Annotated in this window: 55 protein-coding genes and 1 tRNA gene (1 of these 56 running past the window's edge); 32 read left to right on the top strand and 24 right to left on the bottom strand. The window is 68.0% G+C overall.

Features of this window, described 5'->3' with window-relative positions; all coding sequences use genetic code 11:
* The 8 genes from G554_RS0103355 to ssd all read right to left on the bottom strand — a co-directional run.
* Nucleotides 1-145, bottom strand: partial view of an AAA family ATPase gene (locus G554_RS0103355; protein WP_027586794.1) — the 5' end (the start) only. Its footprint begins 1,031 nt before the window's first position; the window shows 145 of its 1,176 coding nt (coding positions 1-145); the start codon lies at nt 143-145; the stop codon falls past the left edge of the window.
* Nucleotides 146-190: 45 nt separating this feature from the next.
* Entirely contained in the window at nt 191-592 is a 402-nt protein-coding gene (locus G554_RS0103350) for an Rv3654c family TadE-like protein (protein WP_027586793.1), read from the bottom strand.
* Nucleotides 589-909, bottom strand: a complete 321-nt coding sequence (locus tag G554_RS0103345; RefSeq protein WP_027586792.1) for a TadE family type IV pilus minor pilin — start codon at nt 907-909, stop codon at nt 589-591. Before G554_RS0103345 ends, G554_RS0103350 begins: the two co-directional genes overlap by 4 nt.
* 207 nt (nt 910-1,116) lie before the next feature.
* Nucleotides 1,117-1,428 carry a DUF4244 domain-containing protein gene (locus tag G554_RS18265; RefSeq protein WP_036924370.1) on the bottom strand — a complete coding sequence of 104 codons (312 nt, stop codon included), beginning with the start codon at nt 1,426-1,428 and terminating at the stop codon, nt 1,117-1,119.
* Between the two features lie 273 nt (nt 1,429-1,701).
* Nucleotides 1,702-2,457 carry a type II secretion system F family protein gene (locus tag G554_RS17095; RefSeq protein ID WP_084648280.1) on the bottom strand — a complete coding sequence of 252 codons (756 nt, stop codon included), beginning with the start codon at nt 2,455-2,457 and terminating at the stop codon, nt 1,702-1,704.
* Nucleotides 2,454-3,299 carry a type II secretion system F family protein gene (locus G554_RS18260; RefSeq protein WP_245569926.1) on the bottom strand — a complete coding sequence of 282 codons (846 nt, stop codon included), beginning with the start codon at nt 3,297-3,299 and terminating at the stop codon, nt 2,454-2,456. Before G554_RS18260 ends, G554_RS17095 begins: the two co-directional genes overlap by 4 nt.
* Nucleotides 3,296-4,546 (bottom strand): TadA family conjugal transfer-associated ATPase, encoded by a 1,251-nt coding sequence (locus G554_RS14440; RefSeq protein WP_084648279.1) that lies wholly within the window; start codon nt 4,544-4,546, stop codon nt 3,296-3,298. The genes G554_RS18260 and G554_RS14440 overlap by 4 nt, the downstream gene beginning before the upstream one ends.
* Nucleotides 4,539-5,648, bottom strand: a complete 1,110-nt coding sequence (gene ssd / locus G554_RS17090; protein WP_245569925.1) for a septum site-determining protein Ssd — start codon at nt 5,646-5,648, stop codon at nt 4,539-4,541. The genes G554_RS14440 and ssd overlap by 8 nt, the downstream gene beginning before the upstream one ends.
* Before the next feature lie 188 nt (nt 5,649-5,836).
* Here ssd and G554_RS0103310 point away from each other — a divergent pair, with 188 nt between their 5' ends.
* Both G554_RS0103310 and G554_RS0103305 read left to right on the top strand, forming a co-directional pair.
* Nucleotides 5,837-6,595: a class I SAM-dependent methyltransferase gene (locus G554_RS0103310; protein WP_027586788.1), complete on the top strand. Its 759-nt coding sequence runs from the start codon at nt 5,837-5,839 to the stop codon at nt 6,593-6,595.
* Nucleotides 6,596-6,732: 137 nt separating this feature from the next.
* Complete coding sequence (locus tag G554_RS0103305) at nt 6,733-7,185, top strand: phage holin family protein (RefSeq protein WP_027586787.1); 453 nt, start codon at nt 6,733-6,735, stop codon at nt 7,183-7,185.
* 3 nt (nt 7,186-7,188) lie between these two features.
* Here the strand turns inward: G554_RS0103305 and G554_RS0103300 are convergent, their stop codons facing one another.
* From G554_RS0103300 to nth, 3 genes are all read right to left on the bottom strand, one after another.
* The gene (locus tag G554_RS0103300; RefSeq protein ID WP_084648278.1) at nt 7,189-7,932 is read right to left on the bottom strand and encodes an NUDIX hydrolase; all 744 of its coding nucleotides are present in this window, start codon (nt 7,930-7,932) and stop codon (nt 7,189-7,191) included.
* Entirely contained in the window at nt 7,929-8,585 is a 657-nt protein-coding gene (locus tag G554_RS14425; protein WP_051232339.1) for a TlpA family protein disulfide reductase, read from the bottom strand. Before G554_RS14425 ends, G554_RS0103300 begins: the two co-directional genes overlap by 4 nt.
* Nucleotides 8,586-8,668: 83 nt before the next feature.
* A complete protein-coding gene (gene nth / locus G554_RS0103290) occupies nt 8,669-9,382 on the bottom strand; it encodes an endonuclease III (RefSeq protein ID WP_425393331.1) in 714 nt (237 codons plus the stop codon).
* A gap of 91 nt (nt 9,383-9,473) precedes the next feature.
* On the opposite strand from nth, the gene G554_RS0103285 reads away from it, so the two are divergent.
* The gene (locus G554_RS0103285; RefSeq protein WP_027586784.1) at nt 9,474-10,175 is read left to right on the top strand and encodes a Crp/Fnr family transcriptional regulator; all 702 of its coding nucleotides are present in this window, start codon (nt 9,474-9,476) and stop codon (nt 10,173-10,175) included.
* Nucleotides 10,176-10,420: 245 nt separating this feature from the next.
* Here the strand turns inward: G554_RS0103285 and G554_RS0103280 are convergent, their stop codons facing one another.
* The 3 genes from G554_RS0103280 to G554_RS0103270 form a co-directional block, all read right to left on the bottom strand.
* Nucleotides 10,421-10,876, bottom strand: coding sequence for a RidA family protein (locus tag G554_RS0103280; RefSeq protein WP_027586783.1), 456 nt, complete (start codon nt 10,874-10,876; stop codon nt 10,421-10,423).
* Nucleotides 10,873-11,058 carry a Sp36 family protein gene (gene sp36 / locus G554_RS0103275; protein WP_027586782.1) on the bottom strand — a complete coding sequence of 62 codons (186 nt, stop codon included), beginning with the start codon at nt 11,056-11,058 and terminating at the stop codon, nt 10,873-10,875. The genes G554_RS0103280 and sp36 overlap by 4 nt, the downstream gene beginning before the upstream one ends.
* A 69-nt stretch (nt 11,059-11,127) precedes the next feature.
* Nucleotides 11,128-11,430 (bottom strand): WhiB family transcriptional regulator, encoded by a 303-nt coding sequence (locus G554_RS0103270; RefSeq protein ID WP_154654158.1) that lies wholly within the window; start codon nt 11,428-11,430, stop codon nt 11,128-11,130.
* A 198-nt stretch (nt 11,431-11,628) separates the two neighbouring features.
* Here G554_RS0103270 and G554_RS14420 point away from each other — a divergent pair, with 198 nt between their 5' ends.
* The 3 genes from G554_RS14420 (at nt 11,629) to G554_RS0103255 (ending at nt 15,209) form a co-directional block, all read left to right on the top strand.
* Nucleotides 11,629-14,079: a transglycosylase domain-containing protein gene (locus tag G554_RS14420; protein ID WP_425393330.1), complete on the top strand. Its 2,451-nt coding sequence runs from the start codon at nt 11,629-11,631 to the stop codon at nt 14,077-14,079.
* Between the two features lie 5 nt (nt 14,080-14,084).
* Nucleotides 14,085-14,996 (top strand): metallophosphoesterase, encoded by a 912-nt coding sequence (locus G554_RS0103260; protein ID WP_027586780.1) that lies wholly within the window; start codon nt 14,085-14,087, stop codon nt 14,994-14,996.
* Nucleotides 14,997-15,132: 136 nt separating this feature from the next.
* Nucleotides 15,133-15,209 (top strand) — tRNA-Pro (locus G554_RS0103255).
* Between the two features lie 137 nt (nt 15,210-15,346).
* On the opposite strand, the gene G554_RS18495 is transcribed toward G554_RS0103255, so the two are convergent.
* Entirely contained in the window at nt 15,347-16,201 is an 855-nt protein-coding gene (locus G554_RS18495; RefSeq protein WP_051232337.1) for a MarR family winged helix-turn-helix transcriptional regulator, read from the bottom strand.
* 150 nt (nt 16,202-16,351) lie between these two features.
* On the opposite strand from G554_RS18495, the gene G554_RS0103245 reads away from it, so the two are divergent.
* The 11 genes from G554_RS0103245 (at nt 16,352) to G554_RS0103190 (ending at nt 27,664) form a co-directional block, all read left to right on the top strand.
* Entirely contained in the window at nt 16,352-16,912 is a 561-nt protein-coding gene (locus G554_RS0103245) for an LURP-one-related/scramblase family protein (RefSeq protein ID WP_027586779.1), read from the top strand.
* Between the two features lie 260 nt (nt 16,913-17,172).
* Complete coding sequence (locus G554_RS0103240; protein ID WP_027586778.1) at nt 17,173-18,831, top strand: peptide ABC transporter substrate-binding protein; 1,659 nt, start codon at nt 17,173-17,175, stop codon at nt 18,829-18,831.
* Between the two features lie 103 nt (nt 18,832-18,934).
* The gene (locus G554_RS0103235) at nt 18,935-19,858 is read left to right on the top strand and encodes an ABC transporter permease (RefSeq protein WP_027586777.1); all 924 of its coding nucleotides are present in this window, start codon (nt 18,935-18,937) and stop codon (nt 19,856-19,858) included.
* On the top strand, nt 19,851-20,870 hold the full coding sequence (locus G554_RS0103230; RefSeq protein WP_084648275.1) for an ABC transporter permease: 1,020 nt from the start codon (nt 19,851-19,853) through the stop codon (nt 20,868-20,870). Before G554_RS0103235 ends, G554_RS0103230 begins: the two co-directional genes overlap by 8 nt.
* 17 nt (nt 20,871-20,887) lie before the next feature.
* Complete coding sequence (locus G554_RS0103225) at nt 20,888-21,919, top strand: ABC transporter ATP-binding protein (RefSeq protein ID WP_027586775.1); 1,032 nt, start codon at nt 20,888-20,890, stop codon at nt 21,917-21,919.
* A 109-nt stretch (nt 21,920-22,028) separates the two neighbouring features.
* On the top strand, nt 22,029-23,051 hold the full coding sequence (locus G554_RS0103220; RefSeq protein WP_051232358.1) for an ABC transporter ATP-binding protein: 1,023 nt from the start codon (nt 22,029-22,031) through the stop codon (nt 23,049-23,051).
* A 130-nt stretch (nt 23,052-23,181) separates the two neighbouring features.
* Nucleotides 23,182-23,499, top strand: a complete 318-nt coding sequence (locus G554_RS0103215; RefSeq protein WP_027586773.1) for a hypothetical protein — start codon at nt 23,182-23,184, stop codon at nt 23,497-23,499.
* A gap of 96 nt (nt 23,500-23,595) precedes the next feature.
* Entirely contained in the window at nt 23,596-24,906 is a 1,311-nt protein-coding gene (locus tag G554_RS0103210) for an ISL3-like element ISPfr18 family transposase (RefSeq protein WP_027586772.1), read from the top strand.
* 174 nt (nt 24,907-25,080) lie between these two features.
* Complete coding sequence (locus tag G554_RS14410; RefSeq protein WP_245569924.1) at nt 25,081-26,226, top strand: phosphatase PAP2 family protein; 1,146 nt, start codon at nt 25,081-25,083, stop codon at nt 26,224-26,226.
* 165 nt (nt 26,227-26,391) lie between these two features.
* A complete protein-coding gene (locus tag G554_RS0103195; RefSeq protein WP_027586771.1) occupies nt 26,392-27,210 on the top strand; it encodes a YaaA family protein in 819 nt (272 codons plus the stop codon).
* An 88-nt stretch (nt 27,211-27,298) separates the two neighbouring features.
* The gene (locus tag G554_RS0103190; RefSeq protein WP_027586770.1) at nt 27,299-27,664 is read left to right on the top strand and encodes an FKBP-type peptidyl-prolyl cis-trans isomerase; all 366 of its coding nucleotides are present in this window, start codon (nt 27,299-27,301) and stop codon (nt 27,662-27,664) included.
* Nucleotides 27,665-28,121: 457 nt separating this feature from the next.
* On the opposite strand, the gene G554_RS14405 is transcribed toward G554_RS0103190, so the two are convergent.
* Nucleotides 28,122-29,105: an alpha/beta hydrolase gene (locus G554_RS14405; protein ID WP_051232335.1), complete on the bottom strand. Its 984-nt coding sequence runs from the start codon at nt 29,103-29,105 to the stop codon at nt 28,122-28,124.
* Between the two features lie 43 nt (nt 29,106-29,148).
* On the opposite strand from G554_RS14405, the gene G554_RS14400 reads away from it, so the two are divergent.
* Entirely contained in the window at nt 29,149-29,703 is a 555-nt protein-coding gene (locus G554_RS14400; RefSeq protein WP_051232333.1) for a GNAT family N-acetyltransferase, read from the top strand.
* Between the two features lie 88 nt (nt 29,704-29,791).
* Entirely contained in the window at nt 29,792-30,409 is a 618-nt protein-coding gene (locus tag G554_RS0103175; RefSeq protein WP_027586769.1) for a nucleoside/nucleotide kinase family protein, read from the top strand.
* On the opposite strand, the gene G554_RS16615 is transcribed toward G554_RS0103175, so the two are convergent.
* Together G554_RS16615 and G554_RS18630 are read right to left on the bottom strand one after the other, a co-directional pair.
* The gene (locus G554_RS16615) at nt 30,372-32,246 is read right to left on the bottom strand and encodes a sigma-70 family RNA polymerase sigma factor (RefSeq protein WP_425393334.1); all 1,875 of its coding nucleotides are present in this window, start codon (nt 32,244-32,246) and stop codon (nt 30,372-30,374) included. The two genes, G554_RS0103175 and G554_RS16615, sit on opposite strands and share 38 nt — an antisense overlap.
* 148 nt (nt 32,247-32,394) lie before the next feature.
* Entirely contained in the window at nt 32,395-32,988 is a 594-nt protein-coding gene (locus G554_RS18630; RefSeq protein ID WP_425393333.1) for a DEAD/DEAH box helicase family protein, read from the bottom strand.
* Here G554_RS18630 and G554_RS17925 point away from each other — a divergent pair.
* Complete coding sequence (locus G554_RS17925) at nt 32,879-33,544, top strand: hypothetical protein (protein ID WP_051232330.1); 666 nt, start codon at nt 32,879-32,881, stop codon at nt 33,542-33,544. The two genes, G554_RS18630 and G554_RS17925, sit on opposite strands and share 110 nt — an antisense overlap.
* Before the next feature lie 251 nt (nt 33,545-33,795).
* On the opposite strand, the gene G554_RS0103160 is transcribed toward G554_RS17925, so the two are convergent.
* The gene (locus G554_RS0103160; RefSeq protein WP_027586768.1) at nt 33,796-34,521 is read right to left on the bottom strand and encodes an NAD-dependent protein deacylase; all 726 of its coding nucleotides are present in this window, start codon (nt 34,519-34,521) and stop codon (nt 33,796-33,798) included.
* Between the two features lie 85 nt (nt 34,522-34,606).
* Between G554_RS0103160 and G554_RS14385 the strand changes: the two genes are divergently transcribed.
* The 5 genes from G554_RS14385 (at nt 34,607) to G554_RS14370 (ending at nt 42,125) form a co-directional block, all read left to right on the top strand.
* Entirely contained in the window at nt 34,607-35,203 is a 597-nt protein-coding gene (locus G554_RS14385) for an exonuclease domain-containing protein (protein ID WP_051232328.1), read from the top strand.
* 128 nt (nt 35,204-35,331) lie between these two features.
* Nucleotides 35,332-36,831 carry a DUF3375 domain-containing protein gene (locus G554_RS0103150; protein ID WP_027586767.1) on the top strand — a complete coding sequence of 500 codons (1,500 nt, stop codon included), beginning with the start codon at nt 35,332-35,334 and terminating at the stop codon, nt 36,829-36,831.
* A complete protein-coding gene (locus G554_RS14380; RefSeq protein WP_051232326.1) occupies nt 36,815-37,573 on the top strand; it encodes a DUF4194 domain-containing protein in 759 nt (252 codons plus the stop codon). Before G554_RS0103150 ends, G554_RS14380 begins: the two co-directional genes overlap by 17 nt.
* Nucleotides 37,570-41,004, top strand: a complete 3,435-nt coding sequence (locus G554_RS14375) for an ATP-binding protein (protein ID WP_051232324.1) — start codon at nt 37,570-37,572, stop codon at nt 41,002-41,004. The genes G554_RS14380 and G554_RS14375 overlap by 4 nt, the downstream gene beginning before the upstream one ends.
* A complete protein-coding gene (locus tag G554_RS14370; RefSeq protein WP_051232321.1) occupies nt 41,001-42,125 on the top strand; it encodes a Wadjet anti-phage system protein JetD domain-containing protein in 1,125 nt (374 codons plus the stop codon). The genes G554_RS14375 and G554_RS14370 overlap by 4 nt, the downstream gene beginning before the upstream one ends.
* A gap of 4 nt (nt 42,126-42,129) precedes the next feature.
* Here the strand turns inward: G554_RS14370 and G554_RS16605 are convergent, their stop codons facing one another.
* From G554_RS16605 to G554_RS14360, 5 genes are all read right to left on the bottom strand, one after another.
* Nucleotides 42,130-42,816 (bottom strand): bifunctional (p)ppGpp synthetase/guanosine-3',5'-bis(diphosphate) 3'-pyrophosphohydrolase, encoded by a 687-nt coding sequence (locus G554_RS16605; RefSeq protein WP_027586766.1) that lies wholly within the window; start codon nt 42,814-42,816, stop codon nt 42,130-42,132.
* 61 nt (nt 42,817-42,877) lie between these two features.
* Nucleotides 42,878-43,759, bottom strand: a complete 882-nt coding sequence (locus G554_RS0103125) for a hypothetical protein (RefSeq protein ID WP_027586765.1) — start codon at nt 43,757-43,759, stop codon at nt 42,878-42,880.
* A gap of 34 nt (nt 43,760-43,793) precedes the next feature.
* Nucleotides 43,794-45,086, bottom strand: coding sequence for an alpha/beta fold hydrolase (locus tag G554_RS0103120; RefSeq protein WP_051232319.1), 1,293 nt, complete (start codon nt 45,084-45,086; stop codon nt 43,794-43,796).
* Between the two features lie 524 nt (nt 45,087-45,610).
* Nucleotides 45,611-45,754 carry a hypothetical protein gene (locus G554_RS17530; protein ID WP_154654155.1) on the bottom strand — a complete coding sequence of 48 codons (144 nt, stop codon included), beginning with the start codon at nt 45,752-45,754 and terminating at the stop codon, nt 45,611-45,613.
* Between the two features lie 135 nt (nt 45,755-45,889).
* Nucleotides 45,890-46,939, bottom strand: a complete 1,050-nt coding sequence (locus G554_RS14360; RefSeq protein WP_051232316.1) for an MFS transporter — start codon at nt 46,937-46,939, stop codon at nt 45,890-45,892.
* Nucleotides 46,940-47,062: 123 nt separating this feature from the next.
* Between G554_RS14360 and G554_RS16600 the strand changes: the two genes are divergently transcribed.
* The 7 genes from G554_RS16600 (at nt 47,063) to cas2 (ending at nt 56,489) form a co-directional block, all read left to right on the top strand.
* On the top strand, nt 47,063-47,542 hold the full coding sequence (locus G554_RS16600) for a hypothetical protein (protein ID WP_154654154.1): 480 nt from the start codon (nt 47,063-47,065) through the stop codon (nt 47,540-47,542).
* A gap of 645 nt (nt 47,543-48,187) precedes the next feature.
* Complete coding sequence (gene cas7g / locus G554_RS0103105; protein WP_027586763.1) at nt 48,188-49,396, top strand: type I-G CRISPR-associated RAMP protein Csb1/Cas7g; 1,209 nt, start codon at nt 48,188-48,190, stop codon at nt 49,394-49,396.
* A 3-nt stretch (nt 49,397-49,399) separates the two neighbouring features.
* The gene (gene csb2 / locus G554_RS0103100) at nt 49,400-50,986 is read left to right on the top strand and encodes a type I-G CRISPR-associated protein Csb2 (protein ID WP_084648272.1); all 1,587 of its coding nucleotides are present in this window, start codon (nt 49,400-49,402) and stop codon (nt 50,984-50,986) included.
* Nucleotides 50,983-53,607, top strand: a complete 2,625-nt coding sequence (gene cas3g / locus G554_RS0103095; protein WP_027586761.1) for a type I-G CRISPR-associated helicase/endonuclease Cas3g — start codon at nt 50,983-50,985, stop codon at nt 53,605-53,607. Before csb2 ends, cas3g begins: the two co-directional genes overlap by 4 nt.
* The gene (locus tag G554_RS14350) at nt 53,604-54,617 is read left to right on the top strand and encodes a hypothetical protein (protein ID WP_051232312.1); all 1,014 of its coding nucleotides are present in this window, start codon (nt 53,604-53,606) and stop codon (nt 54,615-54,617) included. The genes cas3g and G554_RS14350 overlap by 4 nt, the downstream gene beginning before the upstream one ends.
* Nucleotides 54,589-56,193, top strand: a complete 1,605-nt coding sequence (locus G554_RS0103085; RefSeq protein ID WP_027586760.1) for a CRISPR-associated endonuclease Cas4/Cas1 — start codon at nt 54,589-54,591, stop codon at nt 56,191-56,193. The genes G554_RS14350 and G554_RS0103085 overlap by 29 nt, the downstream gene beginning before the upstream one ends.
* Nucleotides 56,190-56,489, top strand: coding sequence for a CRISPR-associated endonuclease Cas2 (gene cas2 / locus G554_RS0103080; RefSeq protein WP_027586759.1), 300 nt, complete (start codon nt 56,190-56,192; stop codon nt 56,487-56,489). Before G554_RS0103085 ends, cas2 begins: the two co-directional genes overlap by 4 nt.
* The last annotated feature ends 225 nt before the right edge of the window (nt 56,490-56,714 follow it).

The following is a 56,714-nucleotide window of genomic DNA, read 5'->3' as shown; positions in this document are numbered from 1 at the left end:
GGGCGACTCCCGCCAGCAGCCTCAGGGAGCGGTAGAGGTTGGTCTTGCCTGCGCCATTGCCGCCGGTGACGATCGTGACCTGGCCCAGCGGGAGCACCAGGTCTCGGATACTGCGGTAGCCGTGGACGGCGACGAGACTGAGCATGAGACGACGCTAGGGGCCGCCACCGACAGTTCCGATCCGGATCCGTCATCGCTGGGCCGCCGGGCCGGCCCTGGCGGTGCGGTACACGAACCGTGGCGCCTGCGGGATCTGCACCCGGGGGCGCGCCTCCACCCTCACGGTGACCGCCATGACGAAATCCACCTCGGTGGCGTCAACCGAGCAGGAGGTCATCTCGGCGTGATTGGCCCGGGCGGTCGCAGCGGCCACCGCACAACCGGGCCCTGCCCGCAGCCGGCCGGTCGCCACCTGAGCGCGGGCCCCGGCCAGTGCCGCGAGATCGGCGACCTGGGCGGCGCGCCGAATACTGCCGAGCCAGCCGACCAGGCAGATCGTCATGGCGGTGGCCGCCACCAGGAGCACCGCGGTGCCGGCCATCAGGACGGTCCCCGATCCGCGTTGGCCGCTGGCAGCCCGCGCCGTCCTCACGGCGTCTCCCCTGGTTCGTACGGGGTGGTGGCCCTGCCACTGGCGGTGACCGGCCCCAGCATGCCCAGCGAGCGCTTCGCAGTGACGTCGACGCTCACCCAGCCTGCTGTGTTCGTGGTGGTGACGCTCGCACCCTGGGGCACATTCTGCTTGGCTCTGGTGGCCGCTGCGGTGTCTCCCCTGGCCAGTTGCTGGGCGATCTCGGCCGCGCTGGTGCGACAGGCCGCCTCCAACCCGAGAAGTCCGACGGTCCAGGCGGCGATCGTCATCAGGACCACCGCGGCCAGGATGGAGACCGCCAGTTCCACGGTGACCATGCCCCGGTCATCAGGATCTGTCAGCTGACTGGAGCTCGTGGGACCGCACCGGCCCGGCCGGCTGCTTGCTTCGCTGCTCTGACTGGCAGCACCTTTTCGCACGAGGACCGCCAGGAGATGTCGCACGTTCATTGCGCACCTGTCCTCCCGCCTGCCGGGACGGGATCGGGGACCCGTCCCGGCAGGATGTCCTGGGGTTGGAGTTGATCACTTGATCTGCGAGCCGACCTTGTTCAGGATGCCGAGGATGACCTTGAGCATCTCGGAGAAGAACGGTGCTCCGGTGATGATCTTCAGCAGCACCAGAGCCAGGGCGACAGCGGCCAGGATGCCGACCGCGTACTCGGCGGTGGCCATTCCGCGCTGGAGGGTCCGTCCGGTGCGGTCGGCGGCCCGGGTGAACCCGCTGCGGCGACCCTGTCGGGTGTGCTCCAGAGGGTGGGCGCCGTTGACGATGTCGAGACCGGAGCTGATGCGCTCTGGCCCGCGGGTTGCGGCGGCGGGGGTTGAGGGGTTCATCTCGATTCCTTTCGGCTGGCCCGGGTGCCGGACCTGAGTGGTTGTTCTCACCTCCACTTATCGGGGCCGATGATCCGATTTGCCGCTTGACAACGCATCTGTGGACAAGGATTTCCGGCCCATCAGTACCTGTGGACAACTCGCCCGGGTGAAGCCGCGACGGAGCCCCGGATGGCAGAAGCACTCCCACAGCGCTCCGGGGCAGCACAGCGCCCTCACGCTCCGGGGCAGCACAGCGCCACCTCGCTCAGCACACGGCGTGTGCTGGCGCCCCTACAGAGCCTTGAAGATCGTTCCTGCCACGATCGGCACCACACCGATCAGGATGAACGCCGGCAGGTGGCAGCAGATCAGCGGGATGGTGGCGCTCACCCCGGCCTTGCGGGCCTTCTTCTCGGCCTGCTCGGCAGCCACCGTGCGCAGCTCCTCGGCATGAGTCTCCAGCAGCGCGACGATCCCCTCACCCGATGAGACGGCCCGGGCGACGTCGCGGGCCACCTCGGACCATCCGGGGGTGGCGGCCAGAATGCGCCAGGCCTGCTCATCGGGTATCCCCGCCGAGACCCGGAAGGCCAGTTCCCGCAGGTCCCGGGTACAGGGGTCGTCACCGAACTCGATGACCCTCTCCACCGCGGCGCGAAGCGGAGTCCCGACCTCCAGGGCCCCTGCGAGCAGTGTGAGGATGTCCGGCATCGCCGCCGCCCGCTGGAGTCGCCATCGCCTCGATCCGCCCGACTCCAGCCTGCCGGCCGCCACCATCACCGCAACACCCAACAGTGCCGCACCGAAGAGGATGAGCCATCCCGGCCCCGGAGTGAGCGCTGCCATCGCCGATGCGGTGGCCAGCCCTGCTAGTGCCCGTACCCTCATCGGGCTCGCGCCGGGGACGGGGACCGCCCAACCGGGAAGTTCCGGCAACCTGGCGGGGCGGACTCGACCCAGCTCACCGGTCGGCGTCACCAGCCATCCGGCCAGCCCGGCCAGGACCGCCGCCAGGCCCCAGTCCGTGAGCTCGGCCGGCCCGATCATGGCAGCGACTCCCGGTAGACCAGGTTGGCCAGAGCCTCACTCCACAGCACTCCGGCACACGACAGGGCCACCGCACCCAGCACGCACAGCCTGCCGGCCGAACTCTCCAGCAGGAAGGTCCCCGGCTCGGCGCCGACCATCTGCGCCATCCCCAGTCCGGCCAGCGGCAACAGCCCCAACAACCTGCCACTGGCTCTGGGCCCCGCCAGCTCGGCATCCAAGGTGGCCTCCAGCCGGGTACGCCGCCTCATCGCCTCAGCAACCCTCGAGGTCGCCGAGGCCAGCGGGGCCCCGGTGATATCAGCCATTCGCCAGGCCCTGGCGAGCCCAGCCAGCGACTCCTGACCTGGGATCCTGGAGGCCGACATCAGCGCCTGGGGAACGTCGGCCGCCACCTCCTGGGCGCGTTGAACAGGTTCCAGCACCGCCAGCTCGGCCGCAACGGTCGACAGCGCCGCTGAGGGCACCTCCCCCACCGACAGCCGGCCCGACAGTGCTCGTGCCGCCTCGGTGACTGCCCGGGAGCGCCGGTGCGCCCTCACCCGGCGGCGATGGTCGCGGGCCACCTTCTGCACGGTTGCCAGGACGATCGCCGCGCACACCGACCAGATCAGGCCCTGGGATCCCGACACCGACACAGCAGCCACCACCACGGCCGTCGCCGACACCGCGGCCAGCCAGCGGCCTCGACCCGATGTCCGACGGGCCGCAGCAGTCAGCGCTGGGGGACGCCGCGGACCACTCAGCAGCCAGACCGCCGAGAACATCAGCAGGGCCGGCAGCACACTTGCGATCACCTCCCTGCCGCTCATCAACGGGCCGCTCATCAGCGGGCCAGTCATGTCTCCCCCCTCTCCGGCCGGACCAGTCGGCCCACCAGCCGCTCCCCGATCAACTCGGCCAGCCGGCCGGCACCGGGCCCGCCGCAGGGCCGGCCGTCCTCATCCCAGCGCACCGCCGTGACGACCTGGACCCCTTCGGCGCCCCGCGTGACGACTCCGATCTGGCGGACCGCTCGGACCCTCGGGCCCCGCGACAGGTGGATGACCACCGACAGTGCCGCGGCGATCTGGGCCTGGGCGGCCTCCCGTGACAGACCGCCCAGAGCGGCGAGCGCCTCCAGCCGGGCGGGGATCTCCTCGACGCCATTGGCATGGACGGTTCCGCAGCCCCCCTCATGGCCGGTGTTGAGCGCCATCAGCATGTCCCGCAACTCGGCCCCGCGCACCTCGCCGAGCACCACCCGGTCGGGTCTCATCCGCAACGACTGCCGGACCAGATCGGTGAGAGTCACCTCTCCTCGTCCCTCGGAGTTGGCGACCCTGGCCTCCAGGCCGATCCAGTGCGGATGGTCCAGGGCGAGTTCGCGGGAGTCCTCGACGACCACCAGACGTTCATCGCCGGGCAGGGCCGACAGCATCGAGGAGAGCAGGGTGGTCTTGCCCGATCCGGTCCCTCCGCTGATGAGAAAGGCCAGTCGTCGCGCGAGCACCTCCTGCAAGACCTCCAGACCCGCTGAGCTGATTCCTCCGCAGGCTCTCCAGTCGGCCAGACTGAGCCGGCGCCGGGCAGGCACCCGCAACGAGATGCAGGTACCCGGTTCGGCCAGCACGTCGAGGACGGCATGGACCCGGGTACCGTCGGCGAGCCGGGCGTCGACCCAGGGGCAGCCGTCGTCCAGACGCCGCCCGACCCGAGCCGCCAGCCGAGTGGCCAAGGCTCTCACCTCAGCGGGGCCGGTGAACCCGACATCGACTCGCTCCAGGCCCTGGCCGCGGTCGATATAGACGTTGTCGGGTCCGTTGACCAGCACATCGGTGACCCCCTCGATGGCCAGCAGCGGCTCCAGCCTGCCGGCTCCGGTGCTGGTACGCCTGAGTTCCTCGACCACCGCCAGCACCAGCCTGTCCGAGGCCACCTGGCCCAGCTCGACCAGTGCGCCGGCGACATCGATCGGCGTCCAGCCATGACCCAGGCAGGCCACCTTGGCGCGGACCTGTTCGACCACCGCCGACGCTGCCAACTCCTGTGCCGCTGTCGTCGAGGTCGGGATGGGACCTGTCGGCGAACTCCTCCTGGGATCAGCCATGGCACACCCCCGCCACCAGCTGCCGGCAACTGCGCCGCCAGCGCCGCCCGGCCATCACCCAGGGCGCCTCCCCGGCCGTCTGGGCACGGGGCAGCCGGGCATCATGGGGCACCACGACGGCCGGTTCGGCTCCCAGCAGTGCACCGATGTCGGCCAGCCCCATCCGTCGTCCGGGCCCCTGGCGGACCACGGTGTCATCGGGGGATGTGCGCCTGGCCCGTGCTGCCATCACCGAGCGGAGGTCGGCCCCGACCAGCTCCAGCCGGGCGTCGATCCCCAGCCCGGCGATCGATCCCGCCGGCGCCCGGCCGGCGTCGAGCACCACCAGATCGTGCTCTGCGGTCAGCGACCTGACCACCGATACCCGGGCTGCGGCCGAGACCTCGAGCGACTCCCGACCCACCGACACCACGGCCACCCCGTCCAGGGCAGGCAGGTGCCCGGTGAGATCGGAGACCGCACCGCGGGCCGAGGCCAGTTCGGGCCATCTCCAACCCGGAGCCTGCTCCAGACCGAGCAGCAGGTCGGCTCCACCACCGCCGGGATCCAGCTCCACCAGGGCCGCACGCATCCCCTCGATGGCGGCAGCCCGGGCGATGCCGGCCGCCAGGGTGCTGGCTCCCAGGCCCCCGCTGGACTGGTCGACCAGCAGCACCACGCCGTTGCCGCTGGTGCGGAACCCCTCGCGCAACAGCTCCACCAGGGTCGGGGTGCTCTCTGGCACCACGATCACGCTGGCTCCCAGCACCGCCGACCAGCGAGCGGTGTCAGCGGCGTCCTCGCCGATCAGGTGGATCTCGTCGTGGCGGCCGGGCAGCTGCCAGGCGACCACCGCCGAAGCGCGATCCTGGCCGATCAGCAGTGGCCCGGCCTCGGCCCACACGCTCTGGGCGCCGCCGCGGTCGGTCACCACCTGCACGCCGACCCCGATGCTGGCGGCCACCGCGCCGACCAGCTCGGTGAGACGTTGGTCGGCGCTGATGAGGGGGATGGTGGGGATGGTCTGGGCGGGTTGCAGGCGGCCTGAGGGCAGCGGCGCCGAGACGCCTCCAGGCAGGTCATCTCGTGGCGGGGACTGGTGCGCGGTTCTGGATCTGTTCACATTGGACTTGTAGGGGCCGCGGGTCGAATCTGCCGCCCCGGACCAGATCTGTGGACAACTTCCTCGGCGCAACCACGGACCACCCGGGCTGTGGACAAGTTCTCTCGGCTGGCAGGGTCGGGCGCCGAGGAACCTGGCGCGGACGCCGCCAGACACACATCTGTCGGTGGGCTCCTAGAATGGCGGCCATGTCAGCGAGTTCGGGTCCCGAGTTTCCTCAGCGGGCCCTCGACTGGCTGTCGGGTGGCCGGGCCGGGGCCGGCGATCGTGTCCTGACGCTGGGCTGCGCCCCCGGATTCTGCCGGATGCTGTCGCGCCGCGGAGTTGACCTGTTCGCCATCCATCGCGATCCCGAGATCGCCGCCCGCTGCAACCAGATGCCTGCCACCACCGGTATCTGCGCGCTGGCGGAGTCCCTGCCACTGGATCCGTGCAGTGTCGACGCTGTACTGATCCACCAGTCCTTCGACCGGATGGCCCCGGGGTTGGTGCTCTCCGAGATCGCCCGGGTACTGCGCCCGAGCCACTGCGTCGGCGTCTCCTGGATGACTCGCGACGACTCGGTGCCCTGGGTGCGCCGGCTCACCGCGCTGCTGCGCAGCGTCGATCCCTCCGCGATGTCCGGCGATTACGGCACCGATTCGGTCGACTCGCTGCTGTCCAGCAAGTACTTCCCCACCACCGAGCAGAGCCGGCATCGCATCTGGGTGCCGGTCTCGCGCCAGGGACTGGTCGAGATGGCCACCTCGCTGCCGGGCATCCGGCGCGCCGATGACCAGCAGCGAGCTGAACTGGTCCAGCGGGTCGAGCAGCTCCACGACGACTCCGCCGGACCTGGCGGCCTGCTGCTGCCCTATCAGCTGGAGTGCTGGCGTGGCTGGGTCAGCCACGACGAGCTCACCGCCTCGATCCAGGTGGATGACGCCGGCCTGCGGATCCGTCTGTGAGCAGTCACACCTGCCGTCAACCGATGCGTTGCGGAGCCGGCGGACCAGTGCGCTGAGGATTGCGGGCCCGTCCCGCGCGTCGGCGTCCACAGTGGCATAGGCTTACGCCCGACCACCCCGCGGATTCGGAGGCAGCTATGCCAGACACCAGCCAGGTGAGCGAGATCATCGCCACCCTCAAGAGCGACGGCCAGTCGCTGGTGCAGGACAACATCGCCCTGGCGAAGGCCGAGGCCAAGCCGATCGCCATCCATGCCGGCATCGGCGGCGGCCTGTTCGGCAGCGCGGCCTATTTCGCTATCAATGCGGCGACCCTGTTCTTCGTGTGCGGCGGTTTCGCCCTGTCGCTGTGGGCTCAGCACCTGTGGGACTGGAGCCTGATCCTCAGTCTGCTCGTTGGCTTCGGTGTGATGGGCGTGCTCCTGCTGCTGCTGGCCGCCATCCTGGCTGTGGTCGGCAAGTTCCAGATCGACAAGGTCTCGCTGCCCAAGGCCACCATTGCCGAGGCCAAGCAGACCGTCGCCTCGCTGAAGTCCGCCTTCCAGCACGGGCTGCGCAGTGGCAGCCAGGGCGGCAAGCCCAGGCAGTGACCCTCAGGAGTTGAGGCTCCGGCCGAGGTACTCGGTCGGAATGTCGACCACCCGGTGGCGGTCCCAGGGCTGCGACCAGCCGCCGGCGTCCAGGATCTCGTCGAGCAGCTGGGCGGTGAATCCCCACACGAACAGGTCCTCCAGCAGGAAGGCCGGCCCGCGGAATCCACTGGGATGGTGGGCCCGCGCCCGGTGAGCAGGATCGGCGAGCTCCGACATCGCGACCCGTCTGATCGCCGCCACCTCGCCGGGGTCGACGATTCCCAGCGGGGCGGCGCCGTCCCAGCTGGCCACCACGGTGGTGACGTTGCTGGAGCTCACCGCGATGAGAGTGGCAGGCAGCGTGCCGATCACGTTGGCCGCCGAGGGTTGCAGGCCGACCTCCTCCTGGGCCTCGCGAAGGGCCGTCGCGACGATGTCGGCGTCCTGCGGATCAGCCCGGCCCCCCGGCAACGAGACCTGGCCGGCGTGATGGTTCAGGTGGGCATTGCGACGGGTCAGCACGATGTCGGGGGTGGCGGTGTCGCTGACCAGGGCGAGCACCGCTGAGCGCCGCACACTGGTGGTCGGCGGCAGCGCTGCCCTGGTCACTGCCGCCCTGGCCGGGCTCCGCCCGCCGGCACGCACCGACCGCTCGAGCTGCGCCAGTTGTCCGCCTCCGCGATGGCGTCCGGCAACCGAGCCCGCCCCCGAGGAGGGCCCCGCCGCGGCGCGATGCGGCTGTGCCTGGGGTGGACCTGCCGTCATGACGTCTCCAGATCGGTTCGGATCGCTTCGCGCAGCTGCCCGGCCGAGCTCCAGGCGCCATCCAGACGCTTGACGACGGTGCCGTCGGCGGCCACCAGAAGGGTCACCGGAAGTCCCGGAACTCCCCAGGCCGTGCGGGTGGCGGCCTCGGGATCCTCCAGCTGCGGGTATCTCCATCCTGCCGCCCGGGCGAAGGAGATCCCGTCGGCGGCGGTCTGCTCGCCATAGTCGATACCGAGGAAGGACACCTGCCCCTCGGTCTCCTCACTGACCTGTCTCAGCATCGGCGCCTCGGCGCGGCAGGGCCGGCACCAGCTCGCCCACAGGTTGATGACGTGGGGCCGCCCGGCCAGTTGCGCCGACACGGCGACCGGCCGGTCCCCGCCGATGCACTGCAGCACGACGCCGGGAAGCTTTCTGCCGACGACGGCACGCCCGACCGCGACCGCTGTCGACGAGGGGCCGGCTGAGGACTGTCCGGCCGATGAGTCGGGGCCGGACTCCCCGGTTGCGCACTCCGGGATCCCCGCAGCTGATCTGGCGGCCGCCGCCGAGGGACCCGCGGATGGCGCCGCGCCGGCAGAGCCTGTGGAGTCCGGTGAGCATCCGGCCAGTGCGATGCAGGACAGCAGGATCCCCGTCAGACTGGTCACCGCCCAGCCCTGCCGGCGGGGCCCAGGAGCGGTGGGCTGTCTCCTCGGGAGGGCCACCCGACGATGAGCCGGATCCCGACGTCTCATCGTCTCGGCTTCCTCACCAGAGCAGCAGCCTCCAGCGGATCTGTCGGGCCCTCACCGAAGGAGGGGCACAGATCGGCCACCGGACACAGACCGCAGGCTGGTCGACGGGCATGGCAGCAGCGCCTGCCGTGCCAGATGAGGACATGGCTGAGCATCACCCAGTCGGCGGGATCGAAGAGCTGGCCCACCTGCGCCTCGATCCTCTCGGGAGTGCTCGCGCTGGTCCAGCCCAGCCTGCGGCTGACCCGCATGAAATGGGTGTCGGGGGTGAGTCCGGGCACCCCGAAGGCGTTCCCGAGCACCACATTGGCAGTCTTGCGGCCGACCCCGGGCAGCGTCACCAGGTCCGCGAGGTTCGCGGGCACCACCCCGCCGAAGTGCTCGACCAGACCGGCCGACAGCCCGGCCAGGGAGGCTGCCTTGGTGTGGTAGAAGCCCAGCGGGCGGATCACCTGCTCGATCTCGGCGATCGGTGCGTCCGCCAGTGAGGGGGCGTCCGGCCAGCGGCTGAACAACTCAGGGGTGACGGTGTTGACCCGTCGGTCGGTGGTCTGGGCCGACAACACGGTGGCGACCAACAGCTGGAAGGGGCCGGTGAAGTCCAGCTCGCAGTGCGCGTCCGGGTAGGCAGCGGCCAGCTCGGCATACATCGCCCTGGCCCTGCGGCGTCGCGACGCCAGGTCGGCGTCTGGGATCTGGACAGCACTCACCCGGGCCACAGTAGTCAACCCTGCCCCGCGCACCCGGCCTGTGGAAGGATCGGGAGCGTAGAGCAGGCTCGACACTGGAGATGGGACAGAGATGACGAGTGTGGTGGCGACTGCAGCGACGCAGCCCTTCTTCTCCGCGCTGGGGCCAGCCTCGACCTCCCGGCTGGTGGAGATCTCCGAGGTCGTGGTCTGCCCGCGCGGAGCCGTCCTCTTCGAGGCTGGTGACCCGGCCCGCGACCTGTTCCTGGTGGTGTCGGGCAAGGTGAAGCTGACCCGACCCAACCCTGTGACGACCCCCTCCCACCGGGAGTCGCTGCTGTGGCTGATGGGCCCCGGTGACATGTTCGGCGAGCTGTCCCTGGTCGATGGCGGAACCCGCTCCACGACCGCCACGACCATCACCCCGGCCAGTCTGCTGAGGGTGCCCGGCGCCGGCCTCAAGGAGCTGGTGGAGACCGAGCACGACGTCGCCCTGGCGCTGCTGGGCAGGCTCAGCGAGAGGCTGCGTCGATCCGACAACTCCACCGCCCACTTCGTGGTGGGCGGGGTACCCAGCAGGCTGGCCTTCATCCTGCTGGACCTGGCCGAGCGGTTCGGGAGGATGGATCCCGACACGGGCTGTCTGATCGTCAGCCACGACCTCACCCAGCAGGAGCTGGCGCAGGCGGTCGGGTCCTCGCGCGAGACCGTCAGCAAGGCACTGGCCGAATTCACCCAGCATGGCTGGATCCGAACCAGTCCCAAGGTGGTTGAGGTCCGGTCCCTGAAGGGTCTTCGCGGTCTGGCCGGCTGATCGTCCCTGCCGCGCACGGCGCCACACGCCGACCCCACCACCAGACCCCGCCATCGGCGGACCCCACGACGAGATGGGAACGGCCAGCACTCGGGGAGGCAGCGAAGCGGGGAGGGATCGTCCCTGCAGCGCACGGCGCCGCACGCCGACCCCACCACCAGACCCCGCCACCGGCGGACCCCACGACGAGGTGCGAACGGCCAGCACTCGGGGAGGCAGCGAAGCGAGGAGGGGTCGTCCCCTCCTCAGACCAGTACAGTCAGCTCGACCTCGACCGGGGAGTTCAACGGAAGTGCGGCGACCCCGACAGCACTGCGGGCGTGGCGCCCCGCCTCCCCGAAGATCTGCCCCAGCAGTTCTGAGGCGCCGTTGGCCACCTTCGCCTGATCGGTGAAGTCCGGGGTGCTGGAGACGAAGACCACCACTTTGAGGACGCCGCGAATGGCGTCGATGCCACCGGCCAGCGCTGCGGCGGCAGCCACCGCGTTGAGTGCCGCGATCCGGGCCTGGGCGGCCGCCTGGGCAGCATCGACCTCGGCACCGACATGACCGGTGACAGCCAGGGCTCCGGCGACGAAGGGCAGCTGCCCGGCTGTCACGATCTGGTCCGCGCTGCGGGCGGCCGGCACGTAGTCGGCCACCGGGGAGGCCACCGGCGGAAGCTCGATCCCCAGCTCGACGAGCGTGCTGGAGGCGCTCATCCCTGGGCCCCGGTGGTCGTCGCGGAGTCGGGCAGGGGGCGCTTGAAGTAGCCGACCAGGGACTCCGGATTGGGTCCGGGCACCACCTGGACTAGTTCCCATCCGTCGGTCCCGAAATTGTTGAGGATCTGCTGCGACATGTGCGTGAGGATCGGTGCGGTGAAGTATTCCCATCTGGTCATGGCGGCCAGCGTAGAGGATCAGGTCCGCGCCGACGTACCGTCAGGCGATCGGCCCTCGGCCGGTTCCCCTCAGACGGCCCGTTTCCCGCGAGCGGTAGCGGCGTCTCCCCCGTCGGCGCCCAACACTGCGCGCCAGCTGATCACGTCAGGGCGCTCGCGCAGCAGGCGGCGCCTCTCACGCTCCGTCATTCCACCCCAGACCCCCCACTCGATTCTGTTGTCGAGCGCCTCGGCAAGGCAGCGGGCGCGCACCGGACAACCGGCGCAGATCCGCCGCGCCATCCGCTGCTCCTTACCTTCGGGAAAGAGAGCGTCCGCCATTCCTCGACAGCTGGCGAGCAAGGTCCAGTCCTCAGCATCGTTGCCTGTCACAGGTGACAACTTACGCCGCAGGACTGCGCATTCACAAGGCAGGACGCCGTCAACTGTGAGGCCTCTGTCAGCCCCGGGGGCCCGTTGCCAGCCGCGAGCCGACCTCGGAGCGAGTGAACACCGTTGTCATTGAGGCATCCCGCGACACCGCCGTGTGCCATCATAAGAAGCTTGAATGAGTCGCGTATTCTCCATCCTATGGGTTCTTCGAGGTCTGGCTCACCGGGCAAGCTGTATTCATTGGCCATGTTCGGCGTGGTCAGTATCCTGGCAGGTCTCCTGATGGCCGGCTTCGTCGTCCCCTTCGCGGCGATCACCGGAGCCACCGCTCGTGCCGGAGCCGACTCGATGGAGAACCTCCCGACTGACATGACGGTCGACCCGCCGGCCCAGAAGTCCCGGATCCTGATGTCGGACGGCAGCCTGCTGGCCACCTTCTACGCAGAGAACCGCGAGTACGTCCCCCTGGACAAGATCTCACCGATCATGCAGAAGGCCCAGGTCGCCATCGAGGACAACCGTTTCTACGAGCACGGCCCGATCGACTTCCGCGGCACCGCCCGGGCACTGCTGTCCAACGCCGCCGGATCCTCCACCCAGGGCGGCTCGACACTGACTCAGCAGTACGTCAAGCAGGTCCGCGTCGAAGCGGCGGCGGCCAAGGGCGACCAGGCCGGCATCAACGCGGCTCAGGAGCAGACCCTGTCGCGCAAGATCCAGGAGCTGCGCTACGCGGTGGCGATGGAGAAGAAGTACTCCAAGGACCAGATCCTCGAGCGCTATCTCAACATCGCCTACTACGGTGACGGCGCCTACGGCGTGCAGGCCGCGGCCAAGCACTACTTCGGCACCACTGCCGACAAGCTGACCCTCCCCCAGGCGGCGATGCTCGCCGGCCTGGTGCAGAACCCGACCGCCACCGATCCGGTGCACAACCCGGACGCTGCCATGAACCGCCGCAATGTGGTGCTGAACAGGATGACCCAGCTCAAGATCATCACCCCTGCCGAGGAGTTGGCGGCCAAGAAGGTGGCCTTCGACCAGTCGAAGGTGACCACTGCGCGCAGGGGCTGCATGGCCTCGAAGTATCCCTTCGTGTGCCAGTACGTCGAGAACAGCCTGATGCAGAACCCCGCACTGGGCAAGACGAAGGATGACCGCGAGAGGATGCTGGAGCGCGGCGGCCTGACCATCAGGACCCTCATCGATCCCAAGGCCCAGGACGCCGCCCAGTCGGCGGTCTCACGGATGGTCGGCTCCACCGATCCGGTGATCGGCGGCACTGCGATCGTCCAGCCGGGCACCGGGCTCATCCTGGCGATGACCCAGTCGCGACCGGTGATGGGTTCGAACACGGGCCAGACCTACTACAACTACATGGCCTCGGCCGGGATGGGTGGCGCCGAGGGCTACCAGGCCGGCTCGACCTTCAAGGCCTTCACGATGGCTGCCGCCCTGGAGAAGGGCTACTCACTGAAGACCAGGTACACCGCCTCCTCGCCGATGGATTTCACCGGCGACACCTTCACCAATTGCAAGGGATCCTTCAAGGCCGGCGAGTTCGAGGTGAGCAACTCGGTCGGTCACTCCACCAATATCGGACTCCAGGAGGCGGCCGCCTACTCGGTCAACACCTACTTCATCCAGATGGAGCGCGACACCGGCCTGTGCAATGTCACCAAGATGGCCCAGAAGACCGGCGTCCAGCTGGCCAACGGCGGAGACATCGTCAAGCAGTACCAGAGCATCCCGTCATTCACCCTGGGTACCGCCGAGGTGACGCCATTGTCGATGGCGGCCGCCTACTCCACCTTCGCCGCACGCGGTATCCACTGCGACCCGGTGATCATCAAGTCGATCAACACCCTGGAGGGCAGCGCACTCGCCGTCCCGAGCGCCAACTGCAAGCGGGTGATGAGCCAGTCGGTGGCTGACGGCGTCAACTCGATCCTGCAGGGGGTCATGGACGGCACCGGTAGACCGGCGACCATCCCCGGCGGATACCCGCAGGCCGGCAAGACCGGCACCACCGACTCCAACCAGGCGGTCTGGTTCGCCGGCTACACGCCCAATGCCGCAGGTGTCGCGATGATCGCTGCCGACAAGTCCAGCTCCTACTTCCGCAACCGCACCGTCAAGTCCATCAAGGGTCTGTCGCTGAGCACCGGCCAGTACCTGCAGGGCTCCGGCGGCGGGGACGCCGGTCAGATCTACCGGGTCGCGATGGCCGGTGTGCTGGCGGGCAAGCCCAAGACGCCGTTCACCGGACCGACCAGCAGCGTCATCGAGGGCAAGAAGATCACCCTGCCCGATGTCTCCGGCCTGAGCTACGACGAGGCCAAGGCGAAACTCAACGCGGCCGGTTTCCCGACCCAGACCCAACGGGTCACCGATGACAGCCCCGAGGGCACCTTCCTGGGGACCTACCCGACCGGATCGGCCAGCCTGGGCGCCACCGTGTACCTCCAGATCTCACGAGGGCCGGCGCCCGTCGTGGTCCCGCAGGCTCCGCAGACCAGCAGCTCGGGCAGTTCCAGCAGCAACCCCACCAGCGGCCCCACCACCAGCGCCCCGCAATCCTCCCAGCCGGCCAGCAATCCCACTCAGCCCACCGGAGGGTCGACCAGCTCGTCCAACAAGGGCCGGTGACCACCGTGAGATGGGCCCGGACCACCGCACAGGTGGCGGCCGCCGAGCTGGGGATCGCCGGCCTGGGACTGGGCTACGGGATCATCGAGGCCCACAGGTTCACCTTGCGGAGGTTCACCGTGCCGGTACTGGCACCGGGGTCGACACCGATCCGGGTGCTGCACATCTCCGATCTGCATCTGCTGGCCCGTCAGCACGCCAAACTCGAGTGGGTCTCCCGGCTCGCCGGGCTGGAACCGGATCTGGTGGTCAACACCGGGGACAATTTCGCCTCGGATGACGCCCTGGAACCCCTGCTGGACTGCCTGTCGGAGCTCCTGAGGGTTCCCGGCGTCTTTGTCTTCGGATCCAACGACTATCTCAAGCCGGTCTTCAAGAACCCCTTCGGCTACCTGCTGCACGGACGTTCGGAACGCACCGAGGGTGACCTCCCCACGCTTGACTTCGAGGCTCTCCGTCGGGCTTTCACCGAGGCCGGGTGGCTGGATCTCAACGACCGGAGCGGATCACTGGAGGTGGCCGGACGCCGGCTGGCCTTCCGCGGCACCGACGACGCCCACCACGAGAGGGACCACTACGAGCGAGTGGCCGGGCCCGCCGATCCGCACGCCGACCTCAATGTCGGCGTCACCCATGCCCCCTACCGACGGGTGCTGGACGCCATGACCGCCGACGGGATGGACCTCATCCTGGCCGGACACACCCATGGCGGCCAGGTCTGCCTGCCGTTCAAGGGCGCTCTCATCACCAACTGCGATATCGACCCGGCACGGGTCAAGGGGTTGTCGACCCATCGGGCCGAAGGTCGCACCGCATGGCTGCATGTCTCGGCGGGGCTGGGCTCCTCCCCGTTCGCCCCCTACCGCACCTTCTGCCAGCCCGAGGCCAGCCTGCTGACACTGGTGGCTCGGCACTGAGCCGCCAGGACTGGGCCTTCCCGGACCGGATCGGGCGGGCCCGCGGGGCCCAGGTCAGGCCGATTGGTGAGGGACGAGTCGATTGGGCTAAGCTGGCCCTCGGCTCTACGGGCTGGTGACAGCCCTGCCGAGGCATCGGGGTGTGGCGCAGTTTGGTAGCGCGCCTCGTTCGGGACGAGGAGGTCGCAGGTTCAAATCCTGTCACCCCGACCATGTGATGTCTCAGGACATCGCAATAGCCCGAACCCACGGATCGTGGGTTCGGGCTATTGCTTTCTGCGGGTGGGTCCGCGGCGCACCGTTGATCGGTGACCGCGGTCGGGGTCGATGGTGAGCTCGCGCGGACGCGGTCACTGACCCGGCCGTCCGCCTGCCCATCGGGAGCCCGAGTGCGAGCCTGGGCCGTGCGGGCCGTGACCATGACGATGGTGACCCGCACCGCGGGACCCGTGGTCCTCCGGCCTCTCGAATCCCCCGTGCCTCTCGAATCCCCCGTGCCTCTCGGGACCGCAGGGACCCTCTTCCGGAGGCACCGGAGCGCCTCCTGGGCCGCCCCAGGGACCGAAGCCCGGAAAACCGGGGAGTCCCGGGAAGCCGGCGGGGCCCGGATGGTCGCCGTGGGGATGCGGACCGGCGGCTCGGGACCGCCAGAACTCGGCGACCATCTCGCGACGGTGCTCGAGATCACCACCGACGCGCTCCTCGAGCTCATCGATGATCCGGCCGAGGAAGCCGGCCAGGGTGGCCGCCTCCTCGTCGCTGAGGCAGTCCATCAGCCCCGGCCTCGATGAGGCGGCGGAGTCCTGGTCCTGATCGATCGCGCGGCCGGCCTCGGTGAGGCTGACGAGCACGGTGCGACGGTCCTCCTCGGAGGGCCTGCGCTCGACGAGCCCCTGGCCCTCCAGCTTGCGCAGCAGCTCGGCGATCGACTGGCGCGACATCCCCATCAGATAGGTCAGTTCGCGCTGGGTCATCTCCGGCTTGAGTTTCAGCAGGGCCAGAGCCCGTCCCTGTCCGTGCCGCGGGTCTCGCCACGGCTCGGCCCTCCGGCCGCCTCGGCGTCGATCCTGGAACTGCAGGACGGCGAGGTAGCTCAGCCGTTCGGCAGCCAGGCGTCGCGGATCGATCTGCTCGCTGGCCGATCCCTGGTCGTCGGTGGGCCCATCGGCCCTGTCCTCTGGTGGGTTGGTGGTGTTCTCTGTCATGTGAGTGGTCCTCTCATCGATCACTGGATATCTGTCAGGTACCTGACATATCTCCAGGATGCCCTCCCCCTGCCCGATTGTCAACTACCTGACAAATGACTCACGGAGTGTCCTCCCGGCTGGGCCGGTCCGGCACGAGACGATGGTGCCGTGGCACTCGTCGACCAGAACGTCCTCATCCTCCAGCAGATCCGGTCCTTCCTCCGCAACGACTTCGCCATCCTGGATGCCTCGGGCGCCCAGATCGCCAGCATCCACACGGAGGGTTCGGGGGCCTCGCGTGCACTCGTCGGGGCCCGCGACCTCACAGTCGTGGAGAACGGCTACCCGGTGTTGCGGATCTCTGACCCGCACAATCTGTTCTCCCGTGACACCTACACCGTCAGCGACGGCAACGGCCTGTCGATGGCCACCATCACCAAGCAGTTCTCACTGCTGTCGCGCACCATGCGGGTGGAGCTGAGTGATGGCAGCCTGCTGCAGTGCACCGGATCGGTGTTCCGCCGCGACTTCACCATCAGTCAGGGGTCCGCGGTGGCCGCCCGCGTCACCCGGGCGATGGTCGGGCTGTCCCAGGCCCTGATGGGCCATGACCGTTACGTGCTCGAGCTGGCCCCCGATCTGCCGCCGCTGCACCGCGGGGCGATGATCGGGACCGTCATCGCCATTGATCTGATCCGCGCCAAGGAGAGTCGCAACCATTCCTCGTGAATCCTGCTGAGCCCGTGTCCCGCCATGGCCTCTCCCCCTGCCCACCATTCAGGTGTCGGGCGTGACATTCCTGACATTGCCCCGTCCGATGGTTGCGAAATGCTAACGATGCTGTTTCGCGAACGTGAAATCGGGGCAGCAGCCGTTGTGCGAGGGGCAAGATCTGACCCTGTCCATCCTGTGTATCAGCCGTGCTGAGACCGAGGGGTGGCCGGCGGTGCCAGATAGGCATCGTCTCCAATTGCTCCGAGGAGACATTGATGCGTCGAATCACGCCACTCGTGGCGCTCTCGATTTCGGGGGTGATGCTGCTGGCAGCTTGCGGTCAGGACGTCGCCGCACCGAGCGACTCGTCCAGTTCCAGCGCCGGTACTGCCACGTCGGCCGGACCCGCCAAGGACGGCGGAACGATCACCGTCCGAGGCTGCACCGCCCAGAACCCGCTCATCCCCTCAGACACCAATGAGGTCTGCGGAGGCAACGTCCTGGACGCCGTGACGGCCAAGCTCGTGCACTACAACTCCGACACCGCGGCCCCCGAGCTCGATGTCGCCCAGTCGATCGAGACCACCGACAACCAGCACTTCACGGTCAAGCTCAACCCCGGATACAAGTTCTCCGATGGCACCGAGGTCAAGGCGAAGAACTTCGTCGACGGCTGGAACTGGGCGGCCTACGGCCCCAATGCCCAGCAGAACGCGTACTTCTTCGAGCCGATTGCCGGCTACACCGACGTCCAGTGCGGCGACGCCGACTGCAAGGTCAAGCCCAAGGCCAAGACCATGAGCGGACTGAAGGTCGTCGACGACCACACCTTCACGATCTCCACCAGCGAGAAGGTCTCCAACCTCAAGGTGCGACTGGGTTACACCGCCTTCGCCCCGCTGCCGGACTCCTTCCTGGCCAACCCCACCGACAAGAAGTGGGAGAAGTTCCCGATCGGCGCCGGCCCGTTCACGATCAGCCAGAACACGGCCACCCAGATCGTGCTCAAGAAGAACCCGAATTACTCCGGCAAGGTCAAGCCGCACGTCGATGAGGTCGACTACAAGATCTACAACGACGCCGGCCCCGCCTACAACGACGTGGTCGCCAACAATCTGGACGTCTCCGACCTGATCCCCACCGATCAGCTCACCAACGATCAGTGGAAGAACGATCTGCCGAACCGCTGGGGGATCCGCCAGTCCGGCGTCACCCAGACCATCACGGCCTCCAGCAAGGACAAGCAGCTGGCCAACCAGGACCTCATCAAGGCCCTGAGCATGGACATCGACCGGGCCACCATCACCAAGCAGATCTTCGCCGGGTCGCGCACCCCCGCCGACGGCTGGGTCTCCCCGGTGGTCGACGGCTACAAGAAGGGCCAGTGCGGCCAGTGGTGCACCTATGACAAGACCAAGGCCAAGGCCATGTACGACAAGGCCGGCGGCTACAAGGGCACCCTCACCATCGCAGTCAACGGCGACGGTGACCACAAGGCCTGGTCCCAGGCCGTCTGCAACGGCTGGAAGAACGACCTCGGCCTCAACTGCCAGCTCAAGGTCGCCCCGGACTTCAAGACCCTGCGCGACCAGGTCACCAAGCGTGAGCTGATGGGCTTCTTCCGCACCGGCTGGCAGATGGACTACCCCTCCATCGAGAACTTCCTCACCCCGCTGTACGCCACCGGAGCCTCGTCGAATGACGGCGACTACTCCAACAAGGCCTTCGACGCCAAACTGCAGCAGGCCGCGGCCGCCCCCGACGACGCCCAGGCCAACAAGCTGTACCAGGAGGCCGAGGCGCTGCTGGCGCAGGACATGCCGGCGATCCCGCTGTGGACCGTGTCGACGCCCTATGCCTGGTCCACCAAGGTGACCAACGTCAAACTCACTCCGTTCGGCACCATCGACCTGACCGCGATCAGCGTCAAGTGATCCAACCCCGAATGGTCCAGCTGGTCTGACCACAGACGGTCCGCCGGACATCAGTCCGGCGGACCGTCCCCAGTTGGGAGGAGACAGTTGTGAGGAGTCCGAAGTGCTGAAATACGTCATCCGGCGGCTGCTGCAGATGATCCCGGTGATCATCGGTGCCACGTTCATCCTGTTCTGTTTGGTCTTCGCGCTGCCCGGCGACCCCACTGCCGGACGATGCGGCGAGAGGCCGTGCCCGCCCGCCTATGTGGCCGCCTTCCGCGCCGAGTACCACCTGGACCAACCCCTGCTGGCGCAGTACGGCATCTACATGAGCAAGCTGCTGCGGGGAGATCTCGGCGTGAACTTCTACGGCAACACGGTCATCAGCGAGCTGGCCATCCGATACCCGGTGACGATCCGGCTGGCGCTCATCGCAGTGCTCGTCGAGATCTTCGTCGGCATCTCCGCCGGGGTGGTCGCCGGCGTCTGCAAGGGCAGGTTCGTCGACTACCTCATCCTGGTCTCCTCCCTGGTGGTCATCTCCATCCCAATCTTCGTCATCGGCTCCCTGGCGCAGCTGGTCTTCGGCATGAAACTGGGCTGGTTCCCGGTGACCGCCGGCGATGGCTCCTGGGGGCAGCTGGTGTTACCAGGGTTCGTGCTGGGCGCCCTGTCGGTGGCCTACGTGGCCCGGCTGACCCGGGCCAACCTCATCGACAACCAGCACGCCGACTACGTGCGTACCGCCAAGGCCAAGGGACTGTCCAGTTTCCGGATCGTCACCATCCACACCCTGCGCAACTCGCTGATCCCGGTGATCACCTTCATCGGCTACGACTTCGGGGCCTTGATGGGCGGTGCGATCGTCACCGAGCGGATCTTCAACATCAACGGGATCGGCAACTTCATCTTCCGCTCGATCAGCCAGCGGGACGGCGTCTCGGTGGTCGGCGCGGTGACCTGCCTGGTCCTTGTCTATCTGCTCGCCAACCTCCTCGTCGATCTGCTGTACGGGGTGCTCGACCCGAGGATCAGCCATGACTGACCAACTGAACACCACTGCACGACGCACCACTGGTGAGAGCGAGGCCATCGGCGGCTCGGGGGCCGAGGCCGGAGCCGCCACCCTGGCGTCGGACCTGTCGGGCATCGACGCGACCGTCGGCGGCCCGGTGGTCGGCACCCGGCCGCGATCGCTGTGGACCGACGCCTGGCACGATCTGCGGCGCGACCCGCTGTTCTGGATCTCGGCGGTGCTGATCGTCGTCTTCATCGTGATGGCGCTGTTCCCCGGCGTGTTCACCGGCAAGGATCCACGTGCGTGCGATCTGGCGGCGGCCCGCCATCTGCCTTCCCCGGTGCACTGGTTCGGCACCGATATCCAGGGCTGCGACGTCTACGCCCGCACCATCTACGGCGCCCGCTCCTCCATTCTGGTGGGCATCCTGGCCACCATGGGGACCGCGATCATCGGCTCCGCCTTCGGACTGGTCGCCGGGTTCCGGGGCGGCTGGCTGGACGCCCTGCTGAGCCGCACCGGCGACATCTTCTATGCCATCCCGCTGCTGCTGGGCGGCATCATCATCCTGTACACCTTCCCCAACCAGGTGGGCACTCCCTACATCGTCGTGGTCCTCAAGGTGGTGGCGGCGCTGGCCATCCTCGGCTGGCCCTCGATCGCTCGCCTGATGCGCTCCTCGGTACTCCAGGTGATGCCCAACGACTACATCCAGGCCGCCAAGGCGCTGGGAGCCCGGCCCGGCCGGATCATCCTCAGCCACGTGCTGCCCAACGCGATGGCCCCGGTGATGGTGGTCTCAGCCATCAATCTGGGCAGCTACATCGCGATCGAGGCGACGCTGAGCTATCTGGGTATCGGCCTCCAGGAACCGGCGATCTCCTGGGGCGTCTCGATCTCGGACGCCTCCGGACTGGGATATGTGCGGTCGGCCCCGCACATGCTGCTGTTCCCCTCGCTGTTCCTGTCACTGGCCGTGCTGGCCTTCATCTTCCTCGGCGAGGCTGCCCAGAACGCCTTCGACCCCAAGCGTCACTGACCGGAAGGATTCAGCGAATGTCTCGAAAGTCGACACGTCTCGATCTCAGACCGACCGACGGCAAGGTCCTGGACGTCAATGATCTCCATGTCGAGTTCCGCACCCGGGACGGTGTCGCGAAGGCGATCAACGGCGTCACCTTCTCGCTGTCCCACAGCGAGACCCTGGCCATCCTGGGCGAGTCGGGATCAGGCAAGTCGGTGACCGCCCAGGCCATCATGGGAATCCTCGACACCCCGCCGGCCTACGTCACCGGGGGCCAGGTGAACTACTGCGGCACCGATCTGCTGAAGATGGAGGAGAAGGACATGCGCCGGGTCCGCGGGGACCACATCGCGATGATCTTCCAGGATGCGCTGAGCTCCCTCAATCCGGTCTTCCCGGTGGGCTGGCAGATCGCCGAGATGTTTCGGGTGCACCGCGGGATGAACCGATCCGACGCCCAGGCCGAGGCCGTCAAGCTGATGGAGAGAGTGCGCATCCCGGCCGCCAAGGAGCGCGCCGGCAACTACCCGCACCAGTTCTCCGGAGGGATGCGCCAGCGGATCATGATCGCGATGGCGATCGCGTTGAACCCGAGGGTGCTGATCGCCGACGAGCCCACCACTGCGCTGGACGTCACCGTCCAGGCGCAGATCATGACCCTTCTCAAGGAGCTCCAGGAGGAGTCGGGGATGGGTCTCATCCTCATCACCCACGACCTGGGAGTGGTGGCCGATGTCGCCGACGACATCGCGGTGATGTACTGCGGCCGGTTCGTCGAGCACTGCGACGTCCACCGGCTCTACGCCAATCCGGCCCACCCCTACACCGTCGGGCTGATCGACTCGATCCCCCGGCTCGACCAGAAGGGAGAGCAGCTCTACGCGATCGGCGGGCTGCCTCCGTCGCTGACCAATCTGCCGACCGGGTGCTCCTTCAACCCTCGCTGCCGATTCGCCACCGACAAGTGCCGCACACCTGGCGCCCCGCCCCTGATCGAGGTCGAGGACGGCCGGTTCGCGGCCTGCTACCACACCGAGGAGGTGCTCAACCGTGAGCGAGTCTGAGCTGAGCAGCGGTTCCGAACCGCGCAGGGCACTGACGCCGTCGGGCGTCGGTCCGACCACAGAGGACCTCGGACCGACCCGGGCGAGCCGCCACGTCGGCGTCGAACCGATCCTGTCGGCCCGCAACCTCACCAAGTACTACCCGCTGTCCAGCGGGGTGATCCGCCACACCGTCGGCCATGTGAAGGCCGTCGACGGGGTCTCCTTCGACCTGTTCCCCGGCGAGACGCTGGGCATCGTCGGGGAGTCCGGCTGCGGGAAGTCGACGCTGGGGCGGTTGCTGGTGAGCCTGGAGAAGCCCACCTCCGGGTCGATCATCTTCCAGGGCCAGGACATCACCACACTGCGCGGCTCGCAGATGCGACGCCTTCGCCGCGACATCCAGATCGTCTTCCAGGACCCCTACACCTCCCTTGACCCGCGCAAGACGGTCGGCGACATCATCGCCGAGCCCTTCAAGATCCACCCCGAGGTGGTGCCGGCCGGCCGACGGCAAGCCCGGGTCAAGGAGCTGCTGGAACTGGTGGGGCTCAATCCCGAGCACATCAACCGCTACCCCCATGAGTTCTCCGGCGGGCAGCGTCAGCGGATCGGCATCGCCCGCGGCATCGCGCTGAACCCGAAGGTGCTGGTCTGCGACGAGCCGGTCTCGGCCCTGGACGTCTCGGTCCAGGCGCAGGTGGTCAACCTGCTGGTCCGCCTCCAGAAGGATCTCAATCTGGCCTACATCTTCGTGGCCCACGACCTGTCGGTGGTCCGTCACATCTCCGACCGGGTCGGGGTGATGTACCTCGGCAGGTTCATGGAGATGGGGGACGAGGACCAGATCTACGACCGTTCCACCCACCCCTACACCCAGGCCCTGATGTCGGCGGTGCCGGTGCCCGACCCGGAGGCTCGCGACAAGAGGGAACTCATCGTGCTGCACGGCGACGTCCCCTCGCCGGCCAACCCGCCCTCGGCATGCCGCTTCCACACCCGCTGCTGGCGGGCCCACGAGGACTGCTCGGTGAAGGTCCCGGAACTGCTACCCCGAGACGACGGAGCCGGTGGCCACGACTCGGCCTGCCTGTACGCCGAGGTGTTCTCCAAGGCCTCAGAGGACATCACGGCGGCCGATCAGGTCGGCTGAGGGTGGTTCTCCCACGGTGAAAACCTGGAGGTTACCCCGAGTACATCTCAGCTTCATCTCAGGTCGATAGCGTCTCCGACGACACGGACCCCTTTCTGGAGCCCGCCGATCTGGGAGGACATACCACCGCATGACCTGCACGACGACACGGCCAGGGACCAGGCCGAACACCACACCACGTTCGCATCTGCGCACCGCTCTCAAGGCAGCCACGGCAGCCGCGGTGCTCGGTGCCACCGTGGTCGCCTCCGGAGCCACCGCCTCGGCGGCCGGATACCCCAGCGACTCCACCCCGCCCGACCTGGTCTCGGCTCTGGGCGGCTACTTCTCGGTCTGGCAGCCCTCGGGGGCCAACGACCTGCACGGCACCGTGAAGGATCCCGGAACCCTGCAGTGGAACGACCGGCTCACCAGCTGGATCAACCAGAACGCGGCTCTTCGCAGTTGAGGGTGTAGCCCGGGACCGCCGGCTGGTTCGCGGATAGGCGTCGAGGTCTTCCAGGATGGAAGTTCTCACGCTCACCATCCGCCGGAAGACCTCGACTTGCACCACCCTACGTTCGTGACCCCTGACCTGACCACGTTCTGCCGTCTCGACGAGCTCGGCCTTCAAGCCGTCGGGCAGCTGCTCGAGGCCGATCGGGCGGTGCTGGAGTGCCGCGTCGTCGAGGACGACCCGTGGTGTCGGAAGTGCGGCGCGGAGGGCGTGCCGCGTGACACGGTGACGCGGCCGCTGGCGCATGAGCCGTTCGGGCATCGGCCGACGACGCTGCTGGTCCGGGTGCGCCGCTACCGGTGCACGCACTGCCGCCGGACCTGGCGGCAGGACACGTCGAAGGCGGCGGCGCCGAGGGAGAAGATCTCCCGCGGCGGGATCGGGTGGGCACTCACGGCGATCGTGGTCGACCACCTCACCGTCTCCCGCGCCGCAGCAGGGCTCGGGGTGTCGTGGCATACCGCGAACACCGCGATCATCGCCGAAGGCAAGCGTCGCCTGATCGACGACCCGGCGAGGTTCGACGGGGTCACCACGATCGGTGTCGATGAGCACGTCTGGCGTCACACACGGTTTGGCGAGAAGGACGTGACCGTGATCATCGACCTCACCCCCGCGAGGAACAAGACGGGCCCGGCCAGGCTGCTGGACATGGTCGAGGGCCGCTCGAAGCAGGTGTTCAAGGAGTGGCTCGCCGCCCGGCCTGCGGAGTGGTCGAGCCGGATCGAGGTGGTCGCGATGGACGGGTTCTCCGGGTTCAAGACCGCCGCGGCCGAAGAGCTCCCCGACGCGGTCCCGGTGATGGACCCGTTCCACGTCGTCCGCCTGGCCGGCGACGCGCTCGACCGGACCCGGCAGCGCGTCCAGCAAGACACACTCGGGCACCGCGGTCACGCCGGCGACCCGCTCTACGGGGTCCGCCGCACCCTCCACACCGGCGCGAGCTTCCTCACCAAGAAACAGACCGCGCGGCTCGACGCGGTGTTCGCCGCCGAGGAGCACGTCGAGGTCGAAGCGACCTGGGGCATCTACCAGCGCATCGTCGCCGCCTACCGCGAACCCGACAAGAACAAGGCGAAGGAGATGATGCGGGCGGTGATCGACTCTGTCAGCAACGGCGTCCCCGCGCTGCTCAACGAGATCCGTCGCCTCGGCCGCACGCTGAAGCAGCGCGCCGCGGACATCCTCGCGTTCTTCGACCGCCCCGGAACGAGCAACGGCCCAACGGAGGCCATCAACGGCCGGCTCGAGCACCTTCGCGGTTCCGCCCTCGGCTTCCGGAACCTCACGCACTACGTCGCCAGATCGCTCCTCGAAGCCGGCGGATTCAGACCGCTCCTACACTCTCATTCGCGATGAGCCCAGAACGCCACCAAGAACCAGCAGTTCCGCGCCCTCCAGAACTCGGCCTACAAGAACGCCGACGGCTCGGGCTATGACCAGTCCATCTCGATCGCCGACGGCCTGGGCCAGTCCCTGGGCAAGATCTACGCGACCGGCCGCATCGAGGGCAAACTGCCCCTGGTCGACGCCTTGATCTCCAGCGAGAACGGCACCACCGGCGCCTATGTGGGAACCGGCCAGGCCAAGGCCACCTTCAGCTACCCGCGCCCCTTCCTGGCGGCCAGCGCCACCTCCAAGGCGGTCGAGGGCGACGAGGCGGCCTGTGATCCCTCGAAGATCAACGGCTCCTCGGTGACCCCGAACCGGACGGGCAAGGACTGGGCCAATGCTGATGGTTCGCTGAAGATCACCCGGCTGGCGCCGGTGGTCGACAGCACCCACGACTTCGCCTCCACCGATGTCTCGCTGGACCCCGGCTACGGCACCGCGGGGATCTGCACCGGCGGCTCCTACCCGTCGGGCCACACCACCACCGCCTACCAGGCCGGCATCACCCTGGCGACTCTGCTGCCCGAGCTGGCGCCCGAGATCCTGGCGCGCACCTCCGAGGCCGGTAACAACCGGATCGTGCTCGGCGTCCACTACCCGCTGGACATCATGGGCGGACGGATCGACGGCGAGGCGGCGCTGGCCACCCGGTGGTCCGACGCCCAGTTCCGCACCGAGGTGCTGAACCCGGCCCGCCAGGAGCTGATCAACTACCTCCAGGCCCAGTGCGGCGATCTGCTGGCCAAGTGCATCGCCAAGGACAAGGCCTACACCGACAATCCCTACGGCGGTAAGGCCATCCCCGGCGGCACCAGCCAGATCGTCACCGATCGGCAGTCCGCGGTGAAGGTCTACACCGAGCGGATCGACTACGGCTTCACGCCCACCCACTCGACCACTGCGGCACCTGCGGTTCCCCAGGGCGCCGAGAACCTGCTGCTGACCGCCTTCCCGACCCTCACCGATGCCCAGCGCACCTCGGTGCTGGCTCAGACCCAGGTCGCCTCCGGCAACGTCCTGGACCTGTCGGGTACCTCCAACTCGGGTTCCTGGCAGCGCCTCAACCTGGCGGCCGCCACCTCTGCGACCGTCCAGCTCAATGCCGACGGTTCGGTGAAGGTGACCTCGGTCGGCGGTGAGGCGAAGGTCGTCAAGGCCGGAGTGCCCTCCACCCCGACCCCCGAGCCGAGCTCGCCGGCCTCCCCGGTGGTCCCGCCGGCCACCAACCCCTCGGCCACCTCCACCGGCTCCCCGAGCCGGCCCGGGCTGCCGAGCACCGGAGTCTGATTCCGGGTTCCTCTGCGGGCTCCGGCGATCGAGCCGAGCCCATCACCCGATGACGCCGCCGAGCATCTGCTCGGCGGCGTCATCGTCGTCCCACCGTCTGGGCCCGGCGGGTCGCGGCGGGCCGGCGTCTCGATGTCGGGGCGCCCGGTGGCTAGTCTTCTGCGGGTGCTGATCCTCGTCTCCCCCGCCAAATCCCTCGACCTGGAGTCCCCGCTGACCACCCGGCGCTCCACCCTGCCCCGCTACCTCGACCAGGCCGAGATCCTCATCGAGATCATGCGCACCAAGCCGGTCGCCGAGCTGCGCCGGCTGATGGGGATCTCCGAGGAGCTGGCGGTGCTCAATGCCGACCGCTACCGCGATTTCCAGACGCCGTTCACCCCGGCCAACGCGCGCCCGGCAGCGTTGACCTTCAACGGCGCGGTGTACCAGGGGATGGCTCCACGGACCTTCGACCAGCGCGACTGGACCGAGGCCGGGAAGACCCTGCGCATCCTGTCGGGGCTCTACGGGATCCTGCGTCCGCTGGACCTCATCCAGCCCTACCGGCTGGAGATGGGCATCAAGGTGGCCAACGATCGCGGACCCGACCTGTACTCCTTCTGGCGGCCCCGGCTCACCCGGGCGGTCGCCGAGGATCTGGCCTGCTCCCCCGGCGCCAGGGTGATCGTCAACCTGGCCTCGGCGGAGTACGCCGGTGGCGTGGACCTGACGGGCCTGTCGCAGCGGTTCGCGGCCGGCAATGCCGGTGAGCCGGGGTTCGGGGCCAGGGTCGTCTCGCCCCGTTTCGAGGACCGCGACCAGTCCGGCCGGTGGAAGGTGATCTCATTTGCGGCCAAGCGGGCCCGAGGGCTGATGGCCGGCTGGCTGGTGCGCGAGCGGGTGCGTTCGGCTCGCGGCGTCACGAGATTCTCACTGGGCGGATACCGGTACTGCCCGGAGCCCTCCACCGCTGGGGTGCCGGTCTTCCGCCAGCTCGGCTGACCGGCGTCCTGCCTCGGTGGGGTTCGCGGTGCCGGGCCTGTCGCTGCCGTCTTCCCGTCGGGGGACCGATGCCCATAGGGTGGACGCCATGCAGAAGCCTGAAGTCACCCTGCCCGATTCGGCCCCCGACGATCTCGTGATCGAGGACATCATCGTCGGCGACGGTCCCGAGGCGGCGGCCGGAAACCTCGTCGATGTGCACTACGCCGGTGTCGCCCTCAGCAGCGGCAAGGAGTTCGACGCCTCCTACAACCGCGGGGAGGCGCTGTCCTTCCAGCTCGGCGTCGGCCAGGTCATCCCCGGCTGGGACACCGGCGTGCAGGGCATGAAGGTCGGCGGGCGCCGCAAGCTCACCATCCCCTACCAGCTGGCCTACGGCGAGCGCGGGATCCCCGGGGTCATCGCCCCCAAGGAGACCCTCGTCTTCGTGTGCGACCTGGTCAACGTCATCTGAGGCCCTCCCGCACCACTTCTTCCTGTTCTCGGCGAAGGCCCCGGCGCTTTGTGGCGCCGGGGCCTTCGGCGTGCCGGGGCCTCGTTATGCCCGGGATAGGTGCACCTTTCACTCGCCAATGGGCCCTCTCGGCGATCCCGAGCGCGGAAGCCCCAGTTCCGCGAGTGAAATGTTCACTCCAAGCACCCGATGCCACACTCAACGGGCCCGACACGACGGAACACCGAACTCGACGGCGCTCACCGGCCCTTGAGGCCGCCGACACGCCGGAACACCGCCCCGGGGCTTCGCTGTGCCCGGGAGGGGTGCACCTTTCACTCGCCAATGGGGCCGTCCCGCCCTCCGCGGGCGGAAACTGGCAGTTCCGCGAGTGAAATGTTCACTCCACACGCCGAAACACTGCGCTCACCCGCTCTTGAGGCCGCCGACACGCCGGAACACCGCCTTCGACAGCGGCTCACCGGCCCCCGACACCCTCCAACCAGCCGGCGATCTGGCCGATCACCCGGTCCACCTCGGCGCTGTAGCCCCACAGGTTGAGACAGCCGTGGCCGATCCCGGCGAAGTGCTCGGTGACCAGCGGAACTCCGGCCTCCGCCAGGTGTGCGGCATAGATGTCGATCTCGCTGTTGAGGACATCCCCCTCGGCGGTGATGAGCATCGTCGGGGGCAGTCCGGCAAGGCTGGCAGCGCGCAGCGGCGAGGCGTCGGGACTCTCACGCAGTGCGGGATCGGGACAGTAGAGGTCCCAGCAGACACGCATCTCGTCGCGCTCGATGTCAGCGGGGAACAGCGCTCGGAAGTAGCTGGGCCGGTCCAGGTCATGATCGAGAACCGGGTAGACCAGCAGCGCACCGTCGAAGGACGGAAGATTCCGGAGGGTCTGTCGGGGCCGCGGGGAGCTGGGGTCCACTTCGGACCGGGGGCTCCGAGGGTCCCCGGGGAACCCATTCCCGTCGCGGGCGCGCAGCAGGCAGGCGGCGGCGATGTTCCCGCCGGCGGAGTCACCGGCCAGCACACGGCGGGACGGCACCGCGATCTCGGTGTCCAGCCAGGCCCGACCGTCGGGACCCTCCATCCAGCCGATCGCCTCCCAGGCGCAGTCGAGGGGTTCGGGGAAGTGGTGCTCCGGGGCGATCGGGTAGTCGATCATGACGATCGCCCACCCGGTCAGATCGGCGAGATGGCGGGCGAGCCGGTCGTAGTGGTCGATGGAGTACATCACCCAGCCGCCGCCGTGGATGTAGATCATCAGCCCGCGCGGTTCGCTGCTCGGGCTGAGCATCCGGACCCTCACCTCGGGAGCGCCGGGGTGCAGTTCGGCCGCCGTGAGGGTGGTCTCGGCGACGATCGCGGTCCTCGGTCCGGCGCCCAGGCTGCGCTTTCCCGCCTCGGCGGCGGCGCGGACCTGGGCGAGATCCGCCGGATCGAAGGTTGCCATGGCGGCCACAGTAGCGAGCAGACGGTGCGGTTAGGATCACCACGTGATTGTCGAGACGGAGCGCCTGCAACTCCGCGAGATGAGCGTCCATGATCTGCCGGCGCTCCGGGCGATCATGCAGGACGAGGAGACGATGGTCGCCTACCAGGGTGCGTTCACCGATGCGAAGGTGGTCGGCTGGCTGGATCGCATGCTCGCCCGCTACCGCGATGAGGGGATCGGGCTGTGGGCTGTGCTGCTGCGGGGAACCGGGCAGATGATCGGACAGTGCGGACTGACCCGGCAGCGGATCCTCGACGAGGACGTCGTGGAGGTCGGTTACCTGTTCAACCGCTCCTTCTGGCACCACGGGTACGCCACCGAGGCGGCCGCCGCCTGTCGTGATCATGGCTTCGGTGAGCTCGGGGCCGAGCGGATCTACGCCCAGGTGCGCGACACGAACATCGCCTCGATGAATGTGGCGATCCGTCTGGGCATGACGGTGCGCGGCCGGTTCGTGAAGCACTACCGCGGGGTGGACATGCCGCACCTGGCGTTCGCCGTCGACCGTCCGGCCGGAACTGTCCCGCACGATGCGAGTCGAGGCAGCACGAGTTGAGGCAGTGGGTGTTGAGGCAGTCGGCTTGAGGCAGCCGGCTTGATGCGGTGAGGTTGAGGCGGTGCGGATCTAGCCAGTGGGAGCTGAGATGGAGTTGACGACCAGCGGGGCGATCGATCGGGCCCGTGTGCTGGCACGGCGAGGCGGGCGGGTTCTGCTGGGGATCACCGGTGAGCCGGGGGCGGGCAAATCCACCCTGGGGGCGACGCTGTCCTCGGCTCTGGGGACCGAGGCGGCCGTCGTCCCGATGGACGGCTTCCACCTGGCGCAGTCGCGGCTGGAGGAACTGGGTCGGGTCGATCGCAAGGGGGCTCCCGACACCTTCGACGCGTGGGGATTCGTCTCCATGGTGAGACGCCTGGCGGACGCGACCGAGCCGATCACCTATGCGCCGGCCTACCGGCGTGAGCTCCACAACGGGGTGACCGGGGCGATCCCGGTGGAGTGCTCGACCTCGCTGGTGATCATCGAGGGCAACTACCTGCTCCTCGAGGAGGAGCCGTGGTGCCGGGTGCACGGGTTGATGGACGAGATCTGGTACGTCGACGTCGACGAGGATCTGCGGATGCGGCGTCTGGCGGCCCGCCATGAACGGTTCGGCAAGTCCCATGACGCCGCCATCGCTTGGGCGGCGGGCCCCGACGAGCGCAACGCCGTCCTCATCCGCGCTACCTGTGACAGAGCCGACGCGATCGTGCGGGTGTGAGCTTCCTCTTTCTCACCCGCGGCACTGCGAACGGGTCGATGTAGAACCGCGGACGATTCTCCGGAAGCTCTTGGTCCTTCGCCATCTCGAGCAGGATCTCCCGGAGCCGCAGGATCGCGGCCTTCTCGATCTGACGGATCCGCTCACGAGTGAGCTTGATCGCGTAGCCGACGGTGTCCAGAGTCTCGGCCTCACCAGTCTCCAGACCCCATCGCATGAGCAGCACCCGGCAGGCCCGCGGGTCCTCATCCTCTAACTCCGCCAAGGCCTTGTACGCGAACTCCAGATTCGGGTCGCCGCCGGCACCGGGCACCACGGGCTCAGACCCGTTGAGGGGGTGCATCGGAATCGAGTCGTCCACCAGGTCCCGCAACCCGTCGATGCTCACCAAGGGACGGCCGAGGCGGCTGATCCGGACAAGCTCCTCCTTCGATACCTCCAGTTCCGGGATCCCGTCGGGGAAGGCCGTGGCTCCCTCGGACAGGCTCAGGTCCCGCGCCCCCAACCATCGCCGAACCTTGTTGACCGTCTCCACGAAGTGCACCGGCATCCGGATCGTGGAACCTTGATCAGCCTCGGCCCTGGTGGCTGCCTGCTTGATCCACCACGTGGCATAGGTGGAGAACTTGAACCCGTGCGTGTGGTCGAACTTCTCCACGGCTCGGACGAGTCCGGTGTTGCCCTCCTGGATGCGTTCGATGAGTTCCAGTCTCGAGTCCGTGAAGCGCTTGACAACAGACACCACGAGTCTCAGGTTGGAGACGACGAAGCGACGGAAGGCCGCGGCTCCCTGATCCGCCAGCAGCTGCAACTCCTCACGGCTGGCAGTGGCACTCCAGCTCCCGGTCTCCAGCAGATGGGCGGCATAGATGCCGCACTCGATGCGTCGGGCCAGGAGGACCTCCTCCTCCCGTCCTTCCAGCAGCGGGTACCGCCTGATGTTCAGCAGGTAGTCGTGGACGATGTCGCCGGTGACGATGACGTCGCCGAGGAGGTCCTCGTCGTCCCCCTCGGCTCCGGTCCGTCCGGGGCTGCCAGCCCTGTCACGGTTCTTCCCGGCGGCCTTGACAGCGACCGTCAGCTCGTCGTGCTCGCCGACCGGGCGAGGAGAGTCCTCGGCAACACGCCCGTCAGCGCCCGGCAGGGTCGACGTCACCTGAGCGGTCGGTGCCTGAGTGGTGGATTCCTCAGTGGTCGGTTCCTGCCCCGGCCCGTTCTGCGAGCCAACGCCCTGCCGCGCAGCGGGCTCATCCTCGGCCGGCGGCCGGCGGGACGGCCCGATGAGCTTCTCCCGATCGGTCTCCCACGCCGGTGTGGCGTCATCGACCCCCAGGAACTCCAGCAGCCGGACCGACTCACCGGGAAGGCTGAGATCGAACTCCTCCCACTTGCGCGCGTAGGGCAGGCATCCGTGGAAGAAGTCGGGCATCTTCCCCAGATGGTGCGGGTCCTCCACGGTGTCGATCGCATACATGATGACGAACCGGGCCGGCCGGTCGTCCTCCTTGAGCCGCAGCACCCGGCCCATCCGCTGGATCATCTGACGCCGCGACCGGTTGGAGGCCAGCACGACACCGAAATCGGCGTCGGGGACGTCGACCCCCTCGTCGAGAACCCGAGGAGCGGCCAGGGCCTTCGTGGCTCCGGCCGCGAATTCGAACATCTTCTCCTCGCGTGCCTCGGCCCCCTGTCCGGAGTGCACCTCGCCGGCCCACACCCCCGCGTCGGCCAGCAGGGTGGCGGCCTGGTGGGCCGACTCCTTGGTCTGGGTGAAGATCAACGACCCGTGCGACCGGTCGACCACCGGGGTGAGAATGCCCAGGGCCTGCTGCTTCATCTGGGTGACCGCCAGCAGATCCCGGCGCCGGGCGAACTTCGCGAGGTAGCTGCGCGCCAGCCCCCGCCAGGACGACGACCAGTCATTGGCAAGGTCGCTGACGGTGGACATGAAGGCGGAGAAGGGCTCGGCGGGGACACCGGCGAGATCACGCAGCCGCATCGCCTGGCGACTCATGTCCTCGGTGAGTTCCTCGTACTCGGCCCGTTCCCCGGCCCCCAGCGGCACCCCCACCAGGGCGATGTCGTAGGGGGCGATGAGATGGTCGTCGACGGCCCGGCGGTAGTCGACGTCGAAGCAGATCCCCCGGAAGTAGGAGCGCAGGACCTGGTCGCCGTCGTCCTCCCGCTCGGCGGTGGCGCTGAGACCCAGCCGCCACACGTACCCGCGTTGGAGGGCCCGTGCGTAGCCGGGAGCGCCGTACCTGTGGCACTCGTCGGCCACCAGCATGGCGCCCTCCCGGCGCGACTGGAAGTTCCGATTCATGGCGGTCTGCACGGTCGAGACGCGGACATCCCAGATCGACGCCTCCTGCCCCTTCTGCACCACCACGGCCTCGGGGAGGAACCGGTGCAGGACCCGCCGTCCACTGCTTGACGAGCTGATCGGTCGGCACCAGCACGACGCACCGCATGCCGACCTTCAGTGCCGCGGCGATCGCGACGACGCCGACCAGAGTCTTGCCGGTGCCGGTGACCGCCTGCACGATGCCGATGTGCTGTGCCTTGCGCCACGCCTCCAACGCATCCCGCTGCCATCTGCGCAGCGTGGTCCCGGGCCGCAGGGTCCAGGGATCATCGGTGACGTCGCCGGGCAGATCGAGGACCGGTTCATCGTGGGAGGGCGCCCTTCTGGCGGGGCCGCTGCCGACAAGCGCACTCGCGGCCGGGCCACTGGTCAGCGGCGCACGCTCAGCCACCGCGCTCGCGACTGGACTGCTCGGTGCCGGACTGCTCGGTGCTGGAGGGATCGGTGCCGGACTGCTCGGTGCCGGAGGGGTTGCGACCGGACGGGCCGGCCGTGGTGGACGAGTCACGACCGGCGCACTGCCCACCGACTCCACGGCCTCCGGCACGGACTCGACGGCGTCACGCGCGGACTCGACAGTCTCCGCCGCCACATCGGCAGAGCGGACCAGCACCTCGGCGGAGTCCGCCAGCATCTCGGTGGCGCTCGTCGACACATCGACACCGGCCGGCGTCGACTCCTCCGACACCACCAACTCCGCCGGCTCGTCGCCCGTCGTCTCCCGCTCCGGACAGACCCGTTCCCACAACGGCCCCGAGGTGCGGGCCTGAAGCTGCGGCGCCGGCCTCGTCCCGGTTCGCGCCGCGGATGACAGCGGCGAGGAACCCAGCGCCCGATCGCGCAGTCCGTGCCGTTTCATCAGTTGTCTCCTCGAGGTCGCGTCATCGTTGACAGCAGACACATTACTGATGGGGTCTGACAACTTCTCATCACCGCCTGCCGGGCCGGTCCCCGGCCACCCCCGGAAGGCTCCCGACGCTCCTGCCCGAACAGCCGTTCACATCCCACGGCCAACACGTGACTACTCGATCCCGACCGCCTCCCCGAGGGCCTCGCCGAGCCTGCGGTGGATCACCAGATCCGCCTGATCGTCATAGGGAGTGGCCTCCAGATTGATCAGCACCATCTCCCGGCCCTGGAAGTACTGCAGCATCCCGGCCGCCGGGTAGACGTTGAGCGAGGTGCCGCCGACCACCAGCACGTCGGCCTCCGAGACGGCCTGCAGCGCGTCGTGGATCACCGTCTCGTCGAGGGTCTCCCCGTACAGCACCACATCGGGACGGATCATCCCGCCGCAGGCCTGGCAGCGCGGCACCCCGGCAGACCCGAGAATCGCGTCCAACCCGTAGTGGCGACCGCATTCCAGGCAGTGGTTGCGGTGCACCGAGCCGTGCAGCTCGATGACTCGTTGGGACCCCGCCGCCTGGTGCAGACCGTCGATGTTCTGCGTCACCACGGCCGCCAGACTCCCCCGCCTCTCCAGCTCCGCCAGCGCCCGGTGGGCCCTGTTGGGCCGCGCCGCCGGATGGACGAGATAGGTCCGGTAGAAGTCCATGAACATCGCCGGATGCTCGACGAAGCAGTCGTGGCTGAGCATGTACTCGGGCGGGAAGGGCAGGTCGTGGGAGGTGGTGTACAGCCCGCAGGCAGAGCGGAAGTCCGGTATCCCCGACTCGGTGGACACCCCGGCGCCGCCGAAGAACACCGCCCGCTCGGACTCCCGGAGCACCTGGGCCAGATCATCCATGTCCCGATCGTCTCATTCCAGACCCGGGCGATCAGAGCGGCCCTGATGCGCAGGTTCCCGGGGATCGGGGGCAGACTGGGAGGCCATGACCACCTTCACCGCCATCGATTTCGAGACAGCCAACCCGTCGCGGGCGTCGGCCTGCTCGATCGCGGCGGTGACGATGGACGAGGACGGCACCATCCTCGACTCCCGCGCCGACCTGCTGCGCCCTCCGCCCGGCCGGGACTACTTCCACCCGATCAATGTCTCCATCCACGGCATCCATCCCGACGAGGTCGCAGACGCCCCGGGCTGGCAGGAGGTGGTCGGCGACTACCTGGAGATGTGCGGCGACGGGCCGGTGGTCGCCCACAACATGGCCTTCGACTTCAGCGTCTGGAATGCACTGGCCGCCGAGCTGGGCACTCCCACCCTGGACTTCCCCAGGCTGTGCACCTACCGGATCGCCCAGGGCGTGCTGGGGTGGCCGCGCGGCACCATGAAGCTCGACCAGGTGTTCCGGCACTACTTCCCCTCCGAGTCCTTCGCCCACCACCAGGCGGACGCCGACGCCCTGGCCTGCGCGCGGATCCTGGTGGCCGAACTGGGGGACGCCGACGTCAGCCTCGACTGGTTGATCGACCACAAGGCGCTCACCGGCGCCCCTACCCGACGCCGTCGGCCGGCACCGTACGCCTGAGAACCGGCTCCTCGAAGTGTCGGAGCGGTCCCCTATTGTGGTGTGCAGACCGACACCCCATGACGCAGGTTCCCGACCGGCGCCCTGTCGGGAACCAGTCCGTGCCCCCGGCGAAGGAGCGTGACCCCATGACGGGATCGGTGGCTGCCGCGACCCAGGGGCTGCGCCGTCTGGTCGCCGACAGCCCGGCGATGACCCTGCTGCGCGCCGATCTCCTCCCTGTCACAGCGGCCGTCCTCGGCACGATCCTGGACAACCCGCCGGTGACCATGGACGTCGCCGAGTTCCTCGAACGGGCCGACGACGCCCTCGACCAGCTGCGCGACATGGGGGTCGACGCACCCCAGACCGCCCAGGCCTATCTCACCGGTTGGATCGGCCAGGGTCTGCTGGTCCGCCAGTCCGGACAGGCACGGCTGGAGACCGTTCGGCTCTCCTCCTCCGCACTGGACGCCCTGGACTTCCTGCGGCGTCTGGAGAATCCCCAGTCCACCGTGACGTCCTCGCGGCTGGCCACCGTCACCACTCTGCTGGAGCGCCTGGCGCGCGCGGCCAATCCCTCCCGGGAGGATCGGATCGCGGACCTGAAGGCCCAGCGGGACGCGATCGACGCCGAGATCGCGCGCGCCGAGGACGGCCAGTTCACCGTCCTGGACGACGACACCGCACGGGAGAGGCTGGCCGAGATCGTGCGCCTCGCCGGCCAGATCCCGGCCGACTTCACGAAGGTCTCCGCCGACCTGGAGCTCCTCAACCACGACCTGCGCCAGCAGATCATCTCGAGCACCGGGACTCGGGGCGACGTCCTCGACGAGGTCTTCGCCGGCGTCGACCTCATCGAGCGCTCGGACGCCGGCCGCACCTTCACCGCCTTCCACGACCTGCTCAACCATGCCGAGGCCTCCGCGGCCCTCGACGAGTCGGTCGACGAGATCCTCGACCGCCCGTGGGCCCGCGACCTGTCGGTCCGCGACCGCGAGTTCCTCCGTCGTCTTCTGGGCGTTCTCCAGGACGACGCCGAGGAGATCCGCCGCGTCATGACCGGCCTGTCGCGCAGCCTGCACCGGTTCGTGGAGACCCACGAGTACCGCGAGTACCGCCGACTGGCGGCCATGGTGGCCACCGCCCGGGCTCACCTGACCTCCCTCACCGCCACGCACCGTCCCACCACCTCTACCGGCTACCACCTCCCGGCGACCTCCCTGGCCATCTCGACGATCGCAGCCTGGAAGCTCAACAACCCCGATGACAGCCGCACGGTCGCCCCGGTCACCGAGGTCCCCCCGGGGGAGCTGGATCTGGCGGCCCTGCGCGAGCAGGTCCGAGCCTCCGAGATCGACTTCGACGAGCTGCGTTGTGCGATGGCGGCCACCGCCCGACAGCTGAGCGTGTTCTCGCTGGCCGATGTCCTGGAGCGGTTCCCCTGCCACCAGGGCCTGGCCAGTGTGGTGGGTCTGCTCGTGCTGGCGGAGGGTCTGCGCCGCGGCCCGGGCGGCTGCACCCGGAGTCGGCAGACCGAGGCGCTGAGCTGGCAGACGTCGTCGGAGGCGGTACGTGCGATGACCGTCCCCCGGTACATCATCTCGATGGTCCCCACGGAGTGGAGCAGCCATGTCCCTGCCTTCTGAGTCGCCCCTGGTCCCCGCGGGACCCGCCGCCGGCGGGTCTGCCGACGTCGGCTCCCGGCCATCCAGCCTGTTCCCGGGCGACACCGGGGTGCTCGCGGAGCCGACCCGCCGTGCTCTGCTCCAGCTGCTGCGCGGCCCCTACGTCCATCGTGAGCGGCACCCGAAGCTGTGGCCGGTCGTGATCCGCGACCAGGAGATCCTGGCCTCGCGGCTGTCCGATCTCTTCCTGTGCCTGACCGTCGACACCGACCGTGGTGTCGCCTTCATCCGCAATGCCGATGCCCGCCATTCCGACGATCTGCCGAAGGTGACCCGCTCCACCCCTCTGAGTCTGCTGGACACCTGCCTGGTGCTGCTGCTGCGCGACACCCTGCTGCGCGCGGAGACCCAGGACTCCCGGGCCTTCATCGACCGGGCGGAGATCGACGACGCGATGTCGGTGTACCGGCCCGCCACCTTCACCGACGAGGCGATGTTCGACCGGCGGGTCAGTACCGCCGTGGAGCGGTTCAAGTCCAACTCGGTCCTGCTGTCGACGGCGGAGGAGGAGCGTTTCGAGATCTCCCCGGTACTGGCGCTGATCTTCGACGCCAACGAGGTCTCCACCGTGCGACAGGCCATCGACCGTCTCGCCAACCCCGCATCCCCCGCCGCTACGTCCGGCGTCACCGGTCGCCCCGGGGATGACACAGACGGGGATGACACAGACGGGGATGACGAGGACGAGGGGGTCGAGCGGTGAGGGGGCCCGAGCACCCCGGCCAGTTCCGGCTGACCCGCATCCAGCTGGTGAACTGGGGCACCTTCGAGGGCTACCGGGACATCACCGTGCCGCGCAAGGGAGTTCTCATCACCGGCGCCTCGGGTTCGGGCAAGTCCTCCCTGCTGGACGCCATCGCGGCCATCATGGTGCAGCCCCGGTGGCTGGCCTTCAACGCGGCCGCCCAGCAGAGCGGCCAGGGAGACCGCTCGCGAGACATCCTCAGCTATGTGCGCGGTGCGCACCGGCGCGACGTCGACGAGTCGACCGGTCAGGTCACCACCACCTATCTGCGGACCGGCGCCACCTGGAGCGGGATCGCGCTGACCTTCGACGACGCCGACGGGCGCACCGTCTCCCTGCTGAGGCTGATGCACGCCACCCAGCAGGCCTCCAGCCCCGCAGATGTCAGCAATCTGTACGTCGACGCCGATCAGAGAGTCGATCTTCAGTCCCTGAGACCGCTGGTGGAGAACGGCATCGACTCGCGCGGCATCAAGGCGGCCCACCCGGGATGGTGGACGAACAGGCAGTACAACGGCTTCGCCAGCAGACTCCAGCGCAAGCTCGGCCTGGCATCCGACCGGGCCCAGCGGCTCCTCCACAAGACCCAGTCCGCCAAGAACCTGGGCAGTCTCAACACCCTCCTGCGCGACTTCATGCTCGACGAACCCGACACCTTCGGTCTCGCCGACGCGGCCGTCGAACAGTTCGAGGAGCTCTCGGGAGCCCACCGCGCGGTGGTCGACGCCCGCGAACAGGTCGCCGCCCTCGAACCCCTGGAGGCCATCTCCACCGCCTATCACCGGGCGGTCGAGGCTCTGGACCTGCTCGAGGCCGAGCAGCACCATGCCGAGACCTTCTTCACCCGGCACCGCGCGGAGATCGCCGACACGCTCATCGCTGCATGCCAGACCATCCTGAAGTCGCTGAGCGCCGAGATCACCGCCGCCGAACGCCGGGAACGCGACGCCACCGCCGCCAGAGAGCAGTGCCAGGCACGGATCGCCGGTCTGGGCGGCCACCGCATTCCCGATCTCGAGCGCCAGCGCAGCAGCTACCAGGACATTCTGGAGCGCTGCCGACACGCCCTGGCCGACGCCGAGAACCGGGCGGCGCAGTGCGATCTGACCCTGCCCGACTCCCCCGCCGGGTGGACAGGCTGGCAGGACGATCTCACCGCCCGGCTGCGCGGTCTCGACGAGGAGGACAGCCGGGAGCGGGATGCGAACTACTCGGTCCTGGAGCACCGGGTCAAGGCCAAGGACGCCGTCGACACGCTGAGCACCGATCTGCGCGCCCTCGAGTCGCAGCACTCCAACATGGAGGCGGCCCTGCTGCTGGCCCGGACCGCGCTGGCCGACGAGCTGGGAGTGACCACCGACGAGTTGCCGTTCGCCGGCGAGCTCATCGACGTCCTCCCCGACCAGACGCAGTGGCAGGGTGCCATCGAACGGGTGCTGCGTCCCCTGGCCCGCACCCTGCTGGTCCCCGATGAGATCTCCTCGCGGGTCGCGGCCGCCGTGGACCGCCGCAGCTGGGGGACGCGGCTGGTCTGGGAGCGCGTCCGTCCCGGCTCCCCGGCTCCCTCCACTCCAGCGAGCACCAGCAGCGGCGCGAGCCCGACCCGACCGGGGACGCTGCCGGGCAAGGTGACCGTGCTGGCCTCCTCGCCGTTCGCCGGCTGGCTCACTGAGACCCTCGCCCGCCGGTACGACTACCGGTGCGTCGACGACGTCTCCGAGCTCAACCGCCTGGATCGCGGCCTCACCCGCGCCGGACAGGTCAAGCACTCCCGCACCCGCCACGAGAAGGACGACCGCTGGAAGGTCTCCGACCGCACCCGATGGCTGCTGGGCTCCTCCACCGCCGCCAAGCACGATGCCCTGGCGCGAGCCCTGGACCAGGCACGGGCAGTGCTGGAGACGGCGATCGAGGCTGCCGACGCGCTCGACGAGCGGATCAGGCACAGGCACTCCTTGCGCACGAATCTCACCGAACTGATCCGGACGCGTCCCGAGGACCTCGATGTCGACCGCGCCCGGGCCGACATCGACTCGGTCGAGACCCAGTTGAGGCAGCTGAGGGCCGGTAATCAGGAGCTCGCCCTCGCGGAGAGCGAGCTTCCGGGCCTCCAGGAGGCCGAGAGCGCAGCCAGGTCGGAGACCCAGCAGTTGCAGGTGGACGCACGCGTGCGCCACGACGAGATGACCTCCCTGACCACCAGACGGGATCGCTGGACGGCCGCGCTGAGACGGGCGGAGGACGTCCCCGAGAAGGTCCGAGAGGCTCTGGAGGCCAGGATCAGTAGTCCCCGCCAGCCCCGCAGCGACCGCGACGACCGGCTCGATCTCGAGGATCTCGAGACCCTCCACCGCTCCACGACCACTCAGATCAGCGAGGACCAGCGCACCACACAGTCCGACCGGGACCGCCAGATCAAACTCGCGGAGAACCGGATGAGACGGTTCAAGGAGACCTGGCCCCAGCGCGCCGCCGACCTTCAGGACGGCGTCGACTACCTGCCGGAGTACCTGCGCCAGCTGGAGCAGCTGCGCGCCGACCGGCTGCCGGAGTTCGAGGCGCGCTTCTTCGACCTGCTGCAGAGCCAGTCGCGCAACAACATCACCGCCCTGGCGAACAGGATCCGCATCTCGCGGCGGGAGGTCCGCAACCGGATCGACCCCATCAACGAGTCGCTGATGCGCACCGAGTACGCGCGGGGCCGCCATCTGCAGGTGCGGGTCTGCGACCGCAGCCTTCCGGAGGTGCGCGACTTCCTGCGCGAACTCCAGCAGATCACCACCGACAGCGTCTCCGACGTGATGGAGGCGGGGGACGACCCGCAGGCCCGCCAGGGTGCGGAGGAGCGGTTCCTGCGCATCCAGCGGCTGATGGCCCGGCTGCGCTCCCAGGAGCTGGTGGACCGCCGGTGGCGGGAGCTGTGCCTCGACACCCGCATCCATGTGGAGTTCCGCGCCGAGGTGCTCGACGCCGAGTCCCGCCCGGTGGACTTCTACGAGGACGCCGGTGGTCGCTCCGGCGGGGAGCGGCAGAAGTTCGTGACCTTCTGCCTGGCCGCCGCCCTGCGCTACCAGCTGGCCCGTGATGGGGCGACGCTGCCCGGCTACGGGGTGGTGGCGCTCGACGAGGCCTTCGACAAGACCGACCCGGAGTTCACCCGGGCCGGACTCGAGGTGTTCCGCGACTTCGGTTTCCAGCTGCTCCTGGCCACCCCGATGAAGATGCTGCAGACCCTGGAGGACTACGTCGGCGGGATCATCCTGTTCCAGAATGAACCGGGCCGCCCGTCGCGGATCATGGTCAGCCAGTTCCAGGACCCGGGGGCGCAGTCCGACGGGGACGAGGTCGCAGGCGAGGAGCGCGACGACGTGCAGGCTCCGCTGCTGTGAGGACCCTGCCAGAGCTGCGACGCTGGGCGGCGACCAAGTACCGTCGCAACCATCGCGTCTGGATCAGCGATCCCGACGTCGACGTCTCCTTCCCGCTGGGGTTGCCCACCGAGCAGGAGGCGCTGGCAGACCCGGATGCCCTGGCGGCGTGGCGACGGTCGTGGCATCAGTGGCACCCACCGGAGGGTGCGGCCCTGGAGTGGGCGGTGCGCAGCTGGCCGAGTTGGGGCTCTCAGCGACTGCCGCTGAGGGTGCGCGTCACCTCGGCCGAGGGGATCGCCGGCCTCGCCGGACAGCAGTCGGCCTGGGCGCGGTGCCGCCAGCTGGCCGGGATCGTCACCTCGCGCTGGCCCGAGTCGAGCAGTCTCGCCGACTCGCTGCCCCACCTGGTCGATGACATCGCCGGCCTCGACGACGCCGATGTCGAACGGCTGATGGCGATGGCCGACTGGCTCATCGACCACCCGGACTCCGGCCTCCTCCCGCGCCAGGTGGCCGTCCACGGAATCGACACCAAATGGTTGGAGAAGCACCGCGGTCTGGTCGAGCGATTGATCCTGGCGATCACGGGTCAGGAGGGGATCGGACTGGCCAGCGAACCCCAACGATTCCGCATCAGGGTGCTCGATGTCTCGGTCTCGGGGACGACTCTCCACGATCTGACTACCGGGGTCGACGAGCTGGACAGGCTCGTGGTGTCTCCACGAGTGGTCCTCATCGTGGAGAATCTCACGACTCTCGCCGCTCTGCCGCCTGTTCCGGGGGTGATCGCGGTGCACGGCCGCGGGTACGCCGTCGTCCAGCTCGACCGGGTTCACTGGATCCGCGACTCGCCGATCCTCTACTGGGGAGATCTGGACACCCATGGTTTCGCCATCCTGTCGCGCTGCCGCGCCCGGATGCCGCAGACGAGATCGGTGCTGATGACCCGGGCCCTGGTGAGTCGATTCGAGGAACTGGCGGTGCCCGAACCGGGCCAGGCGCACGGGGTGTCCGGGCTCACCGATGAGGAGCGGGAGGTCTTCCTGGACCTGGAACGGCGCGGGCTGCGTCTGGAGCAGGAACGGATACCGATGGATCTGGCCGCGCAGGTGCTGAACCGGGCGCTGCTGGAAATCTGAGGAGTCACCGCCCCTGGGTGAGGTCGCGGGACAGTGCCGAAGCCTGCCAGCGCGGGGCCAGCAGGCTCGACGCCGACCGGAGGATCGGGCGGGCGGCCGCGTACTTGCGCCGCAGCCGGGCCAGCCGGGCCGGGTCCCGCGGGTCTGCGGGGACCGGGTCGAGATCGCGGGTGTTGTCGAGATGGTCGCAGATCTTCACCGAGACCGCCGCCGGGGAGCCGTGGGCGCACATCTGGCGAAGATGCTCCAGATAGAGCACGTCGGGACTACCCTGCGCCGACGCCGACGGCAGCGGGTTGGTCACCTCGGCCACGATCCGGCCGACCGTTGGCCCGAAGAGATCGGCGAGAACGGCCAGGGCCCGGTCCCGCACGACCGCGTCATCCACCGGCTCCCCATCCCCAACTCCAATCCCGTCCCCGGACCCCGCAGCACCGCCATCAGATCCATGATCCAGAGCCGCTCCGGCCCGGACCAGCCTCTCGGGCTGGTCCTCGACGGTGTCGTGGAGCCATCCCGCGGCCAGCACCTCGGGGTCGGCGACCCCGCCGGCCAGCAGCAGTTCGACCACCCGGCGGGGATGGTCGATGTAGGCGCCGGGGCCGGCCGGGGTGTCCCTGCGCTGGCCCCGGTGGGCCCAGCGGGCCAGCACCTCGGGGGTGATCGCGTCGCGTGCGGGCAGTGGCTCCATGCGGCCATTCTCCCAGCCCGACCCGCCCGGCACCCTCAGTCGTCGACCTTCTGGCAGGCCCTCACCACCCTGGGCGCCTTGCAGACGTCGTCGGTGAGGGGTCGCAGCTCGTCGACCCGCACCCCGCAGGACACCACATGGGTGCAGGAGCGCACCACCTGACGGGCCTGGAACGCGGTGGGTGAGAAGTGCAGTCCCCCGCCGGTGTCGGCGTCCTCCCAGTCGGGGCCGTCGGGCAGGTTCCCGGGGTGTAGAAGATCTTCTGGCGGACCGCCCAGGCGGTGGTCCAGAAGGTGTCGACCGCCTTGTAGACGGTGGCGATCCCGCCGTCGATCGCGACGTGGAACATCTGGCACCAGGTGGTCGGGTCCTTGAGGGTGGACAGGCTCCCGTCGGCGCGGTGGACCTGCCCCTCCCGTCCCGGGGTGACGGCGTCGGGGGTGACGATGCCGACGCCTCCGTCGGGGGCCATCCCGGTGACCAGGCACATCGCCTCGTCGCCCAGCTGCACCTGGGCCAGCCCGCCGGCCCACACCCGGGAGTCCTCACCTGCCAGCACGCTCACCTCGCCACTGACCCGCGCGGCGGCCGCCCCCGACAACTCCAGCTGGGCATGCCCCCAGGCCGTCACCGATGCCGACCCGCCGGCCACCACATGGGCCCGGCCGGAGGCGTTGACCACCCCCGAACCCAGCACGGTCGCCGAACCGTCGGCGGTCACCACCCCGTCGGGACCGCTGATCACCGTCGACTCGTCGTGGGCCATCACCATCGCGTCGCTGATCGCCATCCGCGAGCTGCCGCGCAGATGGACCGTGATGCTGTTGAACATCGATCCGGCACCGCGTGGCAGCTGCAGCTCGGCGGCAGCGGGCGAGTCCACCTCCAGCACCTGGGAACCGGCCGCCAGGGCGTCCTCCAGCTCCTGCTGACTACTGATCATGGCCGCCCCCTCCGGTAGCCGCCGGTCCGGCGGGTCATCTCGCGAGCTCCCCCCGTGCCAACCTGATGAGCCGGTCGAGGACCCCACCTCCGGAGGCGTTGGACCCGTTGTGCTCGTACTGGCTGGTCACCCAGGGGTGCATTCGCGGGATGAGCGCGGCGGTCTCCATCGAGAACTGAAGGGGCACGTAGGCGTCGTTGAAGTAGACGGCGGCCGCGCAGGGCACCTGGGAGGCGGCCAGGGCGTCGGCGTCGTAGAGGGTGGGCCAGGGGTGATTGGCGACGATCTCGGCGGTCTCCTTCCACGGCCTCAGAGAGGAGTCCTCGTCGAACCAACCGGGCAGCAGGTGCTCGCCGGTGAGCAGGGTCGGATCCTTCTCGAAGGACTCAGGCAGAGTCCGTGCCGCCGACCAGGCGGTGGTGCACCCGTCGGCGTAGGAGGACTCGTGGATTACCGCGTAGAGGGCGTTGCGGCCGCCGAAGGGCAGCATCTCGGCGAGGTCGTAGCGGAAGGCGCGGGAGCTGGGCTCGCGCTCCAACAGGTAGTGCAGCTTCTCGGCGCCGCCGGAGGCCCCGAGCAGATGGCCGAGAGAGCGGACCCGGGAGGGCGAGACGAGGTCGCCGTTCGGGGTGCTCACGCCGCCGTCGGCCGCCAGCTCGAGGAGCTCGCGGATCCGGTCGCGGTCGCCGGGGAACCGCCGGTAGTACTGCTCGGACTTGGTGGCCATCGTCGCGTAGGTGGCGGCGTAGACCTCGTCGGCATGGCGTCCGACCGCCGACAGCCCACCGGTGAAGTAGCCGGCGCTCAGCGACTCGGCATGCACCGACAGGTAGCGCAGCAGGGTGAACCCGCCGAAGGACTGGCCCAGCACCGCCCAGCGCTCGACGCCGAGGTGACGACGCAGGTCCTCGCAGTCCTCGACGATCTCGTCGGCACGAAGGTGGGTGAGGTACTCGGCCTGGTCGGCGGCCGAACCCACCGGCTCGGAGACCGGGGAGGACAGCCCGGTGCCGCGCTGGTCGAGCAGGACCAGCTGGTAGTCCTCGAGGGCGCGGGACAGCCAGCCCGGGAACCCGGGGTCCGACAGGGTCGGGCGCGGAGACTCGCAGCCGGGGCCGCCCTGGAGGAAGAGCAGGAGGGGACGCCGGGTGCCGTCGGGGGTGGCCACCACCCGGGCGTAGACCTCGATCGTGCGCGGATCGGCCGGGTTGGAGTGGTCCAGCGGCACGAGAAGTCGGACGTCACGGGTGAGCAGTCCGGGGATGGCGCGCTCCCAGTCCTCGGTGGCGGCAGGGATGCAGGGGCGTGGGGTGGAACGAGAGCTCATGGCCCCACACTATTTGCCGCTCCCAGCACCACCCGGTGGGGGCCGGTGCGGGCCCGTGGCGGGACCGCTACCGAGCCGGTGCGGGACCTTGGCGCGCCGTCACATCGGGATCGGAGGGGCGGGCGGGAATGGAGTGCCCGGCGGGGATGGCGGACCCGGCGGGGAGGGCGGCGCCGGGAGAGGTTCGGGCGGCCAGGGCGCCGGATGAACCGGGCCCGGCGGTGCCGGCGTGGGAGGACGCACCGGTTCGGGACGACCCGGCGGCTCGGTGGGCGGCTGCGGACCGGGCGGGGAGGGCGGATCGATCGGACCGGGAGCAGGGAAAGGCGACGGTGGTTCCACGGGATCGGGCACTACCGGATCCGGCACCACAGGGTCGGGTGCGAGGGGTTCGGGCGCCGGCGGGGCCGCGAACGTCGCGCCGCTGATGGGGACTGTCTCACGATGGCTGTCATACATGGTGACCTCCGGCCTGAGTTTCAGCCACGGTACCCAGCCGGAGGCGCCCATCAAGGAGACGACGGTCACACCTCGGTGGGGCGATCGTCAGGGGAGACGGCGGGCCGTGAGGTGTCGCCGACAGCGATCATCGCGCACACCGTGAGGATGACGGTGGCTGCGCCGATGACGGCGAAGGGCAGCGTCCATCCGCCGAACTGGTCGTGCACGCGTCCCACCAGGATCGGCCCCAGGGAGGCGACGATGTATCCGGTGGTCTGGATGAGGGCGGTGAGACGTCGGCTTTCGTCGGGGGTGCGGCTGCGCTGGATGACGATCGTGAACAGGGCGCTGAAGAAGGCGCCCTAGGCGATCCCGCCGAGGATGCACCAGACCAGCCACAGGGAGGGGAGCGTCATCATCCCGAAGGGCAGCGCCAGCCAGCACGCGCACACGATGATCATGACGCGCCGCATGGACCAACCCATCCGGTTCAGGGCCAGCGGCACCATCAGCGGTCCGGCGACGGCGGTGATCTGGAAGACGCTGGAGGCCAGCCCGGCTCCCGACTCTCCCAGCCTGGCGACCTCGCGCAGGGCGGTGGGAAGCCAGGTGACGGTGGAGTAGTAGGCGAGGTTGTGGGCCGCGAAGGCGGCGGCCATGATCCAGGCGAGTGGCCAGGCGGCGATCGAGACGGACGGCTTGCTCCGGGCGTCCCTGCCGTGGCGTGCCTTGGTGCCGGGTGAGGAGACGGTGCCGGGAGGGACGGCGTCCCGATCGCGGCGACGCTGGGGTGGGAAGACCTTCCACCACACGAATCCGGCGATCACCCCGGGGACCAGAGCCCAGGCGGCGGTGGACCCCTGCCATCCGATGAGCAGCGCCAGCGGCGCGGCGAGGGCGGTGGACAGGGTGACCGCGATGTTGATCGAGGCGGAGTACGAGCTTGTCATCAGAGCCGTGCGGCTGCGGAAACTGCGCGCGATGACCATCGGGGCGATGAGATTGCCCAGCGTCATGCCTGCTGCGATGACCGCGGTGCCAGCGAAGGCCGCCCACACCGAGCCGGCCGAGCGCAGCACGGATCCGGCCATGATGATCACCAGGGCCCAGAGCACCGAGGAGTTGAGGTCCAGACGTCGCAGGACCAGGGAGGCGATCGGCGTCAGGGCGCCGAAGCACAGCACCGGCACGGAGGTGAGGGCGCCCATCGCGCTGGAACTCATGCCGAGGTCGCCGGCCATCCGTCCCAGCAGGGGCGGGACGGCGGTGATCGGCGACCGCAGCAGCGAGACGAAGAGCAGGAACGCGATGGTGGGCAGGGCCGCCTGCCAGGCAGCGTGGCGGAGCTGCGGATCAGGCGCCGGCTGGGTGGTGTGGTCCCCGCGGCAACCGCGAGCATCCGTGTGAGACATAGCTGGCCGCAGTCTATCGACGGCTTCCCGAGGTCATGCGGTGCACCGTTGACATTCATGGTTAACTGCTGTTAACTGGATGAGACTTGCGGACTGCGGAATCCAATGAATCAGGAGCAGGCCATGCGAACATACGAGCTCACGTTCATCATCGACCCCATCGACGACGCCACCATCGATCGCCTGGCCGCCGAGGGTATCGACTGGTCCAAGACTGGCCGCCTCCAGTTCACCCACGTCGACGAGACCAGCGAGAGCTGCACCGACGCCGTACGGACAGCCTTGGGCAACCTTCAGTCGTTGGGCGTCACGGCGTCTCGACTTCGCCTCGACCTGGTCTCCAGCTCAGAGATCGCAGCTCGAACCGGCGTCTCGCGACCGGCGGTCACGAAGTGGACGAAGCAGACGTCAGGGAGCCAGGCCTTCCCCATCGAGTTCGACTGGTCGACAACCGGGCCCATATGGGTGTGGGCCGACGTCAACGACTGGCTGAAGACCACGGGCAAGGCCGGCTACGACGAGGTGTGTTCCCCCAGCCTGGCCGAGGTCGAGCAGGCGAATCGCTGGATCGCAGACAATGCCAGCACGTTCGCCTCGATCTAGCCGGGACCTCCGCCCTGCCCCACAGGGGGATACCGTGTCCCACGGTGCAGCCCTTCGTTGAGGCGTGGGCCTTATCTGTCTTCGCTGTACTTCACATGAACATGCGGCTGCGGTCGCCCTTCGATCATTCATCGTACGTGGGCCTTATGTGTCTAGCACTTGTCATCGGAACGACATCATGTTAGGGTCGCGCCATGCGACGCTGCAGTCGGCACACATGAGACCTGGGAGCAGGCATGGGATCCGGTCAAGAACTCGATCGACGCGCGATCCGCAAGCGACTCAAACCGCAAGTCGCTGAAGCGGTCCTTTCGGCGATGAGCCGAGGCTGGACAGCTCGAGAACAAGGTCACGGAGTACGCATCTACTGCCCCGGTGCGGGCCCAGCGCATGCACGACACCAGATGAGCATCGCAGGAACACCGAAAGATGCGGGCGCGCAGGCGAAACGTGTTGATCGATTCGTCCGCAGATGCTCATCCGCATCGATCTAGCACCACTGAGCAACACAGCTCCCGTCCACTCGCTGACACTCTCCGGCGCCCAATCTCACCGGCGCCACCCAAAACTGTCGGACCCCTCCGACACACTGAACCCTACGGGCCCAACCGACCCGCAGCGCCTCCAACGATGAAAGGCTCAATCATGGATCCACTTACTTTCGCTGACGTCGACTCGGCATGCCGCGCCGGTGGTGCCACCGTGCTCTCCTCCGTCACTGATCTCGTCCCCGCCGCAGGATCGCATGCCGGCATCGCGCCCGCGCGATACGTCACTGGGAACCAGGGGACCTACGCCTATGAGACGAGGTACATCGACGATGAGGCGAAGAGTGCTGTCATTGTCGACAGCAAGGCCAGTCAGCTCAACCGCATCGAGGAGGCGATCGCTCTCGCCATTCAGGAGGGTGACCCCGCCCTCTCCCGGATGCCGAGTATCCGCGTCCACTACGAGGGCCATCCGGAGTACACGTCGTTCGACTACCAGCTGCCGCACCGCTTCACGGACGGACATATTCGTTTCGGCACCCACGAGGGAAAGCCGGTCACCGAGTATCCGATCTACGTCGACGCCCGTAACGCCACTACTGCCAACGCGACCGCCCTACTGGAGCTCAGCCCCGTCAGCCTCGTGCTCGGCTCCTGGGACTCGACGCGCAGGGCCCACCAGGCCAGGTACCGCTCCTGTGCGACCGGGGAGATCATCGGCGTCCTCGCTGACCAGACTGAGAGCGGCCGCAAGCCGGCGCCGCGCGGAGCGGCACGCAAGGACGATCTCGCTCCGAGTGTCCAGCTCAGCGAGAAGGACATGTTGACGCTGTTGAAGACGCAGGAGGACGAGATGTCCTCGAAGACCGTCGAGGGCATCAAGAAGAAGGCCAAGGCCGCCAAGTCGGGGAAGACGTCGGCATCAGTTCTGGGGCTCGGCTCGATCCCACCGAGCCTCGACGCCCTCGGCCTCGTCTCGTGCAGCACGATCATCCGATCTCACGTCCTGAGCTTCTCGGCGCTGCGACAGATCCGCTTCGGTTCCGACAATGAGGCCAACGTCGCCTGCCGTTCCCTGCTCGCGGCACTGGCGCTGCACGGCATCGCACTGGCCGATGAGGAACTCACTCTGCGTGCGAACTGTGATCTGCGCGAGGCCAGCGGTTCCCGCGTCGCCCTGGACGGACGTCGTGGGACTCAGCGTGAAATTCTCCCACTCACCCGTGAGGTCACTGGACCTCTGCTCGGTGAGGCGATCGACGCTGCCGCATCCAAGGCCGGAATCCACTGGGATGGTCAGGTCTTTGAGGTGACAGGCAACCCCATCATCCTCGGAGGCATCGAGACCGACGCGGACGAGGACTGACCCATGCCCGCACTCACCGTCAGAGCTCATTTCCCTCTCGGGGTGTTCCAAGGCCATGCAGAGGATGGCTCGCCGTCTCGCATTCCCGACACTGCGCGGCTGTACTCGGCGCTCATCAATGCTGCCGGAAACGGAACGGAGGCGGAGTTCCGCAAAGGGCAGCTGCGGCTCTCATCAGAGTCTGTTGCAGCATTGAGCTGGCTCGAGCATCATCCACCGACCCGGATCATGATCCCCGACCACGTTCCCGCATTCGGACGGGCTCCGATTACCAGCTATCGCGATGATGGCACCGCGGAGAAGCCGCCCAAGAGCAAGACCGGTCGTATCAGGAAGTCCAGTCGGACCATCAGCACCTCGACCGCACTGTCCGGGGCGGTCGGATGGTTGTGGGAAGACGCTCCTACGCACGTTGTGGAGACGGTCGGTCGGCTGTGTTCCGACGTCTCCTGCCTTGGAGAGTCCGACAGCCCCGTCGTGCTGACACTCGAGCATATTGACGCGACCCACGAGATCGTCTCCGAACCAAGCGAGCTGCACCCCCGCGGTGTTGCAGTGCGAACTCCGGGGCCAGGAAGACTGGAGGAGCTGGAGACGGCATGGGAGGCGGAGCATCCCGCGAAACTCCCGACAAGGACTCAGGACAGGCCGAAGCTGACCGAGCACCCGGCGGGCTCAAGGATCCCGAACTCTGCACTGCAGGCGCTCCAATACGAGAGGCTTGCGCCCTCGGCGCCGTCCTCTGATCCGTGGACAACGGCTCTCGTGATGGCTGTCTCTGAAGCGCTCAAGCCTCATGAGGTTGTCGACTGGTGTGTCGCAGCCCATCGGATGCTCGTTGCGAGGATGGGCGACTCCGCTCCGGCAAGCGTCACCGGGAGCTATGCGAAAGGTGTCGAGCGCCCCGCGAACAGGGTCGCGATCCAGTACATTCCTGCAAGTTGCCTACCGAGGCTGCCATTGGCGGGCAATCCCGAGACCGAGTTCTCCAGTGGAGCCCTCGCAGTCCTCCTGCCTGCGGACCTGGCGCCAGAGGACCAGCTCGAGATCACATCGGCTCTCAACGCGCCTAACAAGCGGGTGTGGAAGCGCGGTGCGGACGGATCCCGACAGAGTGTGGAGCTTCGCGACGCCCACCTGATCGGACTCCACGACTTCTGGCCCGAAGTGCACCCGGGATGGCACCGTGCGTGGCGGAGCATTGGAGGGCTGATCCCCGAGACCAGACGCCAACCCGATCATCCGGAACTCGGCCACTGGGGTTTCGAGCAAGCTGCCCTGCTGTCACTGGCGCATGTCTTCCGCGATCACCTGGAGTGTCCTCCGACAAGAAACTACTGGGCGATGATCGAGGCCGTCTCCGACGTGTCACGAGGTGGCGCCTCCGTGCTGGCCACCCATCGGATCGCCGACTCACGAATCACTCGCTACGTCCACAAAGCCCCCAAGTCGATCGGCGTCGTACAGCCGTACAGCGCAACCCTCGATCTTGGCGCACTCGTCGGGGATCGAACCCTCATCGCCATCGGCCAGTCCCGCCATCTCGGTGGAGGTCTCCTCGTGCCCGTTGATTCACCGGAGGAGTCATGACACTCACCATCAGCGATTTCCCGCGATTCTTCGCCGGGGTCAACGATGGCCACCGGCCGTTCCCCTGGCAGATGCGCTTGGTCAGCACTGTCCATTCCGAAGGTAGGTGGCCTGCTGCAATCACCGCCCCGACCGGTTCCGGGAAGAGCGCCGTCGTTGAGGCCCACGTCTTCCTGACCGCCCTGGCTGCCGTCCACGCTGGACCTCGACTGCCGCGACGCCTGTGCGTCGTGGTCGATCGACGGGCCCTGGTGGACTCTCAGGCGGACAGGGCCGCGCGAGTTCTGGACTGGCTCGAGTCATCGTCCGATCCTCTGGCCACGGAGATGGCCGACGCCCTTCGCGGATTGACCTTCGGGGATGACTCACGGCCCATGGTCCTCGCCAACCTGCGTGGCGGGATCGCCACAGACAGACGTTGGATCGACGATCCCAGCGCCTGCGCGGTAATCAGCGCCACCCCTGACATGTGGGGAAGCCGACTTCTCATGCACGGCTACGGAACCAGCAAGGGTGCCCGACCCCGTGATGCGGGTCTTCTGGGAGTGGATTCGGTCGTCGTCATTGACGAGGCACACCTGTCCAGGCAGCTCCTCGGCACGGCACGTTGGGTGGCCTCCTTCACCGACACGAGCGCCTCTGCGATCGGGGTGCCCGGGCTACAGGTGGTCGAGTCGTCCGCCACGGCGAGGGTCGATGACGGTGGCACCGCAATCGGGATCTCCGATGAGGATCTCAACGACCCCGGCCTGCACCCAAGGATGACGCGACCAAAGCCCGTTCGGCTCATTGAATCCCCCGACTGGAATGGCAAGCGCGCAACGAGCAAGTACGTTGCCCAGCTCACTCAGGAAGCCCGGAGTCTCCGCGAGAGCACCGACGGCGGCACGATCGGATGCATCGTCAACAATGTGGACACCGCCCTGAAACTGGCGGACTCGCTTGGAGACAACTGTCCGTGCTGGGTGGGACCGATGCGTCCCATGGATCTCACCGCGATCAAGAGCGAACACCCAGAACTGTTCGGACTCCGGGCAGACGTCGGGAAACCGACATCTCCATACCTGGTCGCGACACAGACGGTCGAGGTTGGCATTGATGTCGACTTCTCAGGACTGCTCACCGAACTCGCCCCTGCCGACAGCCTCGCGCAGCGCTTCGGGCGAGTGAACAGAAAGGGATCACGAGAAGCCGGCCCCATCACGGTTGTGGGGCCACGCGAACATGACATCAAGGATCAGTTGCCCTACTTGGCAGCAGATCTCCAAGCCGGCCGGTCCTGGTTGAGGGATCTCTCAGATCCGAACGACGCCAGTCCATGGCACATCATGTCCTGTCCTCCTGCTCCGAAGTCGCCGGAACGAGCGATCGTCAAGCTGCCTCACGTCGGCGACGTCATGCGCTGGGAGGCAACGTCCGACACGCCACTGGCCGAGGAGGAACTCGAACTCTGGATTCGGGACTCCCTGCGACCCGATCGCCTCCAGGCCGGGCTTGTCATGCGTGCGGCACTCCCGGTCGATGACGCCGTTGCGATTCCCCTGCTCGGCGCCACACGACCGGTCGACGATGAGGTCTTCCCCGTCAGCGTGGGTGTGCTCCGGGCTCTCGCGGACCGCATCTTGGTCGGCGATGAACCACATTCCAGAGCCTTTCTCTATCGTGAGGACGAGGTGAGCGCACTCTCTCGCTCCGACGACGACTCCGTAGACATTCGCAATGGCGATGTCGTCATCATCGATACCGGTCATGCGGTGACACGCAAAGGCGTCGTCGTGCTCGACGCCACCAAGCCAGAGCCCGTCGCGACCGCCAATGGAGCGGAGGGAACACGCGTCATCATCGATGGCACGCCGGGAGAGCGCTGGTTGACAGAACTATGCGGCCTGGGAGACGAAGAAGCCCAGGACGCGTTCACTCAAGCGGGGGAAACCGGCGTCATCACCCGGGGACCCGATCTGGGCGAGAACTCCGATCTGCCATGGATCGTGGTGAAACCGCAGGCTGTCGTGTCCGACGACGACTCCATCCGACAGGAATGGACATCATCGGAGCACCTGGTCACCCTTGATGCGCATCAGGACGGGGTGGCACGGTGTGCCGAGTCCCTCGCCGCCCGGATTGACTTGGATTCTGCGATCAGCCGGCTTCTGTATCAGGCCGGACTTCACCACGACGACGGAAAGGCAGACCCAAGGTTCCAGAAGCATCGGCTCAATGCACCCGATGGCACGCTGCTGGCGAAGAGCCCGGCACGCAGTGCGCAGTGGACCTCTCGTCGCAAATGGGCCGGGGGACTGCCTCAGGGCTGGCGTCATGAGTTGCGTTCGGTAGCCGTCGCCTGGCCAGCGATCGAAGCCGCCTCCGACCCTGAGCTTGTCGCACGGTTGATCGGCACCAGCCATGGTCATGGCCGCGTGCTCCCGCAACTCAACGCGGAATCACTCACCGGAGAGAACGACGATCGAGAACTCAAGGACAGGGCCAGGGAGCTGTTCGTCAGCGGGGAGTGGTGCTCACTCATGAGTCGGACCAGCCGGCGTCTCGGCGCCTGGACATGCTGTTACCTCGAAGCCGTTCTGCGCGCTGCGGATTGCCACGTCTCCAAGGAGGGATCATGAACATCATGCTCGCCGGGGGCCTCAACAGTGCTCTCACTCATTTCGCTCTCGTCGGTCTCGCAGGAATCCTCGAGGAGGCCGATTGTCAACGGGTGAGACTTGGCTGGACGGACGAGGCGAGCGCCCAGCCCATACTCACCTGGGAAGGCGATGAGGCGTCCGTGATCGTCCAAGCGCATGCCTCCCGCCACGCGCAGGGTGACTCGTGGGTTCAGGCCAAGGTCCCGAATGGCAAGACGGGACTGTTCAGCCCACGGATCAAGCCTCCCGAGACGTCTTCCGGATGGAGTGCGCTGGAGGACCAGCGCGAGAAGGCTCTGACTTCGGAACTGACCGAGCTGGACCTCTTGATGATCACCAACCTCGGTGAGCCTGGATACTGGGTCATCGCAAACAAGGAGAGCCAGCCGGACCGTGCAGCATCTCGTTGGGAGATGAAGACGCGGAATCGAGGCGAGGAGTTCGTCGGAAACCGCCTCGCTCCACTCGCGGAGGTCGTCGCCAACCGATCGACGACATCGATACAGGACGGCCTGACCGGCAAGACGGTGACTGACACCGCCGGAAAAGGACAACCCGACTCCAGAACGTCGACCGGTCTGACGCCTCCGGGACCAGCGGACGATGCACTCGCCTGGTGCGGTCTCTGGGGGATCGGTGGATTCACAGTGGTACCCGCTGTCAGCAGGGTCAGCGCCACTGCGGGAGCCTCCCCGCTCCGGGCGCTCCACACGAAGAACGCCCTGATCCCGATTGCCGATCACATGCTGTCGTTCACGGCATGGCGAGCCCTCATGGCGGAGAGTTCCGTCAATGAACTGACCTCTGCGGATGACGAGCGGCGGCAGGCCGCCGCGAATCAGCTGTCCCACAGGGGGATCGCCGGGGCCTGTCAGTTCCGAGTCCGTAAGGGGGGGAGTTCCAGCGCGCCAGAACGCATGATTCTCGGCGGAGAGTTTCATCCACTGGAATACTTTCCCCATGGATACCCAGGAGATAATTCCGATTAGTCTGATCTCGCACACCGTGTTCTGCCAACGCAGGGCATGGTTGGAGGCACAGGGAGAGGAGGTCGACAGTTTCGCAATATCCGCCGGGACGATGGCCCACAAACGCGTTGACGATGCGTCGGAGTCTCGCCCCGGCACGGAACGGGCGATGCTCATACACAGCGATAAACTCGGTCTGACCGGCCGTTGCGATGTTGTTCAGTGCGACGACGAGGGCCGCCTCGACGTGATCGAGTACAAGTCGACACCTGTCAGGAGACGCGCAGAGATCACCGAGCCACAGCGGATTCAGGTGATCGCTCAGGCAATGTGTCTCGAAGAGATGGGATACGAAGTCTCCGAGACTGGCGTGTACTTCACGAACCACCACAAACAGATCCCCGTCGACCTTGACGACGCTTCCCGCAGTGAGTGTCGCGCGTGGGTCGATCGCACCAGGCAGCTGATCCAGGCTGACCGCGCTCCAGAACCATTGCTGGATGACCCGAGGTGCGTCGGCTGCTCGCACGCGACCGTGTGCCTTCCGGACGAGAATCGCTTCGCAGATGGACAGCCTGCTCGGAGCATCTCAGTGTCAGATCCAGACGGGTCCATCCTGCACATCACGGTCCCCGGAGCTCGTGCAGCGCTCCGGCAGGGTCGCGTCAAGGTGTCGAGGTCTGGCGAGGAACTGGCCAGTCTGCCCCTGGAGAAGGTCTGCGGGATTGTTGTCCACGGCAATGGCGACCTGTCGAGTGCACTGATCCGAGAAATGCTGTGGCGCCGCTTGACGGTGGTCTGGTGCAGCAGCCGCGGACGGGTCGTCGGCTGGGCCTCGAGCGCCGACTCGCCCAATGGCCAGGCCCGAGTGCACCAGCATGTGATGTCTGAACTGGGATGTCTTCCAGTGGCTCAGCAGATGATCCGAGCGAAGATTGGAAACCAGGCGACGCTCATCCGCCGCAACGGGAATCAAGTTGACCAGGTCGCTGATATGCGCGACCTCGCCCGAGCTGCAACGTCAACGGTCTCTCTGCCGGAGCTCTTCGCGCTGGAGGGCAGGGCTGCACAGATCTACTTCTCGGCGTTCCCCTCCATGTTCAAGAGTGACGAGGGGCAGGAGTTCTTGGCCATGTGGCCAGGTCGGCATGGACGCGGCGCCACGGACCCTCTGAATGCGGCACTCAATTTCACCTACAGCCTGCTCCTCTCGGACTGCATTAGGGCGCTCGTGGCGTGCGGCCTGGATCCCCATGCGGGCTTCCTCCACTCTTCGAGCAGAAACAAGCCCGCACTCGCCCTCGACCTGATGGAGGAGTTCCGCGCTCCGATCGCGGACTCCGTGGTGGTCACTTGCATCAACACCGGCGTTCTCAAGTCGGTCATGTTCTCCCATACCCTTGGAGACTCCCGGCTGACCGCGCAAGGGAGGACGGCGCTCGTCTCCGCGTATGAGCGAAGAGTCACAACCGAAATATCTCATCCGACGTTCGGCTACACGGTTTCCTGGCGGCGATCGATCGAGGTCCAGGCCCGGATACTCCTCGGCGTCGTCGACGGCACCAGAGATGAGTACAAGGGGATGACGATCCGGTGAGGCAGGACAGTCATCGGTTTCTCATCGCCTACGACGTCCCGGATGACAAGCGCCGCAGTCACATCGCAGTGACACTCAAGCGATTCGGACTTCGAGTCCAGTACAGCGTGTTCATGGTCGACTGTTCGCCCAGCCATGTGCTCACCTTGCAGCGCGAGCTCGAAGAGATCATGAATCGGGACGAGGACTCGGTGCTGGTGAGCGACCTTGGTCTGTCGAAGACTGCGGACGACCGGGCGGTGGCATGGCTGGGGCACTCTCGCTACATCGTCGGTAACGGAACGATGATCATCTGAACGGGTCGGCGAGCGGTCCGACGCCACGCGAAACCACGGGGACCGCTCGCGATGCCGTTTCCCCTTGTCAACGCAGTCCTGTCACCGGTTCTGGCGTCTACTCCGGACGATCGAGCGGAGTGAGTAGGATGATGTCTCGCGGGAGACCGGTGGCGAACCTTGTCAGAGGCCTCTCTGCGAGGCCGCTAAATCGCTCCTCTTTCCAGAGGAGCCCTTCGTTGAGGC

The sequence above is a fragment of the Acidipropionibacterium thoenii DSM 20276 genome (assembly GCF_000423445.1).
GTDB lineage: Bacteria > Actinomycetota > Actinomycetes > Propionibacteriales > Propionibacteriaceae > Acidipropionibacterium > Acidipropionibacterium thoenii.
This window is presented reverse-complemented; position numbering and strand designations above follow the sequence as displayed.

What these genes read in the sequence shown, in the direction of transcription:
- G554_RS0103345 (WP_027586792.1), bottom strand. Translation starts at nt 909, where the DNA reads ATGGTCACCGTGGAACTGGCGGTCTCCATCCTGGCCGCGGTGGTCCTG.
- G554_RS18265 (WP_036924370.1), bottom strand. Translation starts at nt 1,428, where the DNA reads ATGAACCCCTCAACCCCCGCCGCCGCAACCCGCGGGCCAGAGCGCATC.
- G554_RS17095 (WP_084648280.1), bottom strand. Translation starts at nt 2,457, where the DNA reads ATGATCGGGCCGGCCGAGCTCACGGACTGGGGCCTGGCGGCGGTCCTG.
- G554_RS18260 (WP_245569926.1), bottom strand. Translation starts at nt 3,299, where the DNA reads ATGACTGGCCCGCTGATGAGCGGCCCGTTGATGAGCGGCAGGGAGGTG.
- G554_RS14440 (WP_084648279.1), bottom strand. Translation starts at nt 4,546, where the DNA reads ATGGCTGATCCCAGGAGGAGTTCGCCGACAGGTCCCATCCCGACCTCG.
- G554_RS0103310 (WP_027586788.1), top strand. Translation starts at nt 5,837, where the DNA reads ATGTCAGCGAGTTCGGGTCCCGAGTTTCCTCAGCGGGCCCTCGACTGG.
- G554_RS0103305 (WP_027586787.1), top strand. Translation starts at nt 6,733, where the DNA reads ATGCCAGACACCAGCCAGGTGAGCGAGATCATCGCCACCCTCAAGAGC.
- G554_RS0103300 (WP_084648278.1), bottom strand. Translation starts at nt 7,932, where the DNA reads ATGACGGCAGGTCCACCCCAGGCACAGCCGCATCGCGCCGCGGCGGGG.
- G554_RS0103285 (WP_027586784.1), top strand. Translation starts at nt 9,474, where the DNA reads ATGACGAGTGTGGTGGCGACTGCAGCGACGCAGCCCTTCTTCTCCGCG.
- G554_RS0103280 (WP_027586783.1), bottom strand. Translation starts at nt 10,876, where the DNA reads ATGAGCGCCTCCAGCACGCTCGTCGAGCTGGGGATCGAGCTTCCGCCG.
- sp36 (WP_027586782.1), bottom strand. Translation starts at nt 11,058, where the DNA reads ATGACCAGATGGGAATACTTCACCGCACCGATCCTCACGCACATGTCG.
- G554_RS14420 (WP_425393330.1), top strand. Translation starts at nt 11,629, where the DNA reads ATGGGTTCTTCGAGGTCTGGCTCACCGGGCAAGCTGTATTCATTGGCC.
- G554_RS18495 (WP_051232337.1), bottom strand. Translation starts at nt 16,201, where the DNA reads ATGACAGAGAACACCACCAACCCACCAGAGGACAGGGCCGATGGGCCC.
- G554_RS0103240 (WP_027586778.1), top strand. Translation starts at nt 17,173, where the DNA reads ATGCGTCGAATCACGCCACTCGTGGCGCTCTCGATTTCGGGGGTGATG.
- G554_RS0103230 (WP_084648275.1), top strand. Translation starts at nt 19,851, where the DNA reads ATGACTGACCAACTGAACACCACTGCACGACGCACCACTGGTGAGAGC.
- G554_RS0103225 (WP_027586775.1), top strand. Translation starts at nt 20,888, where the DNA reads ATGTCTCGAAAGTCGACACGTCTCGATCTCAGACCGACCGACGGCAAG.
- G554_RS0103215 (WP_027586773.1), top strand. Translation starts at nt 23,182, where the DNA reads ATGACCTGCACGACGACACGGCCAGGGACCAGGCCGAACACCACACCA.
- G554_RS0103190 (WP_027586770.1), top strand. Translation starts at nt 27,299, where the DNA reads ATGCAGAAGCCTGAAGTCACCCTGCCCGATTCGGCCCCCGACGATCTC.
- G554_RS14405 (WP_051232335.1), bottom strand. Translation starts at nt 29,105, where the DNA reads ATGGCAACCTTCGATCCGGCGGATCTCGCCCAGGTCCGCGCCGCCGCC.
- G554_RS0103175 (WP_027586769.1), top strand. Translation starts at nt 29,792, where the DNA reads ATGGAGTTGACGACCAGCGGGGCGATCGATCGGGCCCGTGTGCTGGCA.
- G554_RS16615 (WP_425393334.1), bottom strand. Translation starts at nt 32,246, where the DNA reads ATGAAGCAGCAGGCCCTGGGCATTCTCACCCCGGTGGTCGACCGGTCG.
- G554_RS17925 (WP_051232330.1), top strand. Translation starts at nt 32,879, where the DNA reads ATGCCGACCTTCAGTGCCGCGGCGATCGCGACGACGCCGACCAGAGTC.
- G554_RS0103160 (WP_027586768.1), bottom strand. Translation starts at nt 34,521, where the DNA reads ATGGATGATCTGGCCCAGGTGCTCCGGGAGTCCGAGCGGGCGGTGTTC.
- G554_RS14385 (WP_051232328.1), top strand. Translation starts at nt 34,607, where the DNA reads ATGACCACCTTCACCGCCATCGATTTCGAGACAGCCAACCCGTCGCGG.
- G554_RS0103150 (WP_027586767.1), top strand. Translation starts at nt 35,332, where the DNA reads ATGACGGGATCGGTGGCTGCCGCGACCCAGGGGCTGCGCCGTCTGGTC.
- G554_RS14380 (WP_051232326.1), top strand. Translation starts at nt 36,815, where the DNA reads ATGTCCCTGCCTTCTGAGTCGCCCCTGGTCCCCGCGGGACCCGCCGCC.
- G554_RS16605 (WP_027586766.1), bottom strand. Translation starts at nt 42,816, where the DNA reads ATGGAGCCACTGCCCGCACGCGACGCGATCACCCCCGAGGTGCTGGCC.
- G554_RS0103125 (WP_027586765.1), bottom strand. Translation starts at nt 43,759, where the DNA reads ATGATCAGTAGTCAGCAGGAGCTGGAGGACGCCCTGGCGGCCGGTTCC.
- G554_RS0103120 (WP_051232319.1), bottom strand. Translation starts at nt 45,086, where the DNA reads ATGAGCTCTCGTTCCACCCCACGCCCCTGCATCCCTGCCGCCACCGAG.
- G554_RS14360 (WP_051232316.1), bottom strand. Translation starts at nt 46,939, where the DNA reads ATGTCTCACACGGATGCTCGCGGTTGCCGCGGGGACCACACCACCCAG.
- G554_RS16600 (WP_154654154.1), top strand. Translation starts at nt 47,063, where the DNA reads ATGCGAACATACGAGCTCACGTTCATCATCGACCCCATCGACGACGCC.
- cas7g (WP_027586763.1), top strand. Translation starts at nt 48,188, where the DNA reads ATGGATCCACTTACTTTCGCTGACGTCGACTCGGCATGCCGCGCCGGT.
- csb2 (WP_084648272.1), top strand. Translation starts at nt 49,400, where the DNA reads ATGCCCGCACTCACCGTCAGAGCTCATTTCCCTCTCGGGGTGTTCCAA.
- cas3g (WP_027586761.1), top strand. Translation starts at nt 50,983, where the DNA reads ATGACACTCACCATCAGCGATTTCCCGCGATTCTTCGCCGGGGTCAAC.
- G554_RS14350 (WP_051232312.1), top strand. Translation starts at nt 53,604, where the DNA reads ATGAACATCATGCTCGCCGGGGGCCTCAACAGTGCTCTCACTCATTTC.
- G554_RS0103085 (WP_027586760.1), top strand. Translation starts at nt 54,589, where the DNA reads ATGGATACCCAGGAGATAATTCCGATTAGTCTGATCTCGCACACCGTG.